Source organism: Micromonospora sp. NPDC003944 (assembly GCF_053605225.1).
In genome coordinates this window covers 1-56,765 of record NZ_JBSGIV010000022.1, presented here as the reverse complement: position 1 = coordinate 56,765, position 56,765 = coordinate 1, and the positions used below count along the sequence as shown (strand labels likewise).

General features: G+C 72.2%; 49 protein-coding genes, 2 pseudogenes and 1 riboswitch (1 of these 52 running past the window's edge). Of the genes and pseudogenes, 27 read left to right on the top strand and 24 right to left on the bottom strand.

Going from position 1 to position 56,765, the window contains the following annotated elements:
• Positions 1–254, bottom strand: partial view of an ABC transporter ATP-binding protein gene (locus ACWER9_RS13740; RefSeq protein ID WP_452302159.1) — the beginning only. It extends 637 nt beyond the left edge of the window; the window shows 254 of its 891 coding nt (coding positions 1–254); it begins with the start codon at positions 252–254; its stop codon lies off the left edge, out of view.
• A 79-nt stretch (positions 255–333) separates the two neighbouring features.
• Positions 334–741 carry a GntR family transcriptional regulator gene (locus ACWER9_RS13735; protein ID WP_452302158.1) on the bottom strand — a complete coding sequence of 136 codons (408 nt, stop codon included), beginning with the start codon at positions 739–741 and terminating at the stop codon, positions 334–336.
• 226 nt (positions 742–967) lie between these two features.
• Between ACWER9_RS13735 and ACWER9_RS13730 the strand changes: the two genes are divergently transcribed.
• The gene (locus ACWER9_RS13730) at positions 968–2,236 is read left to right on the top strand and encodes an Nramp family divalent metal transporter (protein ID WP_452302157.1); all 1,269 of its coding nucleotides are present in this window, start codon (positions 968–970) and stop codon (positions 2,234–2,236) included.
• 169 nt (positions 2,237–2,405) lie between these two features.
• On the opposite strand, the gene ACWER9_RS13725 is transcribed toward ACWER9_RS13730, so the two are convergent.
• The 3 genes from ACWER9_RS13725 to ACWER9_RS13715 all read right to left on the bottom strand — a co-directional run bounded on the left by ACWER9_RS13725 (position 2,406) and on the right by ACWER9_RS13715 (position 6,187).
• Positions 2,406–2,678, bottom strand: a complete 273-nt coding sequence (locus ACWER9_RS13725; RefSeq protein WP_452302156.1) for a hypothetical protein — start codon at positions 2,676–2,678, stop codon at positions 2,406–2,408.
• Positions 2,679–2,784: 106 nt separating this feature from the next.
• Entirely contained in the window at positions 2,785–5,073 is a 2,289-nt protein-coding gene (locus ACWER9_RS13720) for a M64 family metallopeptidase (protein WP_452302155.1), read from the bottom strand.
• Positions 5,074–5,221: 148 nt separating this feature from the next.
• Complete coding sequence (locus ACWER9_RS13715; RefSeq protein WP_452302154.1) at positions 5,222–6,187, bottom strand: hypothetical protein; 966 nt, start codon at positions 6,185–6,187, stop codon at positions 5,222–5,224.
• A gap of 145 nt (positions 6,188–6,332) precedes the next feature.
• On the opposite strand from ACWER9_RS13715, the gene ACWER9_RS13710 reads away from it, so the two are divergent.
• From ACWER9_RS13710 to ACWER9_RS13695, 4 genes are all read left to right on the top strand, one after another.
• Positions 6,333–7,445, top strand: coding sequence for a hypothetical protein (locus tag ACWER9_RS13710; protein WP_452302153.1), 1,113 nt, complete (start codon positions 6,333–6,335; stop codon positions 7,443–7,445).
• 29 nt (positions 7,446–7,474) lie between these two features.
• Positions 7,475–8,524, top strand: coding sequence for an NAD(P)H-dependent flavin oxidoreductase (locus ACWER9_RS13705; protein ID WP_452302152.1), 1,050 nt, complete (start codon positions 7,475–7,477; stop codon positions 8,522–8,524).
• Positions 8,525–8,591: 67 nt separating this feature from the next.
• A complete protein-coding gene (locus ACWER9_RS13700; protein WP_452302151.1) occupies positions 8,592–9,686 on the top strand; it encodes a cellulose binding domain-containing protein in 1,095 nt (364 codons plus the stop codon).
• A 13-nt stretch (positions 9,687–9,699) separates the two neighbouring features.
• Positions 9,700–10,335, top strand: a complete 636-nt coding sequence (locus tag ACWER9_RS13695; protein ID WP_452302150.1) for a CG0192-related protein — start codon at positions 9,700–9,702, stop codon at positions 10,333–10,335.
• Positions 10,336–10,385: 50 nt separating this feature from the next.
• Here the strand turns inward: ACWER9_RS13695 and ACWER9_RS13690 are convergent, their stop codons facing one another.
• Positions 10,386–12,422, bottom strand: a complete 2,037-nt coding sequence (locus tag ACWER9_RS13690) for a glycosyl hydrolase family 28-related protein (RefSeq protein ID WP_452302149.1) — start codon at positions 12,420–12,422, stop codon at positions 10,386–10,388.
• A 217-nt stretch (positions 12,423–12,639) separates the two neighbouring features.
• Between ACWER9_RS13690 and ACWER9_RS13685 the strand changes: the two genes are divergently transcribed.
• The 3 genes from ACWER9_RS13685 (at position 12,640) to ACWER9_RS13675 (ending at position 14,689) form a co-directional block, all read left to right on the top strand.
• On the top strand, positions 12,640–13,722 hold the full coding sequence (locus tag ACWER9_RS13685; protein ID WP_452302148.1) for an NYN domain-containing protein: 1,083 nt from the start codon (positions 12,640–12,642) through the stop codon (positions 13,720–13,722).
• A gap of 274 nt (positions 13,723–13,996) precedes the next feature.
• On the top strand, positions 13,997–14,218 hold the full coding sequence (locus ACWER9_RS13680; protein ID WP_030335934.1) for a hypothetical protein: 222 nt from the start codon (positions 13,997–13,999) through the stop codon (positions 14,216–14,218).
• A 282-nt stretch (positions 14,219–14,500) separates the two neighbouring features.
• On the top strand, positions 14,501–14,689 hold the full coding sequence (locus ACWER9_RS13675; RefSeq protein ID WP_452302147.1) for a hypothetical protein: 189 nt from the start codon (positions 14,501–14,503) through the stop codon (positions 14,687–14,689).
• Positions 14,690–14,746: 57 nt separating this feature from the next.
• On the opposite strand, the gene ACWER9_RS13670 is transcribed toward ACWER9_RS13675, so the two are convergent.
• The 3 genes from ACWER9_RS13670 to ACWER9_RS13660 form a co-directional block, all read right to left on the bottom strand.
• Complete coding sequence (locus ACWER9_RS13670) at positions 14,747–15,808, bottom strand: Gfo/Idh/MocA family oxidoreductase (RefSeq protein WP_452302146.1); 1,062 nt, start codon at positions 15,806–15,808, stop codon at positions 14,747–14,749.
• Between the two features lie 97 nt (positions 15,809–15,905).
• Positions 15,906–16,571: a response regulator transcription factor gene (locus ACWER9_RS13665; RefSeq protein ID WP_452302145.1), complete on the bottom strand. Its 666-nt coding sequence runs from the start codon at positions 16,569–16,571 to the stop codon at positions 15,906–15,908.
• Entirely contained in the window at positions 16,559–17,851 is a 1,293-nt protein-coding gene (locus ACWER9_RS13660; protein ID WP_452302144.1) for a sensor domain-containing protein, read from the bottom strand. The genes ACWER9_RS13665 and ACWER9_RS13660 overlap by 13 nt, the downstream gene beginning before the upstream one ends.
• Before the next feature lie 165 nt (positions 17,852–18,016).
• On the opposite strand from ACWER9_RS13660, the gene ACWER9_RS13655 reads away from it, so the two are divergent.
• From ACWER9_RS13655 to ACWER9_RS13645, 3 genes are all read left to right on the top strand, one after another.
• Positions 18,017–18,712, top strand: coding sequence for an SDR family NAD(P)-dependent oxidoreductase (locus tag ACWER9_RS13655; RefSeq protein WP_452302143.1), 696 nt, complete (start codon positions 18,017–18,019; stop codon positions 18,710–18,712).
• Positions 18,709–20,340: an MFS transporter gene (locus tag ACWER9_RS13650; RefSeq protein WP_452302142.1), complete on the top strand. Its 1,632-nt coding sequence runs from the start codon at positions 18,709–18,711 to the stop codon at positions 20,338–20,340. Before ACWER9_RS13655 ends, ACWER9_RS13650 begins: the two co-directional genes overlap by 4 nt.
• Positions 20,341–20,432: 92 nt before the next feature.
• Positions 20,433–21,218, top strand: a complete 786-nt coding sequence (locus ACWER9_RS13645; RefSeq protein WP_452302141.1) for a TetR/AcrR family transcriptional regulator — start codon at positions 20,433–20,435, stop codon at positions 21,216–21,218.
• Here ACWER9_RS13645 and ACWER9_RS13640 read toward each other — a convergent pair.
• A complete protein-coding gene (locus ACWER9_RS13640) occupies positions 21,193–22,026 on the bottom strand; it encodes an MmyB family transcriptional regulator (RefSeq protein WP_452302140.1) in 834 nt (277 codons plus the stop codon). The two genes, ACWER9_RS13645 and ACWER9_RS13640, sit on opposite strands and share 26 nt — an antisense overlap.
• Before the next feature lie 131 nt (positions 22,027–22,157).
• On the opposite strand from ACWER9_RS13640, the gene ACWER9_RS13635 reads away from it, so the two are divergent.
• The 3 genes from ACWER9_RS13635 (at position 22,158) to ACWER9_RS13625 (ending at position 26,568) form a co-directional block, all read left to right on the top strand.
• On the top strand, positions 22,158–23,099 hold the full coding sequence (locus ACWER9_RS13635) for an SDR family NAD(P)-dependent oxidoreductase (RefSeq protein ID WP_452302139.1): 942 nt from the start codon (positions 22,158–22,160) through the stop codon (positions 23,097–23,099).
• A gap of 90 nt (positions 23,100–23,189) precedes the next feature.
• A complete protein-coding gene (locus ACWER9_RS13630; RefSeq protein WP_452302138.1) occupies positions 23,190–24,407 on the top strand; it encodes a low temperature requirement protein A in 1,218 nt (405 codons plus the stop codon).
• Complete coding sequence (locus ACWER9_RS13625; RefSeq protein WP_452302137.1) at positions 24,400–26,568, top strand: hypothetical protein; 2,169 nt, start codon at positions 24,400–24,402, stop codon at positions 26,566–26,568. Before ACWER9_RS13630 ends, ACWER9_RS13625 begins: the two co-directional genes overlap by 8 nt.
• Positions 26,569–26,597: 29 nt before the next feature.
• On the opposite strand, the gene ACWER9_RS13620 is transcribed toward ACWER9_RS13625, so the two are convergent.
• The 3 genes from ACWER9_RS13620 to ACWER9_RS13610 form a co-directional block, all read right to left on the bottom strand.
• Entirely contained in the window at positions 26,598–26,993 is a 396-nt protein-coding gene (locus ACWER9_RS13620; protein WP_452302136.1) for a hypothetical protein, read from the bottom strand.
• Positions 26,993–27,442 carry a hypothetical protein gene (locus ACWER9_RS13615; RefSeq protein ID WP_452302135.1) on the bottom strand — a complete coding sequence of 150 codons (450 nt, stop codon included), beginning with the start codon at positions 27,440–27,442 and terminating at the stop codon, positions 26,993–26,995. Before ACWER9_RS13615 ends, ACWER9_RS13620 begins: the two co-directional genes overlap by 1 nt.
• Before the next feature lie 366 nt (positions 27,443–27,808).
• Positions 27,809–28,687, bottom strand: a complete 879-nt coding sequence (locus ACWER9_RS13610) for an alpha/beta fold hydrolase (RefSeq protein ID WP_452302133.1) — start codon at positions 28,685–28,687, stop codon at positions 27,809–27,811.
• A gap of 137 nt (positions 28,688–28,824) precedes the next feature.
• Between ACWER9_RS13610 and ACWER9_RS13605 the strand changes: the two genes are divergently transcribed.
• Together ACWER9_RS13605 and ACWER9_RS13600 are read left to right on the top strand one after the other, a co-directional pair.
• Positions 28,825–32,148 carry a BTAD domain-containing putative transcriptional regulator gene (locus ACWER9_RS13605; protein WP_452302132.1) on the top strand — a complete coding sequence of 1,108 codons (3,324 nt, stop codon included), beginning with the start codon at positions 28,825–28,827 and terminating at the stop codon, positions 32,146–32,148.
• A 615-nt stretch (positions 32,149–32,763) separates the two neighbouring features.
• Positions 32,764–34,338, top strand: a complete 1,575-nt coding sequence (locus ACWER9_RS13600; RefSeq protein WP_452302131.1) for a Na+/H+ antiporter — start codon at positions 32,764–32,766, stop codon at positions 34,336–34,338.
• A 28-nt stretch (positions 34,339–34,366) separates the two neighbouring features.
• Here ACWER9_RS13600 and ACWER9_RS13595 read toward each other — a convergent pair whose 3' ends face one another.
• The 4 genes from ACWER9_RS13595 to ACWER9_RS13580 all read right to left on the bottom strand — a co-directional run bounded on the left by ACWER9_RS13595 (position 34,367) and on the right by ACWER9_RS13580 (position 39,197).
• Positions 34,367–35,110, bottom strand: a complete 744-nt coding sequence (locus ACWER9_RS13595) for an amino acid ABC transporter ATP-binding protein (RefSeq protein ID WP_452302130.1) — start codon at positions 35,108–35,110, stop codon at positions 34,367–34,369.
• Positions 35,107–35,880 carry an amino acid ABC transporter permease gene (locus ACWER9_RS13590; protein ID WP_452302129.1) on the bottom strand — a complete coding sequence of 258 codons (774 nt, stop codon included), beginning with the start codon at positions 35,878–35,880 and terminating at the stop codon, positions 35,107–35,109. The genes ACWER9_RS13595 and ACWER9_RS13590 overlap by 4 nt, the downstream gene beginning before the upstream one ends.
• Positions 35,881–35,919: 39 nt before the next feature.
• Positions 35,920–36,786: an ABC transporter substrate-binding protein gene (locus ACWER9_RS13585; protein ID WP_452302128.1), complete on the bottom strand. Its 867-nt coding sequence runs from the start codon at positions 36,784–36,786 to the stop codon at positions 35,920–35,922.
• 272 nt (positions 36,787–37,058) lie between these two features.
• Positions 37,059–37,170: riboswitch (SAM riboswitch) on the bottom strand.
• Positions 37,171–37,256: 86 nt separating this feature from the next.
• Positions 37,257–39,197 carry an amino acid transporter gene (locus tag ACWER9_RS13580; protein WP_452302127.1) on the bottom strand — a complete coding sequence of 647 codons (1,941 nt, stop codon included), beginning with the start codon at positions 39,195–39,197 and terminating at the stop codon, positions 37,257–37,259.
• 184 nt (positions 39,198–39,381) lie between these two features.
• Here ACWER9_RS13580 and corA point away from each other — a divergent pair, with 184 nt between their 5' ends.
• The gene (gene corA, locus ACWER9_RS13575) at positions 39,382–40,509 is read left to right on the top strand and encodes a magnesium/cobalt transporter CorA (protein WP_452302126.1); all 1,128 of its coding nucleotides are present in this window, start codon (positions 39,382–39,384) and stop codon (positions 40,507–40,509) included.
• Between the two features lie 22 nt (positions 40,510–40,531).
• On the opposite strand, the gene ACWER9_RS13570 is transcribed toward corA, so the two are convergent.
• A complete protein-coding gene (locus ACWER9_RS13570; RefSeq protein ID WP_204944262.1) occupies positions 40,532–40,717 on the bottom strand; it encodes a hypothetical protein in 186 nt (61 codons plus the stop codon).
• A gap of 208 nt (positions 40,718–40,925) precedes the next feature.
• Positions 40,926–41,441 (bottom strand): 2'-5' RNA ligase family protein, encoded by a 516-nt coding sequence (locus ACWER9_RS13565; RefSeq protein WP_452302125.1) that lies wholly within the window; start codon positions 41,439–41,441, stop codon positions 40,926–40,928.
• Positions 41,442–41,521: 80 nt separating this feature from the next.
• Between ACWER9_RS13565 and ACWER9_RS13560 the strand changes: the two genes are divergently transcribed.
• The 3 genes from ACWER9_RS13560 to ACWER9_RS13550 all read left to right on the top strand — a co-directional run bounded on the left by ACWER9_RS13560 (position 41,522) and on the right by ACWER9_RS13550 (position 44,593).
• On the top strand, positions 41,522–42,031 hold the full coding sequence (locus tag ACWER9_RS13560) for a mycothiol transferase (protein ID WP_452302124.1): 510 nt from the start codon (positions 41,522–41,524) through the stop codon (positions 42,029–42,031).
• An 82-nt stretch (positions 42,032–42,113) separates the two neighbouring features.
• Positions 42,114–42,533 carry an SCP2 sterol-binding domain-containing protein gene (locus tag ACWER9_RS13555; RefSeq protein WP_452302123.1) on the top strand — a complete coding sequence of 140 codons (420 nt, stop codon included), beginning with the start codon at positions 42,114–42,116 and terminating at the stop codon, positions 42,531–42,533.
• Entirely contained in the window at positions 42,530–44,593 is a 2,064-nt protein-coding gene (locus ACWER9_RS13550; RefSeq protein WP_452302122.1) for an amylo-alpha-1,6-glucosidase, read from the top strand. Before ACWER9_RS13555 ends, ACWER9_RS13550 begins: the two co-directional genes overlap by 4 nt.
• 51 nt (positions 44,594–44,644) lie before the next feature.
• Here ACWER9_RS13550 and ACWER9_RS13545 read toward each other — a convergent pair whose 3' ends face one another.
• The gene (locus ACWER9_RS13545; RefSeq protein WP_452302121.1) at positions 44,645–45,148 is read right to left on the bottom strand and encodes a DinB family protein; all 504 of its coding nucleotides are present in this window, start codon (positions 45,146–45,148) and stop codon (positions 44,645–44,647) included.
• Between the two features lie 134 nt (positions 45,149–45,282).
• Here ACWER9_RS13545 and ACWER9_RS13540 point away from each other — a divergent pair, with 134 nt between their 5' ends.
• Complete coding sequence (locus ACWER9_RS13540) at positions 45,283–46,188, top strand: DUF72 domain-containing protein (protein ID WP_452302120.1); 906 nt, start codon at positions 45,283–45,285, stop codon at positions 46,186–46,188.
• Between the two features lie 36 nt (positions 46,189–46,224).
• Here the strand turns inward: ACWER9_RS13540 and ACWER9_RS13535 are convergent, their stop codons facing one another.
• Positions 46,225–46,596: a hypothetical protein gene (locus ACWER9_RS13535; RefSeq protein ID WP_452302119.1), complete on the bottom strand. Its 372-nt coding sequence runs from the start codon at positions 46,594–46,596 to the stop codon at positions 46,225–46,227.
• A 193-nt stretch (positions 46,597–46,789) separates the two neighbouring features.
• Entirely contained in the window at positions 46,790–47,419 is a 630-nt protein-coding gene (locus ACWER9_RS13530) for a hypothetical protein (RefSeq protein WP_452302118.1), read from the bottom strand.
• A 196-nt stretch (positions 47,420–47,615) separates the two neighbouring features.
• On the opposite strand from ACWER9_RS13530, the gene ACWER9_RS13525 reads away from it, so the two are divergent.
• The gene (locus ACWER9_RS13525) at positions 47,616–47,786 is read left to right on the top strand and encodes a hypothetical protein (RefSeq protein ID WP_452302117.1); all 171 of its coding nucleotides are present in this window, start codon (positions 47,616–47,618) and stop codon (positions 47,784–47,786) included.
• 33 nt (positions 47,787–47,819) lie between these two features.
• Here ACWER9_RS13525 and ACWER9_RS13520 read toward each other — a convergent pair whose 3' ends face one another.
• Positions 47,820–48,683: an alpha/beta hydrolase family protein gene (locus ACWER9_RS13520; protein WP_452302116.1), complete on the bottom strand. Its 864-nt coding sequence runs from the start codon at positions 48,681–48,683 to the stop codon at positions 47,820–47,822.
• Positions 48,684–48,802: 119 nt separating this feature from the next.
• The gene (locus ACWER9_RS13515; protein WP_452302115.1) at positions 48,803–50,059 is read right to left on the bottom strand and encodes a hypothetical protein; all 1,257 of its coding nucleotides are present in this window, start codon (positions 50,057–50,059) and stop codon (positions 48,803–48,805) included.
• Positions 50,060–50,350: 291 nt separating this feature from the next.
• Between ACWER9_RS13515 and ACWER9_RS13510 the strand changes: the two genes are divergently transcribed.
• From ACWER9_RS13510 to ACWER9_RS13490, 5 genes and pseudogenes are all read left to right on the top strand, one after another.
• Positions 50,351–52,480 carry a DNA gyrase/topoisomerase IV subunit B gene (locus ACWER9_RS13510; RefSeq protein ID WP_452302191.1) on the top strand — a complete coding sequence of 710 codons (2,130 nt, stop codon included), beginning with the start codon at positions 50,351–50,353 and terminating at the stop codon, positions 52,478–52,480.
• A 32-nt stretch (positions 52,481–52,512) separates the two neighbouring features.
• A pseudogene (locus ACWER9_RS13505) lies at positions 52,513–52,770 on the top strand (DNA gyrase subunit A); the annotation flags it as partial.
• Positions 52,771–52,938: 168 nt separating this feature from the next.
• A pseudogene (locus ACWER9_RS13500) lies at positions 52,939–53,568 on the top strand (LAGLIDADG family homing endonuclease); the annotation flags it as partial.
• A 48-nt stretch (positions 53,569–53,616) separates the two neighbouring features.
• Positions 53,617–56,301: a DNA topoisomerase (ATP-hydrolyzing) gene (locus ACWER9_RS13495; RefSeq protein WP_452302190.1), complete on the top strand. Its 2,685-nt coding sequence runs from the start codon at positions 53,617–53,619 to the stop codon at positions 56,299–56,301.
• 88 nt (positions 56,302–56,389) lie between these two features.
• A complete protein-coding gene (locus ACWER9_RS13490) occupies positions 56,390–56,623 on the top strand; it encodes a TrmH family RNA methyltransferase (RefSeq protein ID WP_452302114.1) in 234 nt (77 codons plus the stop codon).
• Positions 56,624–56,765: the final 142 nt, after the last annotated feature.

Below are 56,765 nucleotides of genomic sequence, written 5' to 3'. Positions count from 1 at the left end.
GTGTCCTGGGCGACGAAGCCGATGTCGGCCAGGCCCTCCGTGTCGCCGTACGGGGCACGGCCGAACACCCGGACGGTGCCCGCGTCGGGCTTGAGCAGCCCGACGGCCAGGTGCAGCAGGGTGCTCTTGCCCGCGCCGTTGGGCCCGACCAGCGCGGCGATCCGGCCGGCCGGTAGGTGCAGTGAGCAGTCCCGCAAGGCCCAGGTGCTGCCGTATCTCTTGCCGAGCCGATCAGCTTCCAAGATCATGTCCATCCCTTGTCCTCTCGTTCGATTCGCGTCACCGCTCGGCGGTCGCGCGAGCACGTGCGGGTGGTTCGTTCGCTCTGCCCGCTCACGCGGGCTCCCGCTGCGGGGCGTCGTCGGCGAGGGTGGCGCGCAGCGTCGTCTCCACCAGGGCGATGACGTCCTCGGTCGTGAGACCGGCAGCTTGTGCCCGGTGCAGCCAGGCGACCAGGTCGTCGCGCAACTCGGCCTGGTTGGGCAGGGACGCGCCGGCCAGCGTGCGCTGGACGAACGTGCCCACCCCGGGTCGGCCGCCGACCAGACCCTCGATCTCCAACTCCCGGTACGCCTTCAGCACCGTGTTCGGGTTGATCGCCAGGGATTGCGCGACGTCCCGGACCTTCGGCAACTGGTCGCCCGGCGTCAGCAGGCCGACCCGCAGCGCCTGTTTCACCTGCTGCACGAGCTGCATGTAGGTGTTCACCTTCGACCGGCTGTCCAGTACGAACTCGATCACTCGCGATGATCCTTCCTGTTGTCCTACGACAGTAGGACTAATAGACAGCTTCATCGGTGGCCCCTTGGCTGTCAAGCCCGGCGCGGCAGGTTCTGTCCGGCCGTCGGCGCGTCCAGTCCGCCGCGCCGGCCCTGCCCGATGGCACCGGCAGGCCACCGGTTGGCACCGACGGGTCACCCCGACGGGAACGGACCGGCAGCAGTTTGGGTGGACGGGGAGGGGTTCGATGGTCACCAACGAACTGACGACGTCGAGGGCGACTCCACTACAGGCCGCTCGCGCCCGGGGTCGGGTACGCGGACGACTGATCCTGCTCGGCCCGGCATTCGTCGCCGCCGTCGCCTACGTCGACCCCGGCAACTTCGCCACCAACTCCGCCGCCGGTGCCCGTTACGGCTACCTGCTGGTCTGGGTCGTGGTGGTGGCCAACCTGATGGCGATGCTGGTGCAGACACTCACCGCGAAGTTGGGGCTGGCCACCGGGCGCAGCCTGCCCGAGCTGTGCCGGGAACGCCTGCCGAAGCCCCTCAACAAGGCCATGTGGGTGCAGGCCGAGCTGGTGGCCATGGCCACCGACCTGGCCGAGGTGATCGGCGGCGCGGTCGCCCTGTACCTGCTCTTCGGCATCCCCCTGCTGCCCGGCGGGATCATCATCGGCACGACCGCGTTCGCCGTGCTCGCGCTGCGCTCGCGGGGCTTCCGCGCCTTCGAGATCGCCATCGCCGTGGGGCTCGGCGTCATCGTGCTGGCCTTCGCGGCGAACCTGCTCGCCGCCGGCTCCGACCCGGGCTCCGCCGTGGCCGGCCTGGTGCCGCGACTCCAGGGCACGGACAGCGTGCTGCTGGCCGCCGGCATCCTCGGCGCCACAGTCATGCCGCACGTCATCTACGTGCACTCCGCGCTCACCCGCGACCGGATCCCGGCCACCGACGACACCGAGCGCAGGATCCTCTTCCGCGGCCAGCGCACCGACGTACTGCTCGCCCTGAGCGCGGCCGGCGCGGTCAACCTCGCCATGCTGTTGATCGCCGCGGCCAGCTTCCGGGGCGGCGGCCCGGGTGGCGCGGACAGCCTGGAGGGGGTGCACGCCGGGCTCGGTCAGACCATCGGTACCGCCGCCGCGTTCGGGTTCGCCGTCGCACTGCTGGTGTCGGGGCTCGCCTCCACAAGTGTCGGCACCTACGCCGGTGAAGTGATCATGCAGGGCTTCCTGCGGCGGCGGATTCCGCTGCTGCTGCGCCGGCTGGTCACCCTGCTGCCCGCCCTGGCCGTGCTCGCCATCGGCCTCGACCCCACCCGGGCGCTCGTACTGTCCCAGGTCATCCTCAGCTTCGGCATCCCGTTCGCGCTGATCCCGGTGGTCGCCTTCACCCGCCGACGGGACCTGATGGGCAACCTGGTCAACCACCCGCTCACCACCGCCGCCGCGTCCCTGGTGGCGGTGCTGGTGATCGCGCTCAACGCCTTCCTGCTCTGGCAGGTCGTCGCCGGCTGATTCGGCCGTCGGCCCAGCTGGCTGTCTGCGCTGCCGGCTGGGCCCACCGGCAGCCTGGGTCCGGTCCGCCACGAGCGTTATACCTGTGAGTCATCAACATGACTCACAGGTATAAGGCGTTGGGGACCATGTTGGTCCGGACCCGCTGAGCGCTGCGGGGCCTCACGCGCTAAGTCCGATGGCCCTCGTCGCGAGCGGGGATCTCCTGACGCTGTTCGATCGCGTCCGCCGGGTTGGCGTCGGCCGGCAGCGACGTCACCTCCTCGAGGGTGCCCGCCGGGAAGGCACCCTGCTCGGCCAGGTCGGCCTCGGCAGCCTCCGGGTCCACGTCACCCGACACCCGGTCCGCCGGACCGACGTCGAACGCGTCCTGTCGTTGCTCAAGGGCATCCGCCTCCGGAGGAGGGATCGGGCTGCCCTGTTCATCCCGGTACGTGCTCATCGGAGCCTCCCACCCGGCGGGTGTCGACATGCCGCCGGGCCGCTGCCTACCCGCCACCGCCGCACTCAGGCCGCCAGGCCGGTCGCGATCTGGGAGCGGTGTGGCGTCAGGCGCGACGGCAGTGACCGGCGCTCGGCGTCCGTACCGTGGTGGGTGCACCCAGGTCTACCGGGGCGGGGCCGCCCGAGCAGGCCAGCGCGCCGACCTGGCCGCCGGCGAGGATGGGCGCCGACGCGGTACCGGTAAGCGTCAGGGGCCCGGTCACTCGCGCGCCCACAATCGTGACGTGGTCGGTGGTGCCGGTCAGCGCCACCGCGCCGCGTACCTCGGTGTTCAACACCTCGACGGCGGCGGCTCGGGACGCCACCAGGCTTCCGGCGATCGAGGAGCCCTGGGCGACCACCGCGGCACCGGGCGCGACGGTGACCGGGCCGGTCACGGTGGCCGCGCGCAGGCAGGTGACACCGGCGGCGACGGTAAGCGGGCCGGCGTGTCGGCCGGTGACCACCGTGGTGCACGCGGGTGGTGGCGGGAGCAGCGTGGCCACGAGGGCGCGAGCCGGGCCGATGTTGCCGACGGCGTCGATGGCCCGGTACTCGATGCTGTGCCGGCCGTACCCGGGCGACCGCTCGGCGAACGGGGACACGGACAGGCCGCCCGAGCCCAGGTTGCCGTAGACCAGACCGTCCACGTCGGTGCCGGTGGCGGTGAACAGGAACGGTGAGCGCGCGTCGGTGGGCCAGCCGTAGTAGTTGTGCCAGCCGTCGCCGTCGAGCCGGAACTCCGAGGTGACCTGGCCGGCGCCGTCGTCGGTGCCGGTCAGCCCCAGGGTGAACGGGCCGTTGTACACGTACTCGGTGGGTCGGCCGGGCCGGGTCGTGGTGAGCAGCGGCTCGGAGAGCGCGTACGACACGGAGGGCCGGGTCGCGTCGACGGTCCAGGTGCGGGTCACCGCCTTTCCGGTGCCCGAATCACCGACCCGGGCGGTCAGCCGGTGGGTGCCGCGAGAGAGCCCGAGAGCGCCCAGGTCCACGTCCCGATCGGTGCCGGTGTCGGCCACCGGTCGGCCGTCGATCGACCAGCGCACGCGGGGCGCGCGATCGGTGGGCTGGCTGGTCCTGACGTACACCGTGTCGCGAGCGCCGACCGGCCGATCGGTCGCGGTGGACGCGGTGATCGCCAGCGGCGACTCCACCACCGGGGTACGCGCCGCGGTGTCCACGGTCCAGGTGCGGGTCTGGGTCAGCGCGGGTGAGCTGCGGACCGCCGGGTCGCGGACGAACTCCGTCGGGTCGGTCACCGTGGCGGTCACCGCGTGCCGGCCGGGGGCGAGCCGTAGTTTCCGCAGGTCCAGATGGCGGGCGTTTGCGGTGCGCGGCACCGCCCTGCCGTCCACCGCCCACGTCACCGCCAACGCGTGGCTCACCGGGTGCAGGGTGTCCACCCAGAGCAGCCGGTCCGCGCCGACCGCCTGGTCGGTGGCCGTGCCGCCCTGCACGATGCCGACCCGGGCGGCGATGCGTTCGGTCATCCGCTCCCGGCCGACCTGGTCGAAGTAGAAGCCCAGCGACTTCATCATCGAGTGCCGGCTGGGTCGCCACACCCCGCGCTGCAGGTACAGGCCACCCTCGTAGCGGCCGATCGTCCCGCCCGCCTCGCTCGGCTCACCCAGCCACCGCCACCACTTGGCCCGGGTGTCGCGCATCTGCTCCTCGGTCAGCACGGTGTGGTGCACCGAGCCCGGTTCCGGCCCGCTGTAGGTGTCGCCCGGCACACCACGGCCGTAGTAGTCGTACTCGTCCTGCAAGCCACCGAGCGAGTGCCCCAACTCGTGCGGGCTGATCAGCGCGGAGAGCGCGTTGCCCCCGGAGGCGGTGGCGTTGCTGCCGCCGGCACCACCGTAGGTGCCGCTGTTGGCCAGCGCGATCAGCTGCCGGTTGCCCGGGTTGGTGCCGGCGGCCAGGTCGGCGTACGCGTTCGCGGCGGTGCCGTCGACCGTGAGCAGGCGTTGCACGCTCGCCGGGTTGCAGCCACCCCAGAATCCCATGCCCAGCGCGGTGTCCCGCTGCGGCGCGGACAGGCCGGGGTCGCAGTCCACCCCGGACTCCGCCGAGACGATCTCGACCGCGTACACGTTGAAGTAGCTGCGGTAGGACTTGAACGGCTCGATCGTCCACAGGGTGTTGAGGTGCCGGTCCACGTGCGCGCGGAAGGTGGGTAGGTCGGCCTCGGTGTAACCGTCGCCGAGCAGGACCAGGTTGAACCGTGTCGCCGGGTCACCGGTGACCTGGATCGGTACCACGGTGGCGCTGGCCGGTGCGGCGGTGGCCGGTGCGGCGACCGCCAGCCCCGCCGCGACGAGCGCCGCGACACACAACCCTGCTCTGATCCGCACCCTGCGCCCCTTCCGTGGCCGGTCGGCCTGGCGGTGCCGGGCGCCGGGCCCGGCGGGGCGCCGTCGTCCGGGCCGCCACGACCGTGGACATCTCGGACCGTACCGGTCTCCGGACCGACAGGTAACCCTCGATGGATGTCGAGGCCGGTCAGTCGGCCGTCGCCGCGGGTGCGCCGCCCCGGCGGGGTGCGGCGGCCAACCCCAGCGCCAGCAGCACGCACACCGCGCCGACCAGGAAGAGCAGCGAGGCGGTCGGCTGGCCCAGCCACTCCCAGTACGGGTGCCAGGCCGGGTGCGGTTCGCCGAGGTGGTGCGACAGCAGGGACGGGACGCTCAGTGGCAGCGGCAGCCACCACAGCACGGTGGCCACACCCATCAGACCGTTCACCGTGCCGCGGCTGCGGCGTCCCTCGGTGCGTCGGCTGAGCCAGCCGAAGACCAGCCAACCGGCCACCGCGCCCACCATCGTGCCGAGCACTCCGGCGGGGACCACCAGGGGTGGCGGGGCGCGGTGCAGCTCGACCGAGAGGTAGCTGGCGTCGACGGCCGTCTGCGAGGAGACCGAGGCGTTCAGGATGGTGTCGCCCCGCCGGGCGGTGAGCGCGGTGTCGGTGACCGCCTGCGGGGTGGCGCACATCTTGTCCGCGCAGCTCACCCGGTCGGACACCTGTGGGTCGTACACCCGCCAGCCGGCACCGGTCAGGCGCTCCCGGGCCACCGTGACGATCTGCTCGGCGGGCACCGGCGGCGCGCCGAGGGCGGTGGCGCCGGTGGCGCTCTCCTGGTACTCGCCGCCGTCACCGAGCAGCAGGGTCTTGACCGTCGACAGGCGCAGCGCGTGCCCGTAGACGACGAAGAGTGCCGGCGGGGTGTCGATCTCGCCGAGGTCATGGCCGGGAAAGACCTCGGTGAGGGTGGCGGCGGCCTCGGCCCGGTCGGGTTGCGGTCGGGAGGTCTCCCAGGCGGCCCTGCTGGCCAGGGCGCCGGTGAAGAGGCCGCAGACGACAGCGGCGAGCGGCACCCAGGCGACGGCGGAGCCGCTGGACGGGCGGCCGAGGCGGCGCAGCAGCCGCCGTGCGAACCGGGTGGCCGGCGCGGTGTCGCTCACGGACATGTGCACTCTCCGGCTTGACGATCGGGCGGAGCGACAGTACATCGACCAGGGACTCCGGCGCGTCCCCCCGATGACCGCCGGCGGTGGCCGGTATCGGCCAGGATGGGCGGGTGGCCGGTCACGGCCGCGACGAGGAGGGTGGGCGATGCGGGTACGCGGACGGTTGACCTGGGGGCGACGTGCCCGTGCGGGGGCGGTGCTGACCGTGCTGCTCACGGGTGTGCTGCCGCCGGCTGTGGCGCTGGCGCCGAGCGTCGCCACGGCGGGTGCGGCGGCGGGGACGCCGGTGTGCCAGGTGCGCGACGACCGGCTCCGCGAGATCTCCGGGATGGTCGCGACGGACGACGGGTACGTGGTGATCAACGACGGGGCCGACGACGAGGCCCGCCGGCGGATCTTCTTCCTCGACCACCGCTGCGCCGTGGTGCGCGCCGTCTCCTTCCCGTCCCGCCCCCGCGACACCGAGGACCTCGCCATCGGCCGGGACGGCGCCATCTGGGTCGCGGACATCGGCGACAACGACCGCACCCGGACGACTGTCGCCGTGTGGCGGCTCGCGCCGGGGGCGAAGCAGCCGGTGCTGCACCGGATGACCTACCCGGACCGTCCGCACGACGCCGAGGCGTTGCTGCTCGACGCGTCCGGTCGGCCGCTGATCGTCACCAAGGGCGGCAGCGGCACCGTCTTCCTGTACGCGCCGAGCACCGACCTGCGCCCGGAGGCGACCACGCCGCTGACCGCGCTGGGCCAGGTGGTCCTGCCGACGACCACGACCAGCAACCCGTTCTCCTTCCTGGGGCGTGGGGTGATCACCGGCGCGGCGAACGCCCCGGAGGGGCGGCGGGTGGTGCTGCGCAGCTACGCCGACGCCTTCGAGTACGACGTGCCCGACGGCGACGTGGTCCGCGCGTTGACCACCGGCACCGCACGGGTCACCCCGTTGCCGGACGAGCCCCAGGGCGAGTCGATCACCTACAGCCGCGACGGTCGGTCGCTGCTCACCGTCTCCGAGTCCGCTGGTCAGCCTGCCGGCACCCGTTCCACGATCCTGCGCTACCCGGCCACGGCCACCACGGTCACCGCGGCACCGTCGACGGAGTCCGTCGGCCCGCTGGCGTCCGCGGCGGTCCGTCCGGCCGCCGGGGAGGCCGGCGGTGCGGGTGGGCGCACCTGGCCGCTTGCGATCGGTGCGGGCACCCTGCTGCTCCTGCTCGGACTGGCCGGCGTCCTGCGGTGGAGGCGCACCGCGCGCCAGTGAGCTGGTCCGGCCTGCGGCAGGATGGGGGGATGTCCGTCCTGTCCACGTTGCGCCACCCGATCGTTGCCGCCCCGATGGCCGGTGGCCCGTCCACACCCGCGCTGGTGAACGCCGTGTCCGCAGCGGGTGGGCTGGGCTTCCTCGCCGCCGGGATGATCGACACCGGCCGGCTGGTGAGTGACATCGCCGAGGTCCGCGCGGGCACCGACCGGCCGTTCGGTGTCAACGTCTTCCTCCCCGACCCGGGCGGCGTCGACGAGACCGCCATCCAGGCGTACGCCGAACGGCTCGCCCCACAGGCCGCGCAGCGCGGTGTGAGCCTGGGCGAGCCGGTGGGCGGCGACGACGCGTACCCGGAGAAGGTCGCGGCGCTGCTCGCGGACCCGGTCCCGGTCGTGTCCTTCGTGTTCGGGCTGCCCGACCGGGCGGCGGTGACCGCCCTGCGCGAGCGGGGTACGGAGGTGTGGGCGACCGTCACCCGTCCGGACGCCGCGACCGCCGCCGCCGAGTTGGGAGTGGACGCGGTGGTGGTGCAGGGCACCGAGGCCGGTGGGCATCGCGGCGGCCAACCGGACGACGACGACTACGGCCTGCTGCCGCTGCTGCGGCTGGCCGCCGCCCGCTGTGACCTGCCGCTGGTGGCCGCGGGCGGCCTCGCCGACGGCCCCGCGGTGGCCGCCGTGCTGGCTGCCGGCGCCGCCGCCGCGCAACTCGGCACGGCCTTCCTGCGCTGCCCGGAGGCCGGCAGCTCGCCGATGCACCGGGCGGCGGTGGCCGGTGCGACACCGACCGCGTTGACCCGGTCCTTCACCGGTAGGCGGGCCCGTGGCGTGGCCAACGACTTCCTGCACCAGCACGACGCGGTGGCACCACGCGGTTACCCCCAGGTGCTGCACCTGACGCGGCCACTGCTCGCCGCCGCCCGGCGCGACGGGGACGCCTCGGTGGCCAACCTCTGGGCCGGTCAGGCGCACCCGCTGGCCCGGGACCTGCCGGCGGCGCAGGTGGTCGCCGAGGTGAGTGCCGACGCCCGGACCGCGTTGGCCACAGTGGTCGAGCGGTCCCGCCGCTGGGGCTGACCAGGACGGCGGTCACCGGCTCGGGCGGGCGGAACAGGGCGGCCGGGCAAACCGTTAGAGTCTCGCCGTGATCGAGATCGGAGCGCAGGTCGACCTGTCCCACCCGCCGGAGCGGGTCTGGCTCGCGCTGACCGACAGGCAGTTGCTCGGCCGGTGGTTCGCCGAAGCCGAGATGGTCGAGGGCGTACCGGACCGGATGGTGCTGCACACGGCCAGCCTGCCCGGCTTCGGGGCCGACGTCGAGGTCGAGGTGACCGAGCGGCAGGAGCCGGACCTCCTCGTGCTGGCCTGCGACGAGGCCGGCCGGCTCAGCGAGCTGACCTGCGACGTCACGGCCACGACCCAGGGCTGCCGGCTGGAGGTGCGGGAGGTCACCACGCACGGCGGGTGGTCGGTCGAGCAGCAGAAGCCCCGCGAGCAGCAACTCCGGCAGGCGCTGACGGTCCGACTGCCGGCCATTCTCGACTGGCTCGCCTTCCAGCAGGTCGACCTACGCCGGGCCGACGGTGGGATGACCACGGAACTGCCGCTCGTCGGCGTACGCGGCAACGCCGACCGTAACCCCCGCCGACGTCGTAGGCTCGTCGCCGTGGTCGCCGGGGCCGTGCTGGTGATGGGGACGGCGGCCTGGGCGACGTTGCCGCCCGACCCGAAGCCGGTCGCCGCGCCCGCACCGTCAGCAACCGCGTCCGCGGCCCCGACGCCGGGCCGGACCGCCGCCGCGCCCGCGGCGACCCCCTCGGTGCGCCCCACGCGGACCATCGCGTCGGCGACCACCCGCCCGAGCCGGACCCCGTCGGCGAAACCCTCGCGGACACCCACGTCGGCGGCGCCGCCGCCCCCGCCGCCGACGCCCGTGTCGGCCCGCTACGAGACCGACTCCAGCCGCCTGTTCGGTTACACCGGCGAGATCGTGGTCGGCAACCCCGGTGCGGCGCCGGTGGCGGACTGGGCCGTGGTGGTCACCCTCGCCGAAGGCACCACCGTGGACGACGTCGACGGCGCGAACTGGCGTCAGGACGGACGCACGATCACCTTCACCGGCGCAGCCGTGGCGGCCGGGGGATCCCAGACGATCAGCTTCGACGTCCGCGACAGCCGGCCGAAGGCCCGGGAACCGGAGAGCTGCACGATCGGGGGGCAGCCCTGCGCGGGCCTCTGACTAGGCTGCCGTCATGGCACTGCTGCACAGGGCGACCCTGCACCCCACGAAACTGGACCTGCTGACGGCCTGGCTGCCCGACCGACAGTGGTTCGCCGGATCGAGAGGCGTCGAGGTGGTCAGCCGGGGCGCCTACCGCTTCGACGACCCGGCCGGCGAGGTCGGCATCGAGACGATGCTCGTCGGCGCCGCCGACGGGCCGGTCCACCACGTCCCACTCACCTACCGCGCCGCGCCCCTCGACGGTGCCGACGGCTGGCTGGTCGGCACCACCGAGCACTCGGTGCTCGGCCGACGCTGGGTGTACGACGGCTGCGTCGACCCGGTGTACGCCGCCGCGCTCGCCCACGCGATCTTCACCGGCAGCGGCCAGGCCGAGCAGTACTTCGAGGTCGACGGTCGACGTGAGGTGCGGGAGCCGACGGTGACTGTCGTCGTCGACAGCCTCGCCGACACTCCCGTGCCGGCCGTCGGCGCGGTGCGCCGGGTGGTCGACGAGGACCGCACGCTCATCGCCACCGACACGGTCGAGTTGGTCGTCGTACGCCGACCGGGGGCCGGTGCCGACGCGACGGCCGGCGGCACGCTGAGCGGCCGGTGGGACGGTCAGGCGACGACGGTGCCGCTGGCGTACGCCAGGACACGCTGACCTGGATGTGCGGTGGGGCGGCCCGACGTTCCCGGGCCGCCCCACCGCTCTCACCACTGTGCCGGAGGCGGGGGCGGCGACACGGGCGGCCGGTCGTCGCAGGTGATGGTGTTGGGCAGCAGCCACGGCGCGAGCCACCCGCCGTCGTTACCGCCGAGGTCGGTCAGGGTGAACTCCGAGCCGGCCGGGGTGAAGTGGAACGATCCGCAGTTGTTGACGCCGACCGCGCCCACGTTGCGGGCGTCCACGTTCGCGAACGAGGCGGACCCGGCCACGCGGGCGCTGACCACCGAGGTGCCGGTGCCGTCGACCCGGACGTCCCGGAACCGTACGTCGGAGATCGAGTAGAGGTCCTTCACCGGCCAGTCGCTGACCAGCATGATCGCGTTGTACGTGCTGTCCAGGTACGCGTCGCCGGTCACCTCGATGCGCGCCTCGATGCTGCGGTCCAGGGCGAAGACCCAGATCGCGCCCAGCCCGATGTTCCAGTTCAGCTCGTACGTGCCGGCGCGGGCCGTGGTGTTGTTGGTGAACCGCAGGTGCCCGGTGAACGGCTCCGCGCCGAAGCGGGACCCGGCGTGCAGACCGCTGCCCTCGCGTACCGGGTCGGCGACGAGGTTGTGCGAGACGGTGGTATCGGTACCGCCGTAGATGGCGATGCCGTTGGCGAGCGTCGGTGACTGCACGGTGTTGTGGTCGAACGTGTTCCGCGCGTTCGCCGTCTTCTCCGACCACATCGCCAGGCCGTCGTCGCCGGTGTTGCGGACGAAGTTGTGCGCCACGAGGGAGTCGGTCACGCCGGTGTGGAAGTTGAGCGCGTCGGCGATCTGGTCGACGATGATGTTGTTGGTGACGCGGACGTTGCGCATTGGCCCGTCGAACCACAGGCCCACCTTGGTGTGGTGCAGGTAGAGCCCGTCGATCGTCGAGTCGCTCATGGCCCCGCCGATCGCGTTGACCTGATCGGTGTCGATGCGCTCGCGCACGTCGCCCTCGATGGCGAAGCCGGAGAGGTGCACGTTACGGCTGCCACCGTCGGCGGCGTCCCGACCGTAGAACCCGACTCCGGTGTGCACCGAGCCGTCCGGTGCGGGGGTCGGCAGGGCGACCTCCCGGCCCTTGATGACGGTGTACCAGTTGCCGGCGCCCTCGATTGTCACGTCGTCGACGATGATGTGCCGGTTGACCTGATAGGTGCCCGGCGGGACGTACACCGTGAGGTGGGCACGTCGGGCGAAGGCGATGGCCCGGTCCAGCGCGTCCGCGGAGTCCCGCCGCCCGGTGGGGTCGGCGCCGAAGGCGAGCACGTTCGCCGCGAGCAGCCGCACGTGCGGCGGCGCGACGAGTTCGGAGTCGAGCAGGTCGATGACGGTCCAGGCGGCGGCGCTGCCGGGCGGCGCGGTGAGCCGGACCCTGTCACCGGCCCGGTAGGTACGCCCGAGCAGCAGCCGCTGCTCGTCGTAGAAGTGGGTCGGCCGGAACGGCGTGGTGATGCTCGGGTACGGCGTGGTGGCCGCCGGCACGCACTGGCACTCGGTGATCCACCAGTCCGGGTGCAGCAGCCCGGCCTGCGGGTCGTTGGTGAACGGGTACTGGTTGTAGAGCCACGAGTACTGCGACGTGAGCGTCATGGTGCGCAGGTGCTTGCCGTTGACCGCCACCTTCAGCGGGGCGGTGATCCCGCCACCCTGCGGCGCGTCCGGGATGTTGTACCGCACGGTGATCCCGTTCGCGGCGCTGGGCAGGACGAACTCCACGTACTCGCCGGGGGTGAGCCGGACCGCCCGCCGGCCGGAAGCCTCCGCGGGCAGCGTGTAGGCGGAGCGGTCGGGCCCGATGATCTCGCCGTTGGTGCTGGCGTTCTCCGCTTCCTGTTCGAGGAAGTCGACGTCGGCGCCCCGTCCGGCGACAAGCGCCGGGTCGAGGGCGGCCCGGGTGACCACCGGCTGTGCGCCGGCGGACACCTGTGGACCTGCGGTGGCCATGGTGGGCGCGGCGACAAGTACGGCGAGACCGGCCGCGAGCGCGACTGCGGTGCCGCTGGGCCGGCCGGGGCGTCCCCGCACCGGTATGAGGCTGCGAAACATCGGTGACCCTCCTGGGTGGATGGTGGTGGAGGTCCGCCCGGCGCCCCCGACGCCCGACATTGATCGCCATGATGCAGCAACGGACATGGCACTGCAAGACAACTATCGAACAATGAAAATTAACGACTATCAGGCCGCAAGAAATGGACGGTCGTCGAGTTGAGGTGTCGCGCGTCGTCCACTCCCACCAGCTCGTGCCCGGCGTAGGCTGACCGGCGTGGATCAAGAAGACCGGATTGCCCTCTTCCTCGACTACGAGAACCTCGCGTTGGGTGCGCGCGACCACCGCGGCGGTGCGGCCTTCGACTTCCGGCCCATCGCCGACGCGCTTGCCGAACGAGGCCGGGTGGTGGTCCGCCGTGCGTACGCCGACTGGTCCTACTTCGACGAGGACCGCCGGATGCTCACCCGGTCCCACGTCGAGTTGATCGAGATCCCGCAGCGGATGGGCGCGTCCCGTAAGAACGCCGCCGACATCAAGATGGCCGTCGACGCGATCGAGTTGGCGTTCGAACGCGACTACATCTCCACCTTCGTGATCTGTAGCGGTGACAGTGACTTCACCCCGCTCGTGCACAAGTTGCGCGAGCTGAACAAGCGGGTCATCGGCGTCGGTGTCGAGGGGTCAACCTCGGGGCTGCTGCCCCCGGCGTGCGACGAGTTCCTCTACTACGACAGGTTGGAGGGGGTGGACATCCCACCGGCCCGTGGTCGGCGCGCTCGGCCCACCACCCGGCAGGCCGGCGTCGAGCAGCGCCCACCGGAGCCGGAGCCGGAGCAGGACCGTCGACCGCAGGATGCGGAGCCCGATCGGGACGTGGACGCCCTGGCCGTGCTCGTCGCCCAGTCGGTCGCAGGCTTGCAGGGGAGCGCCAACGGTGAGGTCACCGCCTCCCGCCTGAAGCGCACCCTGCTGCGCAAGGACCCGACCTTCAGCGAGTCCGACTACGGCTTCCGCACCTTTGGCGAACTGCTGCGCCACCTCGCCGAACGCAACGTGATCGAGCTGGCCGAGGGCCCCGCGAAGGGCGACCCCGAGGTCTCGCTGCCCGAGCACGGCGACCGTGAGGTGGCGTTCGGCCTGCTCCGCGGCGTCGTGGCGGAGCTGGGCAGCGGCGGCAACCCGGTGGCGTTGTCCGGCCTGAAGAACCAGGTGCGCCGGGCCCGCCCGGACTTCAGCGAGAAGAAGCTCGGCTACCGCAGCTTCCTGCAGTTCTGCAAGGCCGCCGCCACCGCCGGCGTCCTGGACCTGCGCTGGAGCCCCGAAGCCGACGACTACCTCCTAACAACCCACCCCTGACCCCCACCGCCCGCTGGCGTTGATCAAGAGGTTTGCGTCATCGAGGGCGCGATTCCTGACGCAAACCTCTTGATCAACAGGGGCTGGAGGTGGGAGTTGCGGGGTGGGGGCACAGTAGGGCTTCCTGATGTGCAAGTCAGGAGCGGGAGAACCGCCCGTTATGGTTTCGAACCGCCAACGGTTGGCCCGAAATGCGCCTGGATTGTCACCCTTGGCCCGGTTCGGGCATACCTGCGCCGTACCCTCGGCGCGGGAATTGCTATACGGTCGGCGAATGAAGGTGGAGGAGCACTGGTGGAACGGAGACACGACCCCGCGCGGGCGCAGGGACGTGTACATCCGTACTGACGGGCAGGGTTGGGAGGTCCGCGCCCAGATTGGTGGGGCGTCGGGTCGTGAGCGGGTGCAGCAGTGCCCCAGCCGGGCCTCGGCGGCCATCCTCGCCGACGCCTGGCGCGGCACCCACCCATCCTGGCGCGAGCTGAAGCAGCGCTGATCCGGCACCGGGCCGGGTCGGCAACGCTCCCGGGTTCCACCCCGGCGGGCCCGCCGACCGGCCCGGCGCTCGGTAAACCCCACCCCCGATCTCCCCATGACCTCCCGAGTGCCCGAGTCAGTTCCCCACGGGCCAACTGATCACGTGATGAGAAGTAGGTCTCCGGGGAGCGGATTGAGCTACTTCTCATCACCTGATCAAGGGACGGCAGCGGATCTCCGTGTCTCTGCCCTCAGGTCGGGTATCCGGAGGGCTGCCGGTCGCGCCCGATGGAGGTCGCCAATGTCGCAGGGCCCCGACGAGGAGAACCCCAGGATCGACGAGGAGGTCCGGGAGGCCGAGCGTCGGCTCGCCAACCTCGGCGCCTCGTCGGACGACGCGCTGACCGACGACGCGCTGACCGACGACGCGCTGACCGACGACGACGCCAGGGCACCGGACGAGGCTCGCTCCGAGAACAGCCCGGAGTGAGAGCCTGCCCGGCGTCTTACCGGGCAGACGCCTCGGCAGCCCAGACGTGCGGCCCGGTCAGGCGGTCGGGACCGGCAGCACCACACCCTCGGCCGCCGAGCGGTGCGCCAGCTCGATCAACTCGACCGTGTGGACCGAGTCCCGTGGGTCCACCGGCATCGGCGCGCCGTCGCGCAGCGAGGCGGCAACCTGAGCGTAGAAGCTCTGGTATGCGCCGGCCTCGGTCGGCACGGGCCGCAGGTCACCGTCGACACCGAGCAGGCCGTAGCGCTCCGGCGGGACCTCGCCCCAGCCTGGCTGGTCCGGTCGGCCGCCGTCGTGCAGCGCCGCCTCCTGCACGTCGAGCCCGTAGCTGGTGTAGCCGGCCCGGTCGCCGAGCACCCGCAGGCGCGGCCCGAGTTGGGCGGTCACCGCGCCCATCCACAGGTGCGAGTGGACCCCGTTGGCGTGGGTCAACGCCACGAAGGCGTCGTCGTCGACAGCCGCGCCGGCACGACGACGGTCCACCTCCGCGTAGACGCGGTCGACCGGGCCGAACAACTGCACCGCCTGGTCGACGAGGTGGGCGCCGAGGTCGAAGAGGGCACCGCCGGCCTCCTCCGGACCGGCCAGCTCCCGCCAGCCCGGCTTGATCGTCGGACGGAACCGCTCGAACCGGGACTCGTAGCGCAGCACCTGCCCCAGCTCGCCCTGCTCGACCAGGCGGCGGACGGTGAGGAAGTCACCGTCCCAGCGCCGGTTCTGGAAGACCGTCAGCGGCACTCCGCGCTCGGTCGCCTCGTCAATGAGCACGCGGCCTTCCGCGGCGGTGGGGGAGAGGGGCTTGTCGACGACGACCGGCAGGCCGGCGGCGAGGGCCGCCCGCGCCATCGGCACGTGCTGCCGGTTCGGCGTCGCGACCACCACCAGGTCCAGGTCGTCCGGGGTACGCCACAGCTCGTCGGCGTCGTCGACCAGGCGGGCGTCCGGGAAGTGCTGTCGCGCCTGCTCGCGCCGTTGCGGATCACGGGTCACGATGGCGTCGAGCCGTAGGCCGGGGGTCGCGGCGATCAGCGGCGCGTGGAACACCCGGCCCGCCAGCCCGTACCCCAGCAGACCAACCCGCAGCGCCTTCGCCATGCCGTGCCCCCATCTCCCCTGGTCCGCGCCCTGACCTGGCGTCGGTACCGCTGACGTGAATCTACGCCCGGGGCGACCGGGCCTGATCCACGGGCCGTCAGCTCACCGGGTCGGCGCGCAGGTAGGTGAGGACCGCGAGCACCCGACGGTTGGTGTCGTCGCTGGGCGGCAGGTCGAGCTTCAGCAGGATGTTGCCGACGTGCTTGCCGACCGCCGCCTCGCTGACGTGCAGCCGGCCGGCGATGGACGCGTTGGACCGCCCCTCGGCGAGCAACGCCAACACCTCGCGTTCCCGGGCGGACAGCGCGGCGAGCGGGTCGCGGGGGCGGTGCAGGAGTTGCCGGACCACGTCCGGGTCGATCGCGGTGCCGCCGTCGGCGACCCGGCGCAGCGTGTCGACGAACTCGGTGACCTCGGCGACCCGGTCCTTGAGCAGGTAGCCCACCCGCTGGCCGTCGCCGCTGTCCAGCAGCGCCGCCGCGTACCCGGTCTGCACGTACTGGCTGAGCACCACGACCGGGAGGTCCGGTCGCTCGCCGCGCAGCGCGACCGCCGCGCGCAGCCCGTCGTCGCGGCGGCCCGGCGGCATCCGGATGTCGGTCAGCACCAGGTCGGGTCGGTGTTCGCGGGCCGCCGTCAGCAACTCGGGTGCGGAGCCGACGGCCGCGCACACCGTGAAGTCGAAGCGGGTCAGCAGCGCGACCAGACCCTCCCGCAGCAGCACCTCGTCCTCGGCGAGCACCACCCGGGTCACCGACGACATGGCAGCTCCACCCGGACCACAGTAGGCCCGCCCGGCGGGCTGGACAGCAGCAGCCGGCCGTCGACGGCGGCGACCCGGTCGGCGAGCCCGGTCAGGCCGGTGCCCCGGGACGGGTCGGCGCCACCGCGGCCATCGTCGGTCACCTCGACGACGAGGTCGCCGCCGGCCCGGGTGAGGCGTACGTCGGCACGTGTCGCGTGGGCGTGCCGGGCGACGTTGCCGAGCGCCTCGGAGACCACGAAGTAGGCGGTGGTCTCCACGATCTCCGGCAACTCGCCAGGTAGGTCGGCGTGCACGGTGACCGGGATGGTGGCCGCGTCGGCAAGCTCGCGGACGGCCCCGGCCAGGCCGAGGTCGGTGAGGCTCTGCGGGCGGATGCCGTGCACCAACTGCCGCAGCATCGCCATCAGGCCCCGGGCCTGCTCGTGGGCGACGGCGAGGGGACGGGCCGCGGGGGAGTCCTCGGGTACGTCCAACTGGGCCAGGCCCAACTGGAGGGTGAGGCTTGTCAGCCGGGGCTGCGCGCTGTCGTGCAGGTCGCGTTCGATGCGGCGGCGTTCGGCCTCGTACGCGCCGACCAGCCGGGTGCGGGAGCGGGAGACCTCACGCAGCGCCACCGCGTCCACCGGCCGGGCCAGCACCCACCGGGCCACGGCCCCCTGGAGCGCGGCGAGCAGACCGGCGGCGTACCAGAGCACCGGGATCAGCAGCACGCCCACGATCGCGTACGGAATGGCTTCGCCGGTGCTGTCGATCGGTTGCCAGATCACCACCGGCTGGTCGGCGTCCCCGGCCAGCCAGGGGCTGGAGACCATCCCGAGGTCGAGCAGCACCAGCACCAGGAACACCCAGTACGCGACCGGCGTGAACCCGCCCAGCCAGAAGAGGTACGCCACCTCCCGCCAGGTCGCGGCGTCGCGGTAGCGGGCGACCAGGCCCGGCCACGGCGACGAGGGCAGCGGACGGTTGTCGACGAGCCGGACCCGCCAACGCTCGAAGGCCGCCACCGGGAAGCTCACGATCGGGGCCAACGCCAGCAGGGTGAGGCTGCCGACCGCCAGGAACAGCATCAGCGCGATGCTCGGCGGTCGACCGTGCAGGCGCAGCGAGTTGGCGGCGGCCAGCAGGGGTGCGCCGATGACGAGCAGCCCGACGCCGAGCACGCCGGCGATCGGCACCGTGGTCGCCAGGTAGGCCAGCGCGCGCCAGGGCCACGCGGAGAGCGGCCAGCGGCGGCGGCGCAGCGCCTCGGCCAGGTGCGAAGGGTGTTCCGTGGTCATGTGGCAGACGCTAATCGGGTACGAGCGGGTGCCCCAGCCGTCCAGATCCACTCTTCGAGGTATACCCAGCACTACCGGCCTCGACGGGTGTGCGGGGTCGGGAAACGGGAAGAACGGGCAGGTCACGCGGCCGGCGTGACCTGTGCTCGCGGCGGCTGGAGAGACATGGGTGCCAGAACCTTCGTGGTGGTCGGCGGGACCAGTGGTCTGGGCCTCGAGGTGGCCCGACTGCTCGTCGACGAGCACCAGGTCGTGGTGTTCGGCAACGTGCCGGCCGAGGTCGCCGCCGTGACCGACGAGCTGGGGTGCGACGGGACGGTCTGCGACATCTCCTCCTACGAGCAGGTCCGCGACTCCTTCGCCGGCGTGGTGCAGCGCCACGGCACGATCGACGGGGTGGCGGCCTGCGCCTCGATGTGGGCGGGCGGCGAGCTGGGCGACCTGTCCGTGGAGCACATCCGCCGGGCCGTGGAGATCAACGTCCTGGGCGTCACGTACCTGCTGCGGGAGGCGGTACAGCACCTGCACCGGCAGGGCCACGGCAACGTCGTGTACGTCGGCGCGCTGGCGCTGGCGGCCCCCCGGCCCGGCATCCCCGTCTACCGGGCCACCAAGAGCTACGGCAGCAGCCTTGTCGACTCGCTGGCCGAGGCCCAGCACAGCAACCGGGTCAAGGTGATGCAACTGCACCCCGGGCCGATGCCCACGCGGCTGCAGGAGCGGGTGGGCGCCGAGTTCCTGGACGAGGTGTACGCCATGCCCGAACAGGTCGCCACCGAGGTCGTCCGGCTGCTGCTGCTCGAACCCGACGACCTCTACGTCTCCGGTGAGCGCGTGCTGCGCGCGGACGGGCGGTGGTGACGGCAGCAGCCGGCCCCGCCGACCGTCCGGCCTCGGCGTGGGCGCCGCTGCGGACGGCGGTCTACCGCAACCTGTGGCTGGCCCTGCTCGCCGCGAACATCGGCACCTGGATGCAGACCGTCGGCGCGCAGTGGCTGCTGATCAACCACTCCAACGCCTCCACCCTTGTCGCACTGGTGCAGACCGCGAGTCTGCTGCCGGTGCTGCTGCTGGCGTTGCCGGCCGGGGTGCTTGCCGACAGCTTCGACCGCCGGCACCTGCTGATCGCCGTGCAGCTGTTCCTGGTGGCGGTGGCGGTGGCGTTGACGCTGCTCACCCTGACCGGCCGGATGCCGCCGGCGCTGCTGCTCACCCTCACCTTCGCGTTCGGGGTCGGGCAGGCGTTGACCCTGCCGGCCTGGGCGGCTGTGATCCCGGAGCTGGTGCCGCAGGAGCAGCTGCGCTCGGCCTCCGCGCTCGGCTCGATAAGCGTGAACGTGGCGAGGGCGGTCGGACCCGCGGTGGCCGGCGTGCTGATCGCCCGTACCGGTGTCGCCCCGGTCTTCGGCATCAACGCGGTCGCCTTCGGGATCTTCGCGTACGCGCTGTGGCGCTGGCGGCCCGGCAATGCCCGCGCGGTCGAGGTGCCCGAGCGGTTCACCGCCGCGTTGCGCGCCGGCAGCCGCTACGTACGCCACTCGCCGACCGTCCGCCGGCTGTTGCGGCGGGCACTTGTCTTCGTGGTCCCGGCCAGCGCGCTGTGGGCGTTGCTGCCGTTGGTGGCGAACCGGCGGCTGGGGCTGGGCTCCGGCGGGTACGGGGTGCTGCTGGCCGCCCTCGGCGTGGGCGCCATCGCCGGTGGCGTGCTGCTGGCCGTGATCCGTACCCGGCTGTCGGCCAACCAGCTCCTGCTGCTCGCCGGGGCGCTGTTCACCGTGGCGCTGACCGTGGTGGGCACCGTGCGGGTGGTGCCGCTGGTGCTGCTCGCCCTGTTGCCCGCCGGGATGGCCTGGGTGACGGTGCTGGCCAACGTCAACGCCGAGATGCAGCTCTTCCTGCCCAGCTGGGTGCGGGCCCGGGGGCTGGCCGTCTACCAGGTCTGCTTCGCCGGTGGCCAGGCGGCCGGTGCGCTGCTGTGGGGCGTGGTGGCCGAGATGGCCGGGCTGGTCCTCGCGTACCTGGCGGCGGCGGCGCTGATGCTTGTCGGCACCCTGACGAGCCGGATCTGGCCACTGCCGGACCTGCGGTCGGTGGACCGGGAACCGGCGGCGTACTGGCCGCAACTGCACCTGGCGCACGAGCCGGACCCGGGGGTGGGGCCGGTGCTGGTGACGGTGCAGTACACCGTCCGGCCGGAGCGCACCCGACGGTTCCTGGCGGCGATGGACCTGGTGCGTGGCGCGCGGCAGCGGACCGGCGCGATGCGCTGGGGGCTGTTCCGCCCGGCCGAGACGGTGGACCGGTTCGTCGAGGTGTATCTGGTGCCGTCCTGGGACGAGCACCTACGCCAGCACGGTGGCCGGTTGACGGGTGAGGACCGCGCGGCCGAGCAACGGGCCCGGGAGCTGACCGACGGGGAACCTGAGGTCCGACACCTGGTGCCCGCCGCCGCCGGCCCGACGCTGTCGGACGACCGCGAGGCGCTCTGACCAGTGGCCCGACGCGACCGCGCTCGGCACCCCGGAGCAGGGCCGACGCGGACGCGTACGGCGTACGGCCGCGTTGTTAGGATTGCCGCACCATGGCGAACGAGCGCAAGCCGACCGCGGACCCGGCCCGCAGCCTGGCCCTTCTCTGGCGCACCCGGGAGCCGACAAGTCGCAGCGCCGGTCCGGCGCTCAGCGTCGACCGGATCGTCCGGGCCGCTATCGAGATCGCCGACGCCGAAGGGCTCGACGCGCTGACGATGCGCCGGGTCGGTGAGGCGTTGGGGGTCGGCACGATGTCGGTCTACACCTACGTGCCGGGCAAGGCCGAACTCGTCGCCGTCATGATCGACACCGCGTACGGCGAGATGCCGCGCCCCGCCGTCGAGGGCGACTGGCGCACCCGGCTGGAGCGGGTCGCCCGCGACAACCTGGCGCTCTACCAGCGGCACCCCTGGATGCTGCGGGCCGAGACCACCCGACCGGTGCTCGGCCCGCACCTGATGGCCAAGTACGAGTACGAGCTCACCGCGATCGTCGACACCGGCCTCACCGACGTCGAGGTCGACGCGGTGCTCACCCTCGTGCTGGGGCACGTGAAGAGCGCCGCGCGGGCCGCCTCCGAGGTGGTCGACCTGGAGCGCGAGACCGGCCTGACCGACGGCCAGTGGTGGCAGTCGCACGCACCCTGGCTGGAGAGGTTCATGACCACCGGCGCCTACCCGACCGCGTCCCGGGTCGGCACCGCGGCGGGAGAGCAGCACGGCGCCGCGTACGGCCCGGAGTACGCGTTCGAGTTCGGCCTGCAACGCGTCCTCGACGGGATCTCGGTGGTGGTCGCCGAGCGGCGCGGACCTAGCGCGGCGCGGCCCGCTCCCTGACACCGCGGGCCAGTCGGGCGAGCGAGCGCGCCGACGGGCTGCCCGGCTCGGCGTGGTAGACGACGAGCGACTGGGCGGTGCCGGCGATGGTCAGCTTCTCGTAGCGCAGCGCCAACTCGCCCACCCGTGGGTGCTGGAACACCCGCACCCCACCACCCGCGCGGGCGGTGACGTCGTGCCGGGCCCACAACCGTCGAAACCGCTCGCTGCCGGCCGTCAACTCCTCGACCAGTTCGACGAGGCGGGGGTCGTCGACCTCGGGGCCGACCTGGGCGCGCAGGCCGGCCACCGCGTTGGCCGCGACCGCCGTCAGGGCCGGGTAGAGCGCCGGCACGCTCGGGTCCAGGAAGACCGCGCGGAGCAGGTTCACCCCGGCGGTGAAGATCGGCGCGAGCGCGGTCGCGACGGGGTTGGCGAAGAGCACGTCCAGGTGCCGACCGTGCACGAAGGCGGGCGTCTCGGCCCACGAGCCGACCAACTGCCGGATGCCCACCGGCACCCGCTCGGCGGGTCGCGCCACCCGGCGGGCCGGCGTCGGCCGGGCCAGGCCGTGCAGGTGCGCCGCGCCGTCCGCGTCCAACAGCAGCGCGCGGGCCAGCGCCTCGACCACCTGCGTCGACGGGTGCCGGTCACGTCCCTGCTCCAACCGCAGGTAGTAGTCGGCGCTGATCCCGGCGAGCAGGGCCGCCTCCTCGCGTCGCAGGCCGGGCACCCGCCGACGGCCGTGCGCGGGCAACCCGACGTCACCCGGCCCGATCAGCTCGCGCCGGGCACGCAGGTATTCGCCGAGCGGGCCGGCCGTGCTCACCCGCCCATCGTAGGAGCCGGCACCGGACACCCAGCCTGGTCCCGCCACTACCAGGAAAAACGGGGAACCGGCTAGCGCCCGCCGCCGGGGTGACAGTGTCGGGGTAAGCGTGATCGAGAGACGGGACAGCCATGGCAGAGCGCATCACGACCCCCTTCGGTTTCGCCTCGACCGCCGACGAGGTCGTCGCCGGGGTCGACCTGACCGGCAAGCGGGCCGTCATCACCGGCGGTGCCGCCGGTATCGGCGTCGAGACCGCCCGTTCCCTCGCCGCCGCCGGCGCCGAGGTGGTGCTCGGCGTCCGCCGGGTCGCGGCGGGCGAAGAGGCCGCCGCCGACATCGCGGCGAGCATCGGCGCGGAGCGGGTCACCGTCCGCGCGCTGGACCTGGCCGACCAGGCGTCGGTACGCCAGTTCGTCGCCGGCTGGGACCGGCCGCTGCACATCCTTGTCAACAACGCGGGAATCATGGCGCTGCCCGAGCTGGAGCGCACCGCCGAGGGCTGGGAGATGCAGTTCGCCACCAACTTCATGGGGCACTTCGCGTTGACGGTGGGCCTGCACGACGCCCTCGCCGCGGCCGGCGGCGCCCGGGTGGTGTCGGTCAGCTCCAGCGGCAACCTCTTCTCCCCGGTCATCTTCGACGACCTGCACTTCGCGTTCCGGCCGTACGACCCGCTGCTGGCCTACGGGCAGTCCAAGAGCGCCGAGGCGCTGCTCGCCGTGGAGGCCACCCGGCGCTGGGCCGGCGAGGGCATCCACGCCAACGCGCTCAACCCGGGTGCCATCGCCACCGGCCTGCAGAAACACACAGGCGGCCTGCGTACGCCCAGGGAACGGCAGAAGACCCCGCAGCAGGGCGCCGCGACCTCGGTGCTGCTCGCCGCGTCCCCGTTGCTCAACGGCGTCGGAGGTCGCTACTTCGAGGACTGCGCCGAGGCTCCGGTCGTCACCGAGCGGCCCGCCGACTACAGCGGTGTGGCCGCGTACGCGGTCGACCCGGGCAACGCCGCGCGGCTCTGGGACGTGGCGTCGGACCTGATCTCCCAGCGCCTCGTCACCACCGGCCGCTGACGGCGTCGGCGCGGGCTCGGCGGAACCGGCCCGGGCCTGCTCGACCGGGTGGTACGACTGGGGCGGCGGCGGGGCCGGGGAAGGATGGCGATGGCGGACGGGTTTCCGGGACGGCTGCTGCTCCGGCGGGAGAACCCGGGCAGAGCGTCGTTCCTGGAACTCTTCTTCGACCTGGCGTTCATCTTCGCGTTGACCCGGCTGTCCCGGGCGCTGCTCGACGACCGCAGCCTCACCGGCGGCTTCCAGGTGGCGCTGATGTTGGCGGCGCTCTGGTGGGTGTGGTTCGTGACGGCCTGGTCGGCGGACTGGTTCGACCCGCGTGCCCCGCTGATCGTCGCCCTGCTGCTCTGGGTGATGTTCGGTGGCCTGCTGATGGCGGCGGCCGTACCCACCGCGTTCGACGGGCACGCCCCGGTGTTCGCCGTCGCCTACGTCGCCATCCACCTGGGTCGGGGAGCGATCCTGATCCCCGCCCTGCGGGGACACCCGCTACAGGTGCGCAGCCTGCGGGTGGCGATCTGGTTCGGGATCTCCGGCGTGCTCTGGGTGGCCGGGGCGGTCGTGGCCCCGGCCCGCGAGCTGCTCTGGGCGCTGGCCCTCGTGCTGGAGTACCTCCTGGCCCGGCTGCGCTGGCCGTTCCCGCGGCTCGGACGCAGCACCTGGACGGAACTCCAGGTCAACGGCAGACACCTGTCCGAGCGGTACCAACAGATCTTCATCATCGCCCTGGGTGAGTTGATTCTGATCTCCGGCATCACCTACAGCGGGTCCGGCATGGACCGGAACAGCACGCTGGCCTTCGGCCTGGCGTTCGTGACCGCGGTGGCCCTCGCCCGGCTCTATCTGGTGCCCGCCGGCGCACGGCTGGCCGAGAGGATCGAGGCGGCCGGGCCGCCCGGCAGCAAGGTGACACTCAAGGCGGGCTACCTGCACCTCGTCATGATCGCCGGTGTGCTGGCCACCTCGGTGGCCATGGAGATGACGATCGACGACCCCGGAGGCAACGACAGGGGGCAGTTGGCCCTGGGTGCCATCGGCCCGGCGCTGTTCCTGACCGCCCGGATCCACCTCGCGGCAGTGGTCGACGGCAAGCCGCCCTGGGCGCGTCTGGTCGGGGTGCCGGCCATCGTGGTGGCCGGGCTGGCGACAGCCAAGCTTCCGCAACTCGCCAACAGCGCCGTCGTCGCCGGGGTGCTGCTGTTCATCGTCCTGATCGACGCGCTGCCTGGCCTGCGGCGATTCGTCCGACAGATCGGCGGACGCGACGGGGCCGACAGGCGGCGGCACGGGGAGCGGTCCGATGCCTGAGGCAGCGGTGGACCGCGGCGACCAACCGCGGCGACGCGACGTGGTGGAGTTGCGAGTACACGGCGTGTCCGGAGGTGACCCCACGGTCATCCTCGAACACCAGCGGGTCCGGCAGGTCACCGGCGACGACAGTGGCGGCTTCCACCGCACCGACAGGTCGGAGGGCACCGATCCGGACGGGGTGACGCTTGAGGCGTACCGCTGGGGGGACCTGCCCGCGGGCACCGTGGCCCGGACCCTCTCCATGGTCTTCCTGCTGCCGTTCATGTTCAGCAACGTGGCCGTGTGGATGCTGCCCACGAGCCGCCGCCGTGCCGCAGGGGTCACCATGCTGTGCCGGCTCCTCGCGCTCAACCTCACCGTGCTGTACGTGGTGTCCATCGCCGGGGTCGCCCTCGACCTGTTCGCCTGGCGGTGTCTCGGTGCGGTGCGCTGCCGTGGGCCCTTCGACACGATGGCCGGGCTCGACGGCCGGCACGTCGGGCAGCGGCTGTGCGTGCTGGCGCTCCTGCCGATCGCCGCCATCGTGTTCCTGCTGCTTGTCGGCACGCGCCGGTCCCACCCGGGCGGCAACGCGGTGTGGACCGTGGAACCGCTTGTGCAACGGCTGCGAGCGATCCACGTGGCGGCTGCGCTCGCCGTCCTCGATCTCATGCTGCTCGTGGCCCGCGACACCTCGGGCGGGACGGTCGGGACGACGCTGCTGCTGGCCCTCAGCGTGGTGGTGTTGCTGGTCTGCGTCGGTCTGCTCGCCGCCCCCGGGCTGCTCGACCGGGCCGCGATGGCGCGACCGGCGCAATGGACCGCCCGCACCACAGGCGTCCTGGCCATCGGTATGAGTGCGGCGACCCTCGTCGTCGTCGCCCGCGACGACCAGGGCTGGGCGGCGTCGACCGGGATGCCCGGCTACGGCGGGATCGCGGCCGGGGCCCTGTTCGGTCAGATGACCCTGCTGGTGGCGCTCAGTGGGCTGGTGCTGTGGCACCGTGGTCGTGCCGGCGGGCGGTCCAGGCTGCGACGTGGGCTGGGCGCGGCGGTCGTCGCCGCCCTCGCGGTGGGCCTGGCCGGCGGGCTCTCCGCCGGCCTCGTCTACCAGATCGGGCAGTTGCTCGGCGGGTACTCCAGCGATGGTGGGCCGCCGCTGCCGTACCGCTGGACGCTTCTGGCCTTCTTCCTGCACGTCGTCGCGACGGCGCTGGTGTGCGGCGGCCTGACCCTGCTGTCGCGCCGCCGCCGACACCGTGCGGCGTGGGCGGTCGTCCGCCGCGACTTCCCGGTGGTCCCGCCGGAGGCGGCGGGCCGGCTGCGACTGACGATGAAGACCGTCGCCCGGGCGCGGTTCACCGAGTGGCTGGGTCTGCTCGCGACCACCTACGCGGTGCTGGCGACGATCGGCCTGGTCACGAGTGTGCTCGGGAGTACCGGGCGTGAGCCGGAGGAGTTGGCGCGACAGGTGCTCGGGTTGCCGTCGCGAGCGGTCGAGATGGGGCTCGTCGGGAGCACCTACCTGCTCGCCGCGCTGCTTCTCACGCTGCTGGCCGGGGGTGTGTTCGCCTACCGGACCGCCTGGTTCCGCCGGCACGTCGGCATTCTGTGGGACCTGGGCACCTTCTGGCCCCGGGCCGCGCACCCGTTCGCGCCCCCGAGCTACGCCGACCGTGCCGTGCCGGAGCTGGTCGAGCGGATCACCGACCTGACCGAGCGACACCGTGGGGTGCTGCTCTGTGGGCACAGCCACGGGTCCGCCCTGCTCGCTCTCGCGGTGCTGCGGCTGCCCCCGCGCGTGCGCCGGCGGGTCGCGCTGCTCACCTACGGGTCACCGCTGGACCGGCTGTACGCCCGGCTCTTTCCGACCTACCTCAACGAGGAGGTGCTGCGCGAGGTGGGGGAGCGGGTCGAGTGGCGGTGGCTCAACCTCTGGCGGGACACCGACCGGGTCGGTGGCTGGATCTTCGCTGCCCATCGACCCGGTGATCCAGCCGCGGACCCGGCCGACCTGGCCGGCACGGTCGACCGGCGGTTGCGGGACCCGCGAAGCCTGCTTCCGGCGCCGGGGGAGTCGTCCGCGCCGCCGATCCTCGGGCACCACCCGGGCGAGACCGAACCCGACTTCCGGGCGGCGGTGCGCGAACTCAGCATCCGCCTGCGGCACGTCGGTTGAGGCTTGCCGGCCGTCGGGGACGACGTCTGTCAACGATCCATCTCGGGGATCCGGTCGGACTCCGCCACCGTGGCGCGGACCTTGCGGAGGGTGGCGTCGGGGGCGCGGATCGCGGCACGCCACCGGTCCAGCGTCCGCGTGAGCACCCGCACCACGAACTGCAACTGGTTGACCTGCTCGCGGAGCACCCCCAGCTCGGACCGGGCGCTGAGCGCCTCGCCCTCCAACTGGGTGATGCGCGTCTGCAACGGCTGCACGAGGGTGAGGGCGGCCTCGGTGAGCGTGTCGGCGGCATCGGCCTTGAACTTCCCCCGCTGCACCACGACGGTGGCGATCGCGGCCAGGCCGGTGCCCCCGCCGAGGATGCCGAGCACGCTGAGCGCCACCTGCACCCAGTGCGGTGCGGCTGGCGCGGGTGCGGTCATCACGTGACACCTGCCTGGAGCGGTTCGTAGGGGACGAGTTCGCAGGCTCGGGCCAGGCGGCGCAGGTCGACGGCGATCTGCCCGGCCCGCCAGAGTGACCCGACCGTCACCGCCATCACGAACGACGTCGCGACGATCGAGTTGCTGCCGGACATGACCACCAGGGCCACGGCGTACATGCCGGTGATCGTGCCGAGCACCAACACCGACGCGAGTTCGAGGCCGAGCCCGGTGGAGAGCCGGCCGGGCCACAGGATGCCCAGTAGTCCACCCAGGCCCACCGCGACCAGACCCAGCTCCCAGGCGACCTGGATGGGCGCTGGCATGGACGTCTGCACGGAGGTCGGCCGGACGTTGAGGGTCATCATCAGGACGCCGCAGAGGGGTGCTGCGGCCAGCACAGCGATCTCGTACGGTTGGTGGCGGGATCGGATACGTAGGTTTCCCACGGCAACTCCTTGTCGAGGACCGGCGTCCGGCAACGGCCGGTGGGCCGGTGCCGTTCGGTGGGTCGCGACTGTCGAGCTGCGGTCCGTGCGGCTGAGCCCATCGTGCGGTGCCTGAACGGTCGTTGGGCGAGAAGGTGGAGCGACGCGACCTCGTTGGCTGCCGATATCTGCCTGTGTATCACCGATGACCGGTTGGCGTCCACCTGCGTAACGTCGCGTTTCCGCAGGTCAGAGCAATCTTGACGGGTTTTCGGGACGTTTGGCGGGATGGGGCGGGGCGACCCGGCCATATCGCCACCCTCGTGACAACGAGGTGTCGGATATCTTGCCGAGGGTGACAGAGGTGTGGCCGGGTCGCCGCCGCGGTCAGCGGGCGAGCAGGGTGCGCACCGCCCGGAGCACCTCGGCCGGCGCCTCCTCGGCCATGAAGTGCCCGCAGGTCACTGTCGTGTGGTCCAGGTCCGGGGCCCAGGCCCGCCACACCGCCGCCGCGTCGTAGCCCAGCGCCGCGCCCCAGTCCTGCTGGAGCACGGCCACCGGCATCCGCAACCGGTTGCCGGCGGCCCGGTCGGCGGCGTCGTGGGTCACGTCGATCCCGGCGGACGCCCGGTAGTCGGCGACGATCGAGGGCACCGCGTCGCGGGACGCGCGCAGGTACGCGGTCCGCACGTCCTTCGGCAGGGCCTCCGGATCACGGGTCCAGACGTCCAGGAAATGACCGAAGAAGGCGTCCGGGCTGCCGGCGATCAGCTCCTCGGGCAGGCCGGGCGGCTGCGCCATCAGGTACAGGTGGAACGCGACAGCGGCGCTGGCACCGTGCAGCACGTCCCACATGTCCAGGGTGGGCAGCACGTCGAGCAGGGCCAGGTGACTGACCGCCGACGGATGGTCCAGGCCGGCGCGGAACGCGACCAGGGCACCCCGGTCGTGCCCGGCCAACGCGAACCGGTCGTGGCCGAGCGCGCCGGCAAGCGCCACGATGTCGGCGGCCATGGTGCGCTTGGCGTACCCGGTGCCATCGGTGTCCAGGGGCTTGTCGCTGTCGCCGTAGCCACGAAGGTCGGGGCAGATGACCGTGTGGTCGGCGGCCAGGTCTGCCGCGACGTGCCGCCACATGAGGTGGGTCTGCGGGAAACCGTGCAACAGCACGATCGCCGGCCCGGAACCGCCCACGGCGGCAGTCAGCGTCACACCGTCGGCGACGGTGACGCGTCGGTAGTCGAATCCGTTGATCCTGGGGTCCACGGGGAACCTTCCTGGTGAGCAGTGCCGGCGAGGGCGGTGGCCCGTCGCCGTCGTACCCGTCGAGCCTGCCCGGAGGTGATCAGCAGTCGGTCAGCGTCGGATCAGTGCCGGCCGGGCCACCCGCCTAGATTGGTGCCATGACCAGGCAGCCGACGGCGCTCGTCGCGGTGACCTTCGGCGTGCTCGGGCCGGTGGTCGCCGCGACCGAGCGCGGCCCGGTGCCCCTGCGGGGGCACCGGCAGCGCCTGGTGCTGGGCCGGCTGTTGGTCGCCCACGGTCGGGTGGTGCCGGTGGACCGTCTCGTCGACGACCTCTGGGAGGTCGCGCCGGACGGTGCGGTGGGCGCGATCCGGACCTTCGTCGCCGACCTGCGGCGAGCCCTGGAGCCGGAGCGCCCACCCCGGCAGCTGCCCAGGATCCTCGTCACCGAGCCGCCCGGGTACGTGCTGAAGGCCGCCCCGGAGGCGGTGGACGCCGGACGGTTCGAGGCGGCTGTCGCGGAGGCGGCGCGACTGCTTGCGGCCGGGCGCCCCGCGCCGGCCCTGGCCGCCCTCGACGGGGCGCTCGGGCTCTGGCGCGGGCCCGCGTACGCCGACTGCGCCACCGAGTCCTGGGCGGTCGCCGAGATCAACCGGCTGGACGAGCTGCGGATGCTCGCCGTCGAGCGCCGGGCGGAGGCGCTCCTGGCGGTGGGCCGGCCGGACGAGGCCGCCGCGGACCTACCGGAACTCCTGGCCAGCCACCCGCTGCGGGAGGATGCCTGGCGGCTGCTCGCGGTGTCCCGGTACCGCGCCGGGCGGCAGGGCGACGCGCTTGCCGCGCTGCGGGAGGCCCGCCACGTGCTGGTGACCGAACTGGGCGTGGACCCGGGGCCGGAGCTGCGACGACTGGAGTCCGACATCCTGGCCCAGGCACCGCACCTCACCCCGCCCCCGGCGGGGGCGACAGCCCCCGGAGCGCCCGCCGGGTCGGGGAAGCGTCCGTTCGTCGGCCGCGACGCCGAGCTGGAGCGGCTGCGCCGCGCCGCCGAGACGGCGGCCCACCGCCGCCAACCCACGCTCGCCCTCCTCAGCGGCGACCCGGGCGCCGGCAAGACGGCGCTGGCCGAGACCCTGACCCGGCGACTCGCCGCCGACGGCTGGAGCACGGCGTGGGGCCGCAGCCCGGAGTACGAGGGTGCGCCGCCGGCCTGGCCGTGGACCCAGATCACCGACGCGCTCGCCGGGCCAGCGGCCCCCGTGGTCGCCGCCGACCCGGACGACGGGTCGGCTGACCCCGCCGCGACGCGGTTCCGTCGGCACCGTGCGGTGGCGTCGCTGCTCTCGGCGGTCGCCGACCGGGGGCCGCTCCTGCTGGTCCTCGACGACCTGCACCGGGCCGACGGTGACACCCTGGACCTGTTGACCGCACTGCTCACCGGCCCGCAGCCGGCCGACGGGCCGGTGCTGATCCTCGGCGCCTACCGGGCCACCGAGATCAGCCCGGAGCTGACCGCCACCCTGGCCCGCGTCGCCGGGCTGGAGCCGGTCCGGGAGTACCTCGCCGGCCTGCCCGCCTCGGCGACAGGCGAGCTGGCCGGCGCCATCGCCGGGGCGGAACTGGACCCGGCCACCGCCCGGTCGATCCACAGGCGAAGCGGCGGTAACCCGTTCTTCGTCCGCGAACTGGCCCAGCTGTACGCGAGTGCCGGGGAGGCGGGGCTCGCCGCCGTGCCGCCCGGCGTACGCGACGTGATCCGGCACCGGTTGGCGCAGCTGCCCGCCCCGACCGGTACCGTGCTGCGGCAGGCGGCGGTGCTCGGCCGCGACCTCGACCCGGACGTGCTTGTCGCGTTGACGGGTGACCCGACGGCGGCGCTGGACGCGGTGGACCGCGCCCTGGCGGCCGGGTTCCTCACCGAGCGGGAGTCCGACGGGCGGCTGCGTTTCACCCACATCCTGGTCCGCGACACGCTCTACGCCGACCTGTCCGCGCCGCGCCGCGCCGCCTGGCACGCGGCCGTCGCCGAGGTGCTGCGACAGCGGGAACCCGTCGAACCGGCGGCCCTCGCGTACCACCTGCTGCGCGCCGGGGGGCCGGTCGCCGCCGCCGAGGCGTCGACGTACGCCCGGGTGGCGGCCGAGCGGGCCGAACGGGGCGGTAACCCGCACGAGGCGGCCCGGCTGTGGGGACAGGCGATCGACGCGTACGACCGGGCCGGCGGGGTCGATCCGCACGGGCGGGTGACCGCGCTACTCGGCCTCGGGCGGGCGCTCGCCGTGACGGGCCGGCTGGCCGAGGCGCGGCGACGACGCGCCGAGGCGATCACCGCCGCCGAGTCCACCGGCGACCCGCTGCTCACCCAGGAGGCGCTTGCCGGCTTCGAGGTGCCGGCCAGTTGGACGCGCAACGACGACGACGAGCTCTCCGGGCGCATCGTCCGCGCCGCCGAACACGCGCTGACCGCGCTCGGCCCGAGCCCCTCGGCGCAGCGCAGCCGGTTGCTGAGCACCCTCGCACTGGAGCTGCGCGGCACCACCACCGACCGTGGCCGCCGTGCCGCCGCCGAGGCCGAGACGATCGCCCGTCGCATCGGCGACCCCGGGCTGCTGGCCTTCGCGCTCAACGCCCGCTTCATGCACGCCTTCCACCGCGTCGGTCTGGCCGACGCGCGAGCCCGGATCGGCGTCGAACTCGTCGACCTGGCCGTCCGACACCACCTGGTGACCTTCGAGGTGCTCGGCCACCTCGTCCTGGTCCAGGCCAACTGCGCGCGTGCCGACCGGCACGCCGCCGACACGCACGCGTACGCCGCCGACCGCCTCGCCGGCCGGTACGAGCTGCCGTTGGTCGACGTCTTCACCCGGTGGTACGCCGCACTTCGCCTGGCACTCGACGGCGATCCGGACGCGGCGGCGACCGGATACCGTGCTGCCGCCGAACGGCTGCCGGCCGACGGCATGCCGGGCCTGGCCCAGGGGTTGCTGCCGCTCGCCCTGCTCGGCCTGCGACTGTCCGACGCCGTCGGCGGTGACCCACCGGGCGGCGACGCCCAGCCGGCCCCCGGCGAGCGACCGATCCCCGGGCCGGACGACGAGGACTGGGCCCGGCTGGACTGGGGCCCGCACGAGCCCTGGGTCCGCCCACTGCTGCTCGCCGCCGCCGGTGACCGCGGTGCCACCCGGGCGGCGCTGCGAGCCCTACCGGACGGGCCGCACGATCTGCTGCGGGAGGTGCGGCTCTGCCTCACCGCCCGAGCGGCGCTCGCCGTCGGCGACCGGCCCACCATGGAACGCGTCGCCGCCGCGCTCCGCCCGGCCGCCGCCGAACTGGCGGCGGGCAGCGGGGTGGTCACCGTCGGCCCGGTGGCCGGGCACCTCGCTGATCTGGCCGCCGCTCTGGGCCGCGACGAGGAGGCCGCCGCGCACCGCCGTGCCGCCCGGGTGCTCACCGCGCGCGTGCGCGCCGACGGCCCGACCTGAGCGCCACCGGGCGCGACGAGTGGTCGTGGTCGCCGATCGCCCGGGTGCCCGCCACCGTCGACGGCAACACGTAGCCCTTCCCGATGCTCGTCGTGGTCAGGTTCAACCGCACTACCCCGCCGCTTGGCCGCCGCACCGCTGCATAGGTCACCTACTGAGAGATCTTGGACAGTTACCGTTCTGCGCGAACGGTAACTGTCCAAGATCTACGAACATCCGCCGAGCCGAACGCCGGGCAGCGTCCGTCACGCGGCGACAGCGCGATGGCGACCAGACCAGGGAACGCCGCCGGCCGTACGCCACATAGCCACCGTTCACATCGTCGCTATCAACGAGTGCTTACGACCGGGACCTTCGAAACAAGGCCTTGGCCCGTATGCGTCGGGTGACGCTCGTCGGCCCCCGGTTCGCTGGCCACTGTTGGTGCCGAGGCGACACGCCGCCCGGCTTTGATCACGTACGGCTCACCGTCCCGGTGCCCGCCCTCGTGCTGCATGGCACGTCCCCGCGCGGACTGCCCAGCGACTTGCCGGTTTACGCCGGAACCCGGGGGCGGGTGCGGTCAGATGGAACCACCGGCGCGTCCACCGTCGGCCGTGGTCCGAGGGGGTACGCGTGGAGGCGCTCGTCCTGATCGTGGCGCTCGGCGTCACCGTCCTCGTCGGCACCACCCTCGGCGGTCGGTACCGGGTCGCCCCGCCGGTCCTGCTCATCGCGTTGGGCGTGCTGCTCGGGCTCATGCCGCCGCTGTCCGAGGTCACCCTGGAACCCGACCTGGTCCTGCTGATCTTCCTGCCGGCGATCCTGTACCGGGAGAGCCTCACCATCAGCCTGCGGGAGATCCGGGCCAACCTGCCGGTGATCGGGTTGCTCGCCGTGGTGTTGGTGATCCTCACCATGGTCACGGTCTCCTACGCCGCGCAGGCGTTCGGGGTGAACCCCGCCGCAGCCTGGGTGCTCGGCGCGGTCCTCGCGCCGACCGACGCCGCCGCCGTCACCGGCCTGGCCAAGCGGCTGCCCCGCAAGCTGCTCACCACCCTGCACGCGGAGAGTCTGGTCAACGACGGCACCGCGCTGGTGATCTTCGCGGTGGCCGTGGGTCTGCTCAGCCACAGCGCCGATCCGGGGGTGCTGGGCGTCGGCGAGGAGTTCGTCGGGGCCAGCGTCGGCGGAGTGGTCGCCGGTCTGCTGGTGGGGGTCGGCGTGGTGCTGATCCGCAAGCGGCTCGACGACCCGCTGCGCGAGGGCGCGCTCAGCGTGCTGACACCGTTCGGCGCCTTCCTGCTCGCCGACTCGGTGCACGCCAGCGGGGTGTTGGCGGTGGTGGTCGCCGGTCTGGTGCTCGCCTACGCCGGCCCACGGGTGATTCGTGCCCGTTCCCGGGTGCTGGCGTACGCGTTCTGGGACCTGAGCACGTTCCTGATCAACGGTGGACTGTTCGTCCTGCTCGGCACCCAGATACCCCGGGCGGTCCGGGGCATCACCAGCACCTCGCCGCAGCGGGCGCTGCTGATCGTGCTCGTGGTGACCCTGGTCGTGATCGGCACCCGCCTGCTCTTCGTCTACCTCACCGTGCAGTCGGCGCGGCTGCGGCGCCGTCGCATCATGGACCCCAGCCAGGGGCCGTCGAGCTGGCGGGTGGGGACCGTCGCGGGCTGGTCCGGGTTCCGGGGCGCGGTGTCGCTCGCCGCCGCCCTGGCCGTACCGACGGTGATGGTCGACGGTCGACCGGTGGTCGAACGCGATCTGATCATCTTCGTCACCGCGCTGGTGATCGTCCTGATCATGCTCCTGCAGGGCACCACCCTGCCGTTGGTCGTGCGCTGGGCCGGGCTCAAAGGCGACCCGGAGCGGGTCGACGAGGCCCGCAACGCCCGGCGGCGGGCCACCGAGGTCGGCCTGGCCGCTCTTCCCCAGGTCGCCGCAGAGGTCGGCGCCCAGGACGACTCGGTGCGTCGGCTGGAGGCCGAGTACCGGCGGCACCTGGAGGACTTCGACGACAGCGGCGCGGACACCGCCGAGGAGCGCCGGTTGGAACGCCGACTGCGCCTGGGCGTCCTCGCTCACAAGAGACGGGAGGTCACCCGACTGCGCGACAACCGGGAGATCGACGACCTGGTGCTGCAGGAGCTCCAGTCCGCGCTGGACAACGAGGAGATCCGGCTGCTGGGACGCGGCCCCAACGAGTGACCGACAGCGGCCGTCCGAGCGGCGCGGCTCAGAGCACCTGGTCGAGGAACCGGCGCAGTCGCGGAGACTCGGCCCGCTCGAAGATCGCCTCGGGTGGGCCCTGCTCCAGCACGACGCCCCGGTCCATGAAGGCGACGCTGTCGGCGACCTGCCGGGCGAAGCCCATCTCGTGGGTCACCACCACCATGGTCATGCCGGCGGCGGCCAGGTCGGCCATCACCCCGAGGACGCCCTTGACCAGTTCCGGGTCGAGCGCCGAGGTCGCCTCGTCGAAGAGCATCACCTCGGGCCGCAGCGCCAACGCGCGGGCGATCGCCACCCGCTGCTGCTGACCGCCGGAGAGCTGTGCCGGTCGGGAGTTCGCCTTACCGGCAAGCCCCACCAGCTCCAACTGGGTTCGGGCGACGGCCTCCGCCTCGTCCGCACCGAGTTTGCGCAGTCGGCGCAGCGCCAGCGTGACATTGCGCAGCACGCTCATGTGCGGGAAGAGGTTGAACTGCTGGAACACCATGCCCACCCGCTGCCGCAGCGCGTCCGGGTCGTCGCCGAGCACGCTGCGCCCGTCCAACAGCACGTCGCCCCGGTCCGGTTCGATCAGCCGGTTGATGGTGCGCAGCAGGGTGGACTTGCCCGACCCGGAGGGGCCGATGACGCAGGCCGTCGTGCCGCGCGGCACCGAGAGGTCGGCCCCGCGCAGCACCCGGTTCGGTCCGAAGGCGAGGTGCACGTCGCGGACGTCGAGGCTGACCGAGGTGGTGGTGTCGGTGGTCATCGTCGGCTCCCTTCGTGGGCGGCGGTCAACAGGTCCTCGTCGTCCTCGTCGTCAGGTGCGGCGACCGGGCGACCGTTGCGCAGCCGCCCGTCGATCCAGTTGACGACGTGCGTCAGCGGGACGGTCAACGCCAGGTAGAACAGCCCCGCCAGCAACAGCGCCGACTCGTTGCCGGTGGTGGCGGCGTAGTCCTGCCCGATCCGGAACAGCTCCCGCTGGCTTGCCACCAGACCGAGGAAGTAGACCAGGCTGGAGTCCTTGATCAGCGCGATGAGCTGGTTCACCCAGGCCGGCAGCACCCGCCGGATACCCTGCGGGATGATCACCAGCCGCATCGCGTCGGCCCAGGAGAAGCCGAGAGCGCGGGCACCCTCCAACTGGGCGGCCTCCACCGACTGGATGCCCGAGCGAAAGATCTCCCCGATGTACGCGGCGGCGATGAGCGACAGCGCCAGGATGCCCAGCGGGTAGGGGTCCGGCCCCCACACCTGCATGCCCAGCGGGGCCAGCCCGACGCCGATCAGCAGGATCGTCGCCGCGGCCGGCAGCCCTCGGAACACGTCGGTGTAGACCCGCGCCGGCCAGCGCAACCAGCGGCTGCGGGAGATGCCGGCGACGGCCAGCAGCAGGCCCAGCACCGAGCCGAGCAGGGCGGCGGAGACCGCCAGGATCAGCGTGTTGGGCAGCCCGACGGTAAGCATCTCGGGCAGCGCCTCGCGCATCGCGTCGGCGTCGAAGAAGGTCTCCCACAGGGTGCTCAACGGATCCATCGGTCGTCTCTCCTACCGCCCCGCTCGCTCGTCACCGGCTCAGGACGCGGCCGACGCGGACGCCGACGGCGCCACCGTGACCGCTCCGCTGCCCGGCTTGAAGTCCGCCGGGATCGGTCGGCCCGGGTAGTACTGCGCCTGCAACCGGGTCCAGGTGCCGTCGGCGATGACCTCGTCCAGGGCCTTGTTCAGCGCCTCGCGCAGCTTGTCGTTCCCCTTTGCCACCGCGTACGCGGTCGGCGCCGGGCTGAGCTGCTTGGCCGCCACGGTGATCTTGCCCTTGCTGTCGGCGGCCGACTTCTCGCCGATCTCCGCCGGGGCGATCCACGCGTCGGCGGTGCCCGCCTTGAGCTGGTTGATCGCGCCGTTGTAGTCCGGCACCCGCACCGGGTTGAGTTGCTTGCCGGTGGCGTAGTCGTCCTGGACGGTGCCCTGCACCACCACGACCCGCTTGCCGGTGAGCTGCTCGAAGCCGGTGATCGACGAGCCGGCCGGGACGTCCAGGCCGAAGTAGCCGAAGTCGTAGCCGTTGCCGAAGTCGACCGTCTTCTTGCGGGCCTCGGTGATGGTGATCGAGGAACTGCCGACGTCGAACTTGCGGTTGTTGACCTGGCTGAGCAGCGCGGAGAAGTCGGTGCCGACGAACTCGACCTTGAGGGCGAGCTTGCCGGCCACGGCGGTGAGCAGGTCGTTGTCGAAGCCGGTGAACTTGCCGTCCTCGAGGTAGACGTTCGGCGGGGCGTCGGTGAGCGTGCCGGCGCGCAACACTCCCGGCTGGGCCAGGCCGTACGGGTTGGCGGTGGCGTCGGACGAGCTGTCGTCGCCGCAGGCGGTGAGGGCGGTGGCGGCGAGGATCGCGGCCGTGCCCAGGGCAGCGGCACGGGTCAGGGCAGGAAGGAATCGCACGGGTGTCTCCGAAGGGTGGTGTCTCGGCGCGTACGGGTGTACGCCACCGACGGCGCGCCCGAGGGGCGTACCGGTGGGAAGGTGTTCCGGAAGGGGGTGCTAGCGCGTGGTGCCGCGACGACAGGCGGCGCTGCACATTCGCATCATGTCCACGTGCCGTCGCCGGGTCAGTGCGGGCGAGGGTCGACCGGTGCGGACATCCGCGACGTCGGTCGGTGGGGCGGTGCTGAGGATGCGCATGGTTCTCCCGGGTCTGTGCTGACCTGGGTGCCAGGCCACGCTTGCACCGACGTCGTGCCGGTGCCTGGTCTTCACCCGGGGCACCCCACCGCGGAGGAGGGTTGCCGGCCAGCGAGCCGGGGCTTCGCGCTGGCGCTCATGACCTGCGCCGAGGCTAGCAGCAGGACCGGGTGGCGCGTCCAGTCGTTATGACCACGCTCACCGTCCGCGTCGGGCCGCCCGTACGCAGCTCAGCCGGCGTGCACGTGTGGTCGACGGCCCGGGTCGGGCTCGTGGCGGCGCAGGATCTCCCGGGTCACCGAGGCGATGGCGCCCTGCCCGAACGCCAGGTAGCGCAGGAAGTTGCGCGTCGGGCCACCCTCGGACCACTCGAAGTAGATGTGCGGGCGCCGGTGGCTGCGGTCGCGGATCTCCAGCAACAGGGCGGCGAGCGCGGTGGGCACCGATGAGCTGGCCAGGCTGAGCACCGGGAAGCGGTCGTCGGCCATGCTGCCGCGTACCAACAGCTCGGTCTCGAAGTCGGACGGGTCGGTGACCGTGACCTCGACGAAGATGACGTCGCTGTCGTCCGGGAAGTCGTTGTCGGCCATGGTCTGCGCCAGCTTGGCGCGGTACTCCGCCTCGTCGCGTCGGTCGGGTTCGTGCGCGACGAGGCGGATCCGTCTCCCGGCGCGTTCGTCGATCATCCGGGCCGCGGACGGGTCCAGCTCGACGTGGTCGACGCGCAGCTCGTAGGCCCGCATCAGACGGGACAGCACCGACACCAGGATGATCCCGCCGATGAAACAGGCTGCGATCTTGACGCCGCTCGGACGCTCGACCACGTTCGCAAGCGTGGTGTAAATGAAGATCACCGCGATGACTCCGAACGCGGCGGTGCGGCCACGCTGACGCTGCCGGTGCGCCGCGAGCGTCACCGCCGTCGCGGCCGAGGTGATCAACACCAGAACCCCGGTGGCGTACGCGCCGCCCTGCGCGTCCACGCTGGCCTCGAAGACGATCGTGATCAGGAAGGCCACGCCGGTGAAGACCAGCACCAGCGGCCGGACGGCTCGCGCCCAGGTCGGCGCCATGCCGTAACGGGGCAGGTAGCGCGGCACGAGGTTGAGCAGACCCGCCATCGCCGACGCGCCCGCGAACCAGAGGATTCCGATCGTGGACAGGTCGTAGACGGTGCCGAACACCTCACCGAGGTGGGCGTGCGCCAGGTACGCCAGCGCCCGCCCGTTCGCCGGCCCGCCCGGCTGGAAGGCCTCCGGCGGAATGAGCACGGTGGTCGTCACGCTGCTGGTGATCAGAAAGACGCTCATGATCAGCGCCGCGGTGGTGAGCAGCCGACGCGCGCCACGGATCCGGCCCAGCGGTCGTGCCTCCGAGTCCTGCGGGTCACCCCGAATGCTCGGCATGACCGCCACACCGGTCTCGAAGCCGGACAGGCCCAGCGCCAGCTTCGGAAAGACCAGCAGCGACAACCCGACCACCAACCAGGGATCGCCGTGCCCGGTGGTCAGCATGGTGGTCCAGTCGCCGACCGCGTGGGGATGCGTCGCCACCCGCCAGAGCGCGTCGACCACCACCACCGCGTTCAACGTCAGGTAGACCGCGACCAGGACGACGGCGATCCCGATGGCCTCGGTGAATCCCTTCAGGAACACCGCGCCCAGCAACGCCACGAGCAGCAGCGTGACAAGCACCTCGTGACCCTTGAGCCCGCTCGGCCAGAACGGGTTCTCGTCGATGTGCGCGGTCGCGTCGGCGGCCGAGAGGGTGATGGTGATGATGAAGTCGGTGGCCACGAAGCCGAGCAGCACCAGCACCAGCAACTTGCCCGGCCAGTAGCTCAGCAGACGGACGAGCATCGCGATGGAACCCTCGCCGTGCGGGCTCTCCACCGCCACCCGCCGGTAGACCGGCAGCGCCCCCAGGAGGGTCACCAGCACCAGCACCAGGGTCGCCACCGGCGAGAGTGCCCCGGCGGCCAGCGCGGCGATGCCCGGCTGGTAACCGAGTGTGGAGAAGTAGTCGACCCCGGTCAGGCACATCACCCTCCACCACGGGTGGTGCCGGTGCTCCGGCGGGCGCCCGTGCGGCCCCGGGTGCTGGACGGCCTGGTCCGAGCCGGCGTCGAGCAACCATTCCCGCAACCGGCGGGCGCGTCTGTCGACAGTCACCGGCGCGTCCCCCGTCATCCCGCCCACGGTCACCGTGAGTATCCGCCTGTCGGGCTGTCCCCGTCCGCTGGTGAGCGGAACCCGGCCGACGCCGGGGCGGGTTTCGGGCCCGGGACAGGGGGGAAGCAGCGCTCCCGGGTTGGCGCGCGCGCCGGACCGGAGGGCACCGGGGGAGGGACAGGGCATGGTCGGCGGCCGTCGCTTCCGCCCGGGTGGTGGCTTCGGCCGCCAACTCGACGAGTACGAGACGAGGGTCGGCGTGCCGCCGCCCACGGAGTCGCCGGCCGCCGCGCCCCAGGGCGGTCTGGTGGACAGCGCGGTCTACCGCCGGGGGCACCGGTTCGCCTCGCCGCCCGGCCTGGCCGAGACGTACCGCTGCCTCCAGGAGCAGGACGGCGCGATGGCCTGGATCGGGTTGTACCGGCCCGACATCGACCAGATCACCTCGCTGGCCCGGGAGTTCCGGTTGCACGACCTGGCCGTCGAGGACGCGATCAACGCCCATCAGCGGCCCAAGCTGGAGCGGTACGGGCACACCCTGTTCGTGGTGTTGCGGGCCGCCCGCTACGACGACCTCCGGGAGGAGGTCGAGTTCTCCGAGCTGCACCTGTTCATCGGGCCAGGCTTCGTGGTGACCGTCCGACACGGTGAGGCGCCGGACCTGGCCGCGGTGCGGCGGCGGATGGAGACCGAGGCGCAGATGCTCGCGCGGGGCCCGGAGGCGGTCCTGTACGCGATCCTCGACCAGGTCGTCGACGGGTACGCGCCGGTGGTGGCCGGACTGGAGAACGACATCGACGAGATCGAGACCCAGGTCTTCGGTGGCGACCCGAACGCCAGCCGCCGCATCTACGGTCTCAGCCGCGAGGTCATCCAGTTCCAGCGGGCCGCCCGCCCCCTGCTCAGCGTGCTCGGCGCGCTTGCCGACGGCAGTGCCGGCGCCGACGAGGAACTGCGCCGCTACCTACGCGACGTGACCGACCACCTCACCCAGGTGGTGGAGCGGGTGGACGGTTTCCGGCACCTGTTGCAGAACATCCTCACCGTCAACGCCACCCTCGTCTCGCAGCAGCAGAACGAGGAGATGCGCAGCCTCACCGCGGCAAGCTACAGCCAGAACGAGGAGCTGAAGAAGGTCTCCTCCTGGGCGGCGATCCTCTTCGCTCCCACGCTGATCGGCACCGTGTACGGCATGAACTTCGTCCACATGCCCGAGCTGAACTGGCGCTTCGGCTATCTCTTCGCGCTGCTGTTGATGCTGCTGGTCTGCGGCACCCTCTACCTGATCTTCAAGCGGCGCGGTTGGCTCTGAGCCGGGTGCCTGAGGCCGGGACTCACTCGATGCCGCGCAGGATGTGCCGCTCGTCCTCGACGTCGTCGTCGCCGGCACTGATCCGGCCGAGCAGTACGGCGGCCGCCCAGATCGTCAGTGGCGTGGCCGCCCCGGTCATCCCGCCGCCGGTCCGGTCGTCCCGGGTCTGGCTCCGCTCCGCACGCGGTGGCCTGCGCTGAGCCTGCATGGGCCCTGCCTCTCCTCGTCGAAACCGCCGTGGGGCGGCGCGGGGCAGACCCACGCCACCGGCCGGGCAGACCACCTGTCAGCAGCCCACCACCGGTACGGCAGCCACTCGAACCTTCCCACGCCCGGCCGCATCCGCACCGCTTGTTTTCGGGTTTCCGACTGTCGCCCGCCAAACCGGACATTACGCATCGACGGTCGAGCCACGGTCAAGGCAGCGGCTCGGCGATGCCGCGCGCGTGGTCGGTGAGCGCCGCGCCGACCACTGTCGCGGCCAGCGGCAACACCTCCAGGCAGCGACGCACCGCGGCGGCCATCAGGGTGTTCGGCACCCGCATGGAGAGCGTGCAGTGCGGCACCCAACGCCCCGGCTGGTAGTGCTCGGCGAGGGGAATGCCGGCGCCGGCGAGCCGGTCGTGCACCAGCCGGTGGTGCGCCAGCAACTCCGGGGTGGGCGCCGGGCCGAGCCAGAGCACCCGACCGACGAACTGGCCGGCGTGCTGGAACTCGAGCCGCAGCGGGGCGGCCACTACGGTCCCCCGCAACGCCTCGGCGACCTGCTCCGGGTCGAAGCGGGGCGCCACCGCGAGCGACACGTGCGGGCGGTGGCGCTGCTCCAGCAGCGACCGCATGCTCTGCACGCCCTCGGCCTCCAGCGCGTCCCAGAGCACCCGGATCCGGCGGGTGGCATCCGGGTCCAGGTACAACTCCAGCGCGGCGACCATTCGATCACCGTAACGGCCGAGGTTTGCCCGCCCCGGTCCGGCGGTACCTGACCGGGTAACCGATCAGGGAGGCGTGGCCCGTGGACGTGAGTGACCTGCTGACCGAGGCGTACGACCGGCTGCCCGACCTCGTCCGCGCGGCGGTCCACGGGCTCAGCCCGGAGCAACTGCGCCACCAGCCCCGGCCGGGCGTCAACTCGGTCGGCTGGCTGGTCTGGCACCTCACCCGGGTACAGGACCACCACGTCGCCGACCTCCTCGACGCCGACCAGATCTGGGCGAGCGGCGACTGGGCGGGTCGGTTCGGGCTCGCCACCGACCCCGACGACACCGGCTACGGGCACTCGCCCGCCCAGGTCGCGGCGGTACGGCCGGAGAGCGCGCAGGTGCTGGTCGACTACTACCAGGCTGTCGCGGCGCGTACCCGGAGCTTCCTGACCGGCCTGGGCCCGGCGGACCTGGACCGCGTGGTCGACGAGGGGTGGGACCCGCCGGTCACCCTCGGCGTCCGGCTGGTCAGCATCGCCGAGGACGACCTGCAACACGTCGGGCAGGCCGCCTACCTGCGGGGCCTGATCGAGGTCGACTGACGTACTCCCCTCACCCGCTTCGGGTGAACCGCGCTCACCCCGGCCCGGGTAATCCTGCGGGAAGCCGTGGGGAGGGGACCTGATGGGCGCGACGGCGGAGCAGTACCTGCAACAGCTGGACGCCGGTCGGCGTCCCAACCTGCCGGAGACCACCGCGGGAACGCTGCGACTGGACGTACGCGACGACGGCAGCACCGAACACTGGTACCTGACGATCTGCGACCAGCAGGTCCAGGTGGCGCGGTCGACCGACGACGCCGATCTGGTGGTCCGCGCGGACCGGTGGGTGTTCGACCAGATGGTCGACGGTCGGCTGCACCCCGGGGCGGCCCTGCTGCGCAACGACCTCACCCTCCAGGGCGACATGCGGCTGCTGATGGTGCTGCGGCGGATCTTCGCGGGGCCGAGCGGCGCCCGCCACCCGCGGGACCTGGGCCGAACCGCCCTGGCCGCCCGGGCCCCGGACCGAAGCGCGACGGACGCTCGGGAGGAACTCTCGTGAAGCAGGAACTGCTGCACGTGATCGCCGGCAACGTGTTCGCGATCAGCGACGCCCAGGGCGACATCGAGAGCGACCCGAGGTCGCCGGTCGGCCTCTTCGCGTACGACACCCGCTTCCTGTCGCACTGGGTGCTCAGGATCGACGGCGAACGGATCAACGCCCTCTCCCGCGACGACATGACGTACTTCGAGACCCGGTTCTTCCTGGTCCCCGGCGCGGCCAGCCACTACGTCGACACCGACGTGTCGATCATCCGCCACCGCTCCATCCACGACTGTCTGCACGAGAACATCACCGTGCTCAACCACTCGCCGCAGCCCGCCGACTTCGAGATACGGCTGGAGATGGCGAGCGACTTCACCGACATCGCCGAGATCGGGCACCTCCGTCAGCGGGCCGTCGAGGTCGTCGCGGACTCGGCGAACCAGCAGCTGGTGCTGCGCTACCAACGGCAGCGGTTCGTCCGCCAGACCACCGTACGGAGCACCGTGCCCGTCGATGTGGACGAGGGGGGAATGACGTTCCGGATCCGGATCGCCCCGGAGGGGAAGTGGGAGACCGACCTGCACGTCGCGATGACCATGGGCGGCGAGGACGGGCAGGACGTCCGTGCCTCCCTGGAGTCGCACCAGCGGGCCGTGCGGACCGGGATGCGCGAGAGCCTGACGGACTGGATGGACCAGGCCCCGGAACTGGTGGCCGAGCGCGGCGGTCTGGAGGAGATGTACCGGGGCAGCCTTGCCGACCTGGCGGCACTGCGGTACCGGCCGCTGTCGTACGACGCCCGCGTGCCGATCGCCGGTCTGCCGTGGGCGATGTGGTTGTGCGGACGGCACAGCATCATCACCTGTCTGGAGACGCTCGCGTTCACCCCCCAACTGGCCCCCGCGACGCTGCGGATGCTGGCCTTCATGCAGGGCAGCCAACTCGACGACGACCTGGACGAGGAGCCGGGCAAGATCCTGGCCCACCTCCGCTACGGCGAGTCCGGCGTGTTCGGCGACCGGGCCAACGCGCTGTACTACGGCTCGGCGGACACCAGCCCGCTCTTCGTCGTCCTGCTCGACGAGTACGAGCGGTGGTCCGGTGACGCGGACCTGGTGCGTGAACTGCGCCACCCGGCCCGGATGGCGCTGGACTGGATCGACGAGTACGGCGACCTGACCGGGGACGGCTACGTGCGTTACCAGCGTCGCAACGAGCGCGACGGCGCGATCAACCAGTGCTGGAAGGACTCCCCGGACGGGATCACCAGCGCCGACGACCGGCAACCCGCCTTCCCCCGGGCCACCTGCGAGTTGCAGGGCTACGCGTACGACGCGAAGAGGCGCGGCGCGCGGCTGGCCCGGGAGTTCTGGGGCGACCCCGCGTACGCCGACCGGCTGGAGCGGGAAGCCGCCGCGCTGAAGGACCGCTTCAACCGGGACTTCTGGCTGTCGCACCGGGACTACTACGCGTTGGCGCTCGACCCGTACGGTGAGCCGGTCGACGCGCTGGCCTCCAACATGGGGCATCTGCTGTGGAGCGGCATCGTCCCGGACGACCGGGCGGAGACGGTCGCCGAGCACCTGGTCGGGCCGCGGTTGTTCAGCGGTTGGGGGGTGCGCACCTTCGCCACCGGGCAGCGCCCGTACAACCCGGTGGGCGCCCACCTGGGGGCGGTGTGGCCGGCGGACAACGCCCTGATCGCCGCCGGGCTGCGCCGCTACCGTTTCGACACGCAGGCAGCCACGATCGCGGGGGGCATCTTCGACCTGGCGCAGACTCTCGGTGGGCCGGTGCCGGAGGCGATCGCCGGCCACGAGCGGAGCCTGACGAAGTATCCGGTCCAGTTGCCGGGGGCCGGTCGCCCGCAGTCGTGGTCGTCCGGGGCGCTGCTGATGCTGTTGAGCACCACGCTGGGGCTGCGACCCACAGGCGACAACCTGCTGGTGAACCCGGCCGTGCCGGAGGGGTTCGGTCGGCTGGAGTTGCTGGACATCCCGGGTCGCTGGGGCCACTCCGACGCCTACGCCAGAGACCGGACCACCGAGGGGCGGGTCCGCCCCCGACTGCGCTGACGCCCGTCGGCGGTCGGGCGACCCTCGGTGGTCCGGCCGCCGACGAGCGGGTCAGCCCATGGTCTTGGCGCCGTCGATCGACTCCCGCAGGATGTCGGCGTGCCCGGCGTGCTGGGACGTCTCGGCGATCAGGTGCAGCAGCACCCGGCGGACCGTCCAACTCGCCCCCTGCTCGAACCAGGGCGCCTGCGGCAGCGGGTGCGCCGTGTCCAGGTCGATGCCGGCGACCACCTCGTCGGTGCGGTCGGCGACCTCCCGGAAGCGCTCGACCAGGGTGGCGAGGGTCTCGCCCGGCAGCATCTGGAACTGACCGACCCAGTCGATCTCCTCACGCTCCATCGCCTCGGCGCCGCCCACCGCGAAGAGCGTCCAGCGGTGCTCGACGTTCGTCACGTGCTTGATGAGGCCGCCGAGGCAGAGACCACTCACCGTCGGCCGGCTGGCCGCCTGCTCGTCGGTGAGCCCGTCGACCGTCTGCAGGAGGAAACCGCGGTGCTTGCGGAGCGTCTGCAGGAAGTCGGCCCGCTCGCCGATGAGCTGCTCGGTGCTGGTCATGTCGCCACCCTTCGTCGATGTCCACCCGATGCCACCGTAGGCCCAGGCACCGACACTTCCCCGGCACGACACCGGGTGGACGGAAGGCCCGCCAGCGGTTGCCGATCCGCGCCGCTGGCGGTCCACTGAATGACATGGGTGTGATTAAGGTGGGTACGTCGTCCTGGGCCGACCAGTCCCTGCTGCGCTCCGGGTGGTACCCCCGCTCGGCCAGCACGCCGGCCCGCCGGCTGGGCTTCTACGCCAGTCGGTTCCCGATGGTCGAGGTGGACACGTCCTACTACGCCATCCCGGTGCCGGAGACGACCCAGGGCTGGGTGGACGCCACCCCTGACGACTTCACCTTCGACGTCAAGGCGTTCAGTCTCTTCACCGGCCACCCGACGCCGGTCGCGGTGCTGCCCCGCGACCTGCGCCCGGCCGCCGGCCCGAGCCGGATCCGCCGCCGGGATCTGCCGGAGCGGGCGTACGACGAGCTGTGGGCCCGGTTCCGGGCGGCCCTCGACCCGATCGCGGCGGCCGGCAAGCTCGGTGTGGTGATGGTGCAGTTCCCGCCGTGGCTGGTGCGCAGCCCCGCGGCGGAGCGCCGGATCGTCGAGCTGGCCGAGCGCTGCCGGCCGTGGCGGGTCGGTGTGGAGCTGCGGCACGGCTCGTGGTTCGAGGACGGTGCGGCGACGGGCACTCTGGACCTGCTCCGCGCCCACGACCTGTCGCTCGTCTGCGTCGACATGCCACAGGGGCATCCGTCGTCGGTGCCACCGCTCCTGACCATGACGGCGGAACCGGCGATCGTCCGGTTCCACGGTCACAGCGACGCCTGGGGCGAGGGCGACAAGCAGGACAAGTTCCGGTACGCGTACGCCGAGGACGAGCTTCGGCACTGGGCCGCTCTGCTGGCCGAGTTCGCCGGTCTCCCCGACGAGCTGCACGTGCTGTTCAACAACTGCTGCGCCGGGCAGGCCCAGCGCGACGCCACCCGGCTGGCGCAGCTGCTCACCGAGACGATGGTCGCCGACCACACCGTTCCGGCGTCCGGCTGATCGCCGCGGGTGTCGGTCGGCCGCGCGCCTGTCGACTCAGGACCGCCGGCCCCGGCTGCGTAGTGCGTCCTGGGTCGATTCGCCGATGTCCGCGTCGTCGGGGAAGGTCCGGCCGCTCGGGGCGGGATCGGGCGGGGCACCCGGGCCGGCCATCGGCGTACGGGTCGGCTCGACCGAGCCGAAGCCGTGTCGTCCCGCCGGGTCCGACCGTCCCGCCGGGGCACCGGCGCGCCGCTCGCCGCGCCTTCCCTCGGGCACCGCGGTCTCCTCGCTGCCCTCGTCCATCGGTGAGTCGTCGTCAGTGCCCCAGGGCGCGTCGGCGTCGAAGCCGTCGCCGGTGCCCCACGGCCTGGTCGCCTCCGGCTCCAGCCGGTCGTTGTTCCCGCCGCGTCCCTTGTCCGCCGTCATGGCCACCCCGCTCCTCGGTCCGCCGTTCCGGCGGACGATGTGCCGTCCTCGGGTGCCGGGACTGCCCGCCCCGAGCGCGGCGCACGACATCTCTCCGCCGCGTGCGCGGGATCAGTCGTCGCGTCACCGCGCGCGCAGAGCCGGCCAACGCCCCGCCGTCGAGGTGGCGGCGGGACGCCGGCCGGCTCGACGTTCAGCGTCCGGCCATCGCCATCGGCCGCTTGCCGTTGCTCATCGCCGCCATCTTGATCATGCTCTTCGAGGTGCCCCTCATCCCACCGGCGCGACCGAGCATCCCGCGGAACACCTGGCCGGGCTTCTGCTGCTCACCCATGTACGCGGTGACCACCACCAGCGTCCCGGTCAGCGCCGGAATGGCCCACTGGAGCAGCTTCATCTGCCGCTGCGACGAGGCCACGCTCGCCGGCGTCTGGTGGTTCGGCTCGGTGGCGCCGCTCACCGACGGGCCGCCGGCCTTCTCCAGTCGCATCCCGACCAACCGGCTGTAGCCGGTGACCGCGAGCGCGCCGATCGTCAACGCGGTCTTGATGGCGCTGACCCGGCCGACGCCGGACTGGGCCGCCACCCGTGGGCTCTCGGTGACCAGCTCGCCGACGGCGCCGGCCAGGTGGGCGCCGATCGCGGCCGCGTTGACAGGTGTCCACTTGGACCAACCGGCCGACGCGACCGGGAGCCGCTGGGTCGAGTCGCTGATTTTCGCTGCTGCGCCGTTGACACCGAAGGCACCCATGAGGGAGCCGCCGAACCAGGCCGCCAGGCCCAGATCGTGCATCGAACGCAGTGCGGTGTGCCGTTCGGACATGTGATCCCCTTCCGCCGTGTCGGGCGCTGCGGCTTACCCGCCGGTCGGGCGGCTAACCCCGCCCCGCGCGGGCCGATCCGCGCCGTCGAGGCAGCTACGGGACGTCCGGGTCGTCGGTGCGTCGGCCCCGCCGGAGCAGGAGTCGTTCGCCCGGTGGCGGGTAGATCCCGAGCGACGCCGACGAGAGGGGAACGCGATGTCGCAGCCGGACGAGAGCCGGGAGAAGACCCCCAAAACAGACGCGGTGCTCATGCACCCCGACAACGACCCACACCGCAGCACCGCCGAGGTCGCGCCGCGCGCGGAGCACGCCGAGATCCAGGTGGAGCGCGACGGTGAACTGGTGCCGCTGGAGCAGGACGAGTGAGCCGACCGTCGCCCGACGGCGGGCCGGTACGGCTCAGCGCGGCGGCAGCTCGCCGGCGAAGGCGGCGATCCGCCGCGCCAGCGGCGCGCTCGCCCGTACCCAGGTGAAGTGGTCCAACGTCGTCCCGGCCTGCGCCACTGTGTACCGCTCCCGGGCCACCTGCGCACCGCCGAGCTTCGCGCAGAGGAGATCCATGGTCCGGTGCGGGGTGTACTGGTCGTCGTCCACGCTGACGGCCAGCACCGGGGTTCGGATCGCCCGGACCGCGGCCTCGGTGTCCGTACCGTCGATTCGGGGGAACCGGCCGGTCCGCGCGGTGGACGCCCAGTCCCGGACGACGCCGCGCGCCTGCCGACCGCCGAAGCCCCAGCCCGGCCAGACCCCGAGCAGCGCCGCCGTGGCGGCGATCCCCTGGGTGTAGGGCAGCACGCCGAGGCCGCGCAGGCCCGGGTAGCTCCGCCAGTACGGGATGCCGACCGCGACAAGCGCCAACCCGTCCACCTCGTCGCCGCCGTGCAGGGCGAGGTGCAGCAGCGCGGCCTGCCCACCGAGCGAGTGCCCGAGCAGCAGTCGGGTGCGCCCGTCCAGTCGCGGCTTGAGGGCGGCAAGCACGGCGCCGACGTCGCTTGCCAACTCGGCGTAGCCGTGCCGGTCCGCCCGACTCGGTGCGGGCGTGCTCGCCCCGGTGCCGCGCAGGTCGGCCACGACAACGGCCAGCCCGGCCGCGCGCAGCGCGGCGGCGAACGGCCGGTAGTAGCGGGCGCGGACCCCCATCGCGGGCAGGAGCACCACCACCGGCGCACCCGTCACCCCGGCCGGCTCCGGATACACCTGCACACCCAGGCGAGCACCGTCGACGTCGACGAACTCCTGCGCGTACTCCGGGTCCCCGTTCACCGGCCCAGCGTACGGCCTGGCGTTACCGGCGGGTAGCCGCCGGCCGAGGCGGTCCCGCGGCTCGCCGGACGCGACGGAGGGCCCCGCCGGGTGGCGGGGCCCTCCGATCGGGGCTGCGGTCAGGAGACCGAGATCGCCCCGTTGCTGGCCCGGACACAGGCCACCGACCGCGCACCTGTGGCGGCCGCGCCGCTCAGGCACTGGCCGAGCACCTGGTGCCCGGTGGCGTTCGGGTGCCACGACTCCTGGCAGGTCTGGAAGTAGCTCACGCAGGTGTTGGCGATCCGCTGGATGGCGATCTTGTCCTTGCCGGCGAGGCTGGTGACGAAGGTGCCGGTCGCGCCGTCCTGAAGCCGGATCGGGGTGGCCAGCGCGCCACTCGGGCTGCTGGTCTGCTCGCAGAGCCGGGCGCCGTTGAAGGCCTGCTGCACGTTCAGGTACACCAGGTCGTCGGCCGGGAACTCGGCGGCCAGCGTGTCCCGGGTGGACTTCACGATGCCGCCGAGCCCTTGGGAGAAGCGGTGCCCCGGCGCCAGGCTGGCCCGGTGGATCGGGCAACCCGCCGCGTACCGCTCGGCGCCCAGGTCGCGGAACTTGTCCCGGGTGTCGTCCCGGCTGTCCTCCTCGTGGAACTGCTGGTTCAGGTCCAGCGGCAGCGGGTTCGTGTAGTCCTGGAACACCACCCGGTGCTGCCCGTCCGCGTCCACCTGGTCCAGAGTGGTCAGGATCTGGCGTACGGCGGCGGTGGTCTCCGCGGTCGCGGCGCTGAGCTGCGCGGCGGTGGCCAGGTCGGCGTCGCTGCACGGCTTCTGCTCCACCGGGCCGTTCAGGTACGCCCAGAACTCCCACCAGCCGGTCCAGGCGTCGGCGATGAACCGGTTGGCGCACTTCTCCGCGACGCTGCCGAAGGTGAACGAGCTGTTGTTGGAGCCCAGGCCGATCAGCACGAGATCGATGTCCTGGGTCTGCGCGACGGCACGCAGCTGGCTCAGCTGCGACGCCACGGTACGACCGTTGGTCCGCGCCTGCGAGGCGTTGGCGATGTCGTGTGGCTGGCCACCGGAGCAGGCCAGGTTGAACCGGTTCTGGATGCCGGGCAGGTTGGCCTGGTTGAGCGAGGCGTTCGCCGAACGGTGACAGAAGAACGCGTTGTTGTTCGCCGCCGTCCAACCGGGGAAGCCCTGGCTGACGCCGTTGGCGTCGACCACCGGGGTGTACGCCCCGGCGCCCTCGCCGCTGATGAAGCTGTCCCCGAGTGCCACCGCGGCGGTGGGCAGCGCGGCGGACGCGGGTGCGGGCAGCGCGACGGCGGTCGACAACGCGGCCATGGCGATCGTCAGTCCCGCGGCGAGCGCGAGACGCCGGAACCTGGGCATGGGGCCCCCATCCATCGAAAGATGAAAGATTCTCTGAGAGCGCGATCAGATCACCCCTGTGCGATGGGCGTCAATGGCCCGTAACAGATTCGTTCGACGAAAGACACGGGCCCGTAGGCGAGACGCCCTACGTGTGTCGCCGCCCCGCAGTCCGCGGAGATGGCGGTCTGGCGGTGTCGCTGCGTGCTCCCATGATCACCCGACGGCTGTTCGTTGGCTCACGTCCGGAGGGCCCCGCGCGGCGGGTCGCACAGGGCCTCCGACACTTGTCCTAGCCTCGGGCTAGGCTCGCTGCGGCGCGCCACGCCGGCTGATGTCGCCGGTGACCGGCAGCACACCGCCGAGACCGGGGAGTACGACCAGTTGACCGCAGAGCCTGACACCCTGTACGGGGCCGATGACCTCACCCACCTCGAGGGGCTGGACGCTGTCCGCAAGCGGCCCGGCATGTACATCGGCTCCACCGACAGCCGTGGCGTGGGTCACCTCGTCAACGAGATCCTCGACAACTCGACGGACGAGGGCGTCGCCGGTCACGCCAGCCACGTCGAGGTGATCCTGCACCCCGACGGCTCGGTGCAGGTCGACGACGACGGCCGGGGCATCCCCACCGACGTGCACGCCAAGTCCGGCATCTCCGGCGTCGAGCTGGTGCTGACCCGGCTGCACGCGGGCGGCAAGTTCGGCGGCTCCGGCTACAAGACCTCAGGTGGTCTGCACGGCGTCGGCGCGTCGGCGGTCAACGCGCTGTCCCGCCGCTTCGACGTGACCGTCCGTCGGGCCGGCAAGATCCACACGATGTCGTTCCGGCACGGCGTCCCGGGCATCTTCGACGGCGACGGGCCGGACGCGCCCTTCACCCCCGGCCCCGGCCTCCAGGTGACCGGCGCCGTGAAGCGTGGCCAGCGCACCGGCACCTCGATCCGCTGGTGGCACGACGCCCGCTACTTCGAGACCGGCGCGGCGCTCGACGTCGACGCCGTCCGGATGAAGCTGCGCAACACCGCGTTCCTGGTCCCCGGCGTGACCTACCTGCTCCGCGACCTGACCGGCGAGACGCCCACCGAGGAGCGGTTCCACTACCCCAACGGCCTCAGCGACATGGTGGAGTTCCTCGCTCCGGCCGGCGACCGGCCGGTCTCCGGCACCCTGCTGGTCAACGGCGAGGGCACCTACCGGGAGAACGCCGCCGACGCCAACGGTGTCATGCAGTCCAACGTGCAGCGCCGCGCCGAGGTCGAGGTGGCGTTCCGGTGGGGCACCGGTTACGAGCGCACCGTCGAGTGCTTCACCAACACCATCCGCAACGCGCACGGTGGCACCCACCGCAAGGGCTTCGAGCGGGCCCTCGTCCGCGCGCTCGCCGACGCGGTCCGCAACACCCGCGGTCTGCTCAAGGCCAAGGAGGAACCGCCCACCCTGGACGACGTCCTGGAGGGCATGACCGCGGTGGTGCACGTGCGGATCCCCGAGCCGCAGTTCACCTCGCAGACCAAGGACGAGCTCTCCACCACCGGCATCACCAAGGTTCTCCAGTCCCTCGTCGACGCGCACGTCAAGGCCTGGCTGGAGGACCGCCGCACCAAGGCCGAGGCGCGCACCGTCCTGCAGAAGATCGTCGACGCCGCCCGGGTGCGCCTCACCCAGAAGCAGCAGAAGGACGCCGCCCGGCGCAAGACCGCCCTGGAGGGCGCGTCGATGCCGCCGAAGCTCGTCGACTGCCGGGCCACCGGCATCGACCGCAGCGAGCTGTTCATCGTCGAGGGCGACAGCGCCCTCGGCACGAGCCGGATGGCCCGTTCGTCGGAGTACCAGGCGCTGCTGCCGATCCGAGGCAAGATCCTCAACGTGCAGAAGGCCAACCTCCAGCAGGTTCTGGACAATGCCGAGTGTGCGGCCATCGTGCAGGTCCTCGGCGCCGGCTCGGGGCGCACCTTCGACCTCGCGGCGCTGCGTTACGGCCGTGTGCTGATCATGGCCGACGCCGACGTGGACGGCGCCCACATCCGGACGCTGCTGATCACCCTGTTCGCCAGGTACATGCGGCCGCTGATCGAGGCCGGCCGGCTCTACGCCGCGATGCCGCCCCTGCACAAGATCACCACCAGGGGGCGCAACCCGCAGACCGTCTACACCTACACCCAGGCCGAGATGGAGGCGACGGTCAGCAAGCTGGAGAAGGCCGGCAAGCAGATCGTCACGCCCATCCCACGGTTCAAGGGTCTCGGTGAGATGGACGCCGACGAACTGTGGGACACCACGATGAACCCGGCCACCCGTGCCGTCCGTCGGATCACCCTGGACGACGTCGACGCCGCCGAACGCATCCTCGAACTGCTGATGGGCGAGAAGGTCGAGCCGCGCCGCAACTGGCTCATCGACTCCGCCGACCGGGTCGACCGGGAAGCGATCGACGCATGAGCGACCGTTTGTCTCGAGTGGAGAGCTGAGTCATGGCACGCCGTAAGGAAAACAAGGTCGACCTCTCCTCGTTCGACCAGGCTGGCGCGCGGGTCTTCGACAACCCGCTGGTCACCGAGGTCTCCGACTCCTACCTGGAGTACGCGTTCTCGGTCATCCACTCCCGCGCCCTGCCGGACGCCCGAGACGGCCTCAAGCCGGTGCACCGGCGCATCCTCTGGTCGATGTACGAGCAGGGCTACCGGCCCGACCGGGGGCATGTGAAGTCTGCCCGCATCGTGGGCGACTGCTTCGTCGCCGGCACATTGGTCTCCACCCCTGATGGCCTGCGGCCGATCGAGGAGATCGAGCTCGGTGACCTCGTGCTGGACGGTGAGGGCGCGTCGGTCCCGGTTACCGCCGTCTATCGCAACCCGACCTCTGACCTCGTTCGCGTCACCTGGAGCAACGGGCACACGATGCTCGTCACCCCGGGTCAGCGCTTCCGCGTGGTCGCCGAGGACCTTTCGGTGGAATGGGTGGAGGCTCGGGATCTCCCGGGGCGACTGACATTGGCCTACGGCAGTCGTCGCAACGCGCTGCCGACACCCACCGGCGACGTCTATGACTATGTGCGCGGGCTGCTGGTGGCCGAGGGTTTTCCTGTCCATCGGTCTCGCGAGGCGGACGGCCGGGTCCGAATCCACATGTGTGACGTCGAGCCGCTGGATGTCGCCCACGGCTGGGCTATCGCCAGCGGATTGAATGTCTCGCGAGGTAAGCGCGAGGCGCGCAACCCCCTCCATCGCGACCAGCACATCCTGACCTTCAGCCGGCACGAGGGGCTGCTGGAGGCCACCGAGCCGCTCAGCCGGGACAAGTACGTACCCCGTGACATCGTCGAGAACCGGTCGGCGTGGGCGCCGTTCCTCGCTGGCTTCTTCGACGGAGACGGTTACGTCCGTAAGCGCTTCAGAGAGATCGTCTTCGTCAGCACGAGTGAGATGCTGGTACGGCAGATCTACGCCATGCTCGCCGACCTTGGGGTGCATGGCCATCACTGGACCAGCGGTCGTGCCTCCGCGGGTGACCCACTCTTCGGTCTCTCGGTCTCTGGGCGGGACGCCGCAGAGCTTGCCCGTTTGCTGCTGCCCTGGGTGCGAATCGGACACAAGCACGACGGCTTGCAGCGGGTCACCGATATCGGCTACGAGTACCGCGGCAAGCAGGGCGACGACCGGTTGCCGTACGGTCCGGTCATCGCGGAGTTCACGGCCGCGCACCAGGGCGGCGGGTGGTTCCGGGACAAGGACGGCCAGGCGTTTCGCGCCTCGCTCTCGGCGAACGGCAGCCCCAAGGTGCGGTATGGCAAGGACCGCAATGGCGTGGCGCTTGCGGATCGGTCGTTCCAGTTGGAGCGTGCGGTCCGCGACGGTTGGATCCACAAGCTCCACCGCCTCGGCTCGCCACTCGCAGCCCGACTGGACGCTTTGGTCGGGAGTTCGTTTCTCCGGGTCGCCTCTGTCCAGGAGGTGTCGCCCGACGTCACGTACGACATTCAGGTTGGCAGTGACGAGCACGCGTTCGTTGCTGAGGGCTACGTCGTTCACAACTGCATGGGTAAGTACCACCCGCACGGCGACACGGCGATCTACGACGCCATGGTCCGCCTCGCCCAGGACTTCTCGCTCAACGTGCCCCTCATCGACGGACATGGAAATTTTGGGTCTCCCGACGATGGCCCGGCTGCCAGCCGTTACACCGAAGCCCGGATGTCCCGCGAGGCGATGCTGCTCGTCGGTGAGCTGGGCGAGGACACCGTCGACGTCGAGCCCAACTACGACGGGTCGCTGACCCAGCCGACGGTGCTGCCGGCCGCCTTCCCCAACCTGCTCGTCAACGGCGCGTCCGGGATCGCGGTCGGCATGGCCACCAACATGATCCCGCACAACCTGGCCGAGGTCGTCTCCGCGGCCCGCTGGCTGATCAACCACCCGGACGCCACGCTGGACAAACTCATGGAGTTCGTCCCCGGTCCGGACCTGCCCACCGGCGGGGTGCTGCTCGGCCTGGACGAGGTGCGCCGGGCGTACGAGACCGGGCGCGGCGTGGTGCGAATGCGCGGCAAGGTGGAGATCGGCCCGATCGAGGGCAGCCGGGGTCGCCAGGCGATCACCGTGGTCGAGCTGCCGTACGGCGTCGGCGCGGAGAAGGTCATCGCCGCGATCACCAACGAGGTGACCAAGACCAAGCGGCTGACCGGCATCGCCGACGTCAAGGACCTCACCGACCGGGAGAGCGGCACCCGCCTCGTCGTCGAGTGCAAGGTGGGCGTCAACCCGCAGGCGCTGCTCGCCGACCTCTACCGGCTGACCCCGCTGGAGCAGTCGTTCGGCGTCAACAACCTGGTCCTGGTCGACGGGCAGCCGCGTACGCTCGGGCTGAAGGCGCTGCTGGAGGTCTTCCTCGCCCACCGGTACGAGGTGGTCACCCGGCGCACCTCGTACCGTCGGCGCAAGCGCCAGGAGCGGCTGCACCTGGTCGACGGTCTGCTGATCGCGCTGCTCGACATCGACGAGGTGGTCCGGCTGATCCGGGGCAGCGACGACGCGCAGGCCGCGAAGGACGGGCTGATGAGCCGGTTCGGCCTCTCCGACATCCAGGCCACGTACATTCTGGACACCCCGTTGCGCCGGCTCACCAAGTTCGACCGGATCGAGCTGGAGACCGAGCAGGAGCGGCTGCGCGCCGAGATCGCCGAGCTGAGCAAGATCCTCGACGACGAGCGGGTGCTCCGGAAGGTCGTCTCCGACGAGCTGGCGGGCGTGGTCAAGCAGTTCGCCACCGACCGTCGTACGACACTCGTCGACGGTGACCTGAAGGAGGTGTTGGCCGCGTCCGCGCCGGCCGGCCCGCTGGAGGTCGCCGACGACCCGTGCCAGGTGATCCTCTCCGCGACCGGGCTTGTCGCCCGGACCGCAGCCGAGTCGGAGGAGAGCGCCGAGGGGCGCCGCCGCAACGGTCGGGTCAAGCACGACACGGTACGCGCCATCGTGCACTCCACCGCCCGCGGTCGGGTGCTGCTGTTGACGAGCGCCGGCCGGGCCTTCAAGGTCGACGTCCTGCCGCTGCCGGTCCTGCCCGAACAGGCAGGCACGGTGTCACTGCGTGGCGGAATGTCCGCGGCGGAGCTGGTGCCGTTGGAGGCGGGGGAGACCGTCGTCGGGCTGGCCCCGCTCGGCGGGCAGGCGGAGGGCTCGCCGGGGCTCGCGCTGGGCACCCGGCTGGGCGCGGTGAAGATCTGCGCGCCGGAGTGGCCGGTGCGTTCCGACGAGTTCGAGGTGATCGGTCTGCGCGACGGTGACGAGGTGGTCGGGGCGACCTGGCTGACCGACGGCACCGAGACGCTGACATTCGTCACCTCGGAGGCGTCACTGCTGCGTTTCCCCGCCGGGTTGGTCCGGCCGCAGGGCCTCAAGGGCGGCGGTATGGCCGGCATCAACCTGCAGGTCGGGGCGCGGGTGGCGTTCTTCGGCGCGGTGCGCACCGACGACCCGGGGCACGGCGAGCCGATGGTGGTCACCTCCACCGGCGCGACGGTCAAGGTGACGCCCTTCAAGGCGTACCCGGCAAAGGGCCGCGCGACCGGCGGCGTGCGCGCGCACCGCTTCCTCAAGGGTGAGACCGACGTGGCGGTTGCCTGGGTGGGCCCGCGACCGGTCGGCGCGACCGCCACCGGCGACCCGGTGGAGCTGCCCGCGGCGGATCCCCGCCGGGACGGCAGTGGGTTCGCGGTGATGCTCGGCCCAACCGTGGTAGGCCACCTGATCGAGCGCGACTGAGCCCCCGACCCTCGGTCGGCCTCAAGATCCGCGCAACTACAGGGACGTTGCTGCCTCCGACGTGCGGCAGGCAGCACTTTCCCCGTAGTTGCGCGGATCTCGACGCTCGGGCCGGCCCGAGGCCCTCGAGCAGGTGGACGGGGCGGTCGAGATCCCCATGGTCGGCCATGGCCACAGCCTCAACGTCGCGGTAGCCGGCTCCCTGGTCCTCTACAAACTGGCCGGCCTCCTCTACCCCCCGCTAGCCCTGCCCGCCTGCCGCCTCTGCCTGCGCCGATCTTGCACTTTCTGTCCCGGCAAGCCTCACGAAATGGGCGAATAGGCGTCCGAAAGTGCAAGATCGGCGGGGCGGGGCGGGGCGGGGCGGGGTGGCGCGGCCGTTGTACCGGGAGTACGGGGGTCAGTCCCCGCTCTCCTCCTCCTGCTGCACGCCGATGATCCCGACGATCCGCTCGAGGTCGTCG

Excerpts from the sequence above, each read along its gene's own strand:
- ACWER9_RS13730 (WP_452302157.1), top strand. The coding sequence starts at position 968 with ATGGTCACCAACGAACTGACGACGTCGAGGGCGACTCCACTACAGGCC.
- ACWER9_RS13725 (WP_452302156.1), bottom strand. The coding sequence starts at position 2,678 with ATGAGCACGTACCGGGATGAACAGGGCAGCCCGATCCCTCCTCCGGAG.
- ACWER9_RS13715 (WP_452302154.1), bottom strand. The coding sequence starts at position 6,187 with ATGTCCGTGAGCGACACCGCGCCGGCCACCCGGTTCGCACGGCGGCTG.
- ACWER9_RS13710 (WP_452302153.1), top strand. The coding sequence starts at position 6,333 with ATGCGGGTACGCGGACGGTTGACCTGGGGGCGACGTGCCCGTGCGGGG.
- ACWER9_RS13705 (WP_452302152.1), top strand. The coding sequence starts at position 7,475 with ATGTCCGTCCTGTCCACGTTGCGCCACCCGATCGTTGCCGCCCCGATG.
- ACWER9_RS13695 (WP_452302150.1), top strand. The coding sequence starts at position 9,700 with ATGGCACTGCTGCACAGGGCGACCCTGCACCCCACGAAACTGGACCTG.
- ACWER9_RS13690 (WP_452302149.1), bottom strand. The coding sequence starts at position 12,422 with ATGTTTCGCAGCCTCATACCGGTGCGGGGACGCCCCGGCCGGCCCAGC.
- ACWER9_RS13680 (WP_030335934.1), top strand. The coding sequence starts at position 13,997 with ATGAAGGTGGAGGAGCACTGGTGGAACGGAGACACGACCCCGCGCGGG.
- ACWER9_RS13675 (WP_452302147.1), top strand. The coding sequence starts at position 14,501 with ATGTCGCAGGGCCCCGACGAGGAGAACCCCAGGATCGACGAGGAGGTC.
- ACWER9_RS13670 (WP_452302146.1), bottom strand. The coding sequence starts at position 15,808 with ATGGCGAAGGCGCTGCGGGTTGGTCTGCTGGGGTACGGGCTGGCGGGC.
- ACWER9_RS13665 (WP_452302145.1), bottom strand. The coding sequence starts at position 16,571 with ATGTCGTCGGTGACCCGGGTGGTGCTCGCCGAGGACGAGGTGCTGCTG.
- ACWER9_RS13660 (WP_452302144.1), bottom strand. The coding sequence starts at position 17,851 with ATGACCACGGAACACCCTTCGCACCTGGCCGAGGCGCTGCGCCGCCGC.
- ACWER9_RS13655 (WP_452302143.1), top strand. The coding sequence starts at position 18,017 with ATGGGTGCCAGAACCTTCGTGGTGGTCGGCGGGACCAGTGGTCTGGGC.
- ACWER9_RS13645 (WP_452302141.1), top strand. The coding sequence starts at position 20,433 with ATGGCGAACGAGCGCAAGCCGACCGCGGACCCGGCCCGCAGCCTGGCC.
- ACWER9_RS13635 (WP_452302139.1), top strand. The coding sequence starts at position 22,158 with ATGGCAGAGCGCATCACGACCCCCTTCGGTTTCGCCTCGACCGCCGAC.
- ACWER9_RS13630 (WP_452302138.1), top strand. The coding sequence starts at position 23,190 with ATGGCGGACGGGTTTCCGGGACGGCTGCTGCTCCGGCGGGAGAACCCG.
- ACWER9_RS13625 (WP_452302137.1), top strand. The coding sequence starts at position 24,400 with ATGCCTGAGGCAGCGGTGGACCGCGGCGACCAACCGCGGCGACGCGAC.
- ACWER9_RS13620 (WP_452302136.1), bottom strand. The coding sequence starts at position 26,993 with ATGACCGCACCCGCGCCAGCCGCACCGCACTGGGTGCAGGTGGCGCTC.
- ACWER9_RS13605 (WP_452302132.1), top strand. The coding sequence starts at position 28,825 with ATGACCAGGCAGCCGACGGCGCTCGTCGCGGTGACCTTCGGCGTGCTC.
- ACWER9_RS13595 (WP_452302130.1), bottom strand. The coding sequence starts at position 35,110 with ATGACCACCGACACCACCACCTCGGTCAGCCTCGACGTCCGCGACGTG.
- ACWER9_RS13590 (WP_452302129.1), bottom strand. The coding sequence starts at position 35,880 with ATGGATCCGTTGAGCACCCTGTGGGAGACCTTCTTCGACGCCGACGCG.
- corA (WP_452302126.1), top strand. The coding sequence starts at position 39,382 with ATGGTCGGCGGCCGTCGCTTCCGCCCGGGTGGTGGCTTCGGCCGCCAA.
- ACWER9_RS13570 (WP_204944262.1), bottom strand. The coding sequence starts at position 40,717 with ATGCAGGCTCAGCGCAGGCCACCGCGTGCGGAGCGGAGCCAGACCCGG.
- ACWER9_RS13565 (WP_452302125.1), bottom strand. The coding sequence starts at position 41,441 with ATGGTCGCCGCGCTGGAGTTGTACCTGGACCCGGATGCCACCCGCCGG.
- ACWER9_RS13555 (WP_452302123.1), top strand. The coding sequence starts at position 42,114 with ATGGGCGCGACGGCGGAGCAGTACCTGCAACAGCTGGACGCCGGTCGG.
- ACWER9_RS13545 (WP_452302121.1), bottom strand. The coding sequence starts at position 45,148 with ATGACCAGCACCGAGCAGCTCATCGGCGAGCGGGCCGACTTCCTGCAG.
- ACWER9_RS13540 (WP_452302120.1), top strand. The coding sequence starts at position 45,283 with ATGGGTGTGATTAAGGTGGGTACGTCGTCCTGGGCCGACCAGTCCCTG.
- ACWER9_RS13535 (WP_452302119.1), bottom strand. The coding sequence starts at position 46,596 with ATGACGGCGGACAAGGGACGCGGCGGGAACAACGACCGGCTGGAGCCG.
- ACWER9_RS13530 (WP_452302118.1), bottom strand. The coding sequence starts at position 47,419 with ATGTCCGAACGGCACACCGCACTGCGTTCGATGCACGATCTGGGCCTG.
- ACWER9_RS13525 (WP_452302117.1), top strand. The coding sequence starts at position 47,616 with ATGTCGCAGCCGGACGAGAGCCGGGAGAAGACCCCCAAAACAGACGCG.
- ACWER9_RS13515 (WP_452302115.1), bottom strand. The coding sequence starts at position 50,059 with ATGCCCAGGTTCCGGCGTCTCGCGCTCGCCGCGGGACTGACGATCGCC.